Annotated in this window: 57 protein-coding genes (1 of these 57 only partly in view); 20 read left to right on the top strand and 37 right to left on the bottom strand. The window is 61.7% G+C overall.

All coding sequences use genetic code 11. From position 1 onward, the window contains the following. The 4 genes from F506_RS00270 to F506_RS00255 all read right to left on the bottom strand — a co-directional run. Window positions 1-536 carry the 5' portion of a sensor histidine kinase gene (locus F506_RS00270; RefSeq protein ID WP_053194721.1) on the bottom strand. It extends 805 nt beyond the left edge of the window, so the window shows 536 of its 1,341 coding nt (coding positions 1-536); the start codon lies at window positions 534-536; its stop codon lies beyond the left edge, outside the window. Then, window positions 533-1,231 carry a response regulator transcription factor gene (locus F506_RS00265; protein ID WP_053194720.1) on the bottom strand — a complete coding sequence of 233 codons (699 nt, stop codon included), beginning with the start codon at window positions 1,229-1,231 and terminating at the stop codon, window positions 533-535. Before F506_RS00265 ends, F506_RS00270 begins: the two co-directional genes overlap by 4 nt. A 9-nt stretch (window positions 1,232-1,240) precedes the next feature. Beyond that, the gene (locus F506_RS00260; RefSeq protein ID WP_053194719.1) at window positions 1,241-2,035 is read right to left on the bottom strand and encodes a MipA/OmpV family protein; all 795 of its coding nucleotides are present in this window, start codon (window positions 2,033-2,035) and stop codon (window positions 1,241-1,243) included. Window positions 2,036-2,185: 150 nt separating this feature from the next. Beyond that, a complete protein-coding gene (locus F506_RS00255) occupies window positions 2,186-2,941 on the bottom strand; it encodes an SDR family oxidoreductase (protein WP_053194718.1) in 756 nt (251 codons plus the stop codon). An 84-nt stretch (window positions 2,942-3,025) separates the two neighbouring features. Here F506_RS00255 and F506_RS00250 point away from each other — a divergent pair, with 84 nt between their 5' ends. Together F506_RS00250 and F506_RS00245 are read left to right on the top strand one after the other, a co-directional pair. Further along, window positions 3,026-4,042 carry a GlxA family transcriptional regulator gene (locus F506_RS00250; protein WP_053201095.1) on the top strand — a complete coding sequence of 339 codons (1,017 nt, stop codon included), beginning with the start codon at window positions 3,026-3,028 and terminating at the stop codon, window positions 4,040-4,042. Window positions 4,043-4,060: 18 nt separating this feature from the next. Beyond that, the gene (locus F506_RS00245; RefSeq protein ID WP_053194717.1) at window positions 4,061-4,300 is read left to right on the top strand and encodes a hypothetical protein; all 240 of its coding nucleotides are present in this window, start codon (window positions 4,061-4,063) and stop codon (window positions 4,298-4,300) included. A gap of 21 nt (window positions 4,301-4,321) precedes the next feature. Here F506_RS00245 and F506_RS00240 read toward each other — a convergent pair whose 3' ends face one another. After that, entirely contained in the window at window positions 4,322-4,768 is a 447-nt protein-coding gene (locus F506_RS00240; protein WP_053194716.1) for an Lrp/AsnC family transcriptional regulator, read from the bottom strand. 142 nt (window positions 4,769-4,910) lie between these two features. Between F506_RS00240 and F506_RS00235 the strand changes: the two genes are divergently transcribed. Then, window positions 4,911-5,801, top strand: a complete 891-nt coding sequence (locus F506_RS00235) for a DMT family transporter (protein WP_053194715.1) — start codon at window positions 4,911-4,913, stop codon at window positions 5,799-5,801. Here F506_RS00235 and F506_RS00230 read toward each other — a convergent pair. The 7 genes from F506_RS00230 to F506_RS00200 all read right to left on the bottom strand — a co-directional run bounded on the left by F506_RS00230 (window position 5,798) and on the right by F506_RS00200 (window position 14,230). Next, window positions 5,798-6,694, bottom strand: a complete 897-nt coding sequence (locus F506_RS00230) for an IclR family transcriptional regulator (protein ID WP_083457482.1) — start codon at window positions 6,692-6,694, stop codon at window positions 5,798-5,800. The two genes, F506_RS00235 and F506_RS00230, sit on opposite strands and share 4 nt — an antisense overlap. Before the next feature lie 47 nt (window positions 6,695-6,741). Next, the gene (locus F506_RS00225) at window positions 6,742-8,307 is read right to left on the bottom strand and encodes an AMP-binding protein (protein WP_053194714.1); all 1,566 of its coding nucleotides are present in this window, start codon (window positions 8,305-8,307) and stop codon (window positions 6,742-6,744) included. Between the two features lie 39 nt (window positions 8,308-8,346). Beyond that, window positions 8,347-10,110 carry an ABC transporter permease subunit gene (locus F506_RS00220; RefSeq protein ID WP_053194713.1) on the bottom strand — a complete coding sequence of 588 codons (1,764 nt, stop codon included), beginning with the start codon at window positions 10,108-10,110 and terminating at the stop codon, window positions 8,347-8,349. A gap of 30 nt (window positions 10,111-10,140) precedes the next feature. Next, window positions 10,141-11,205, bottom strand: a complete 1,065-nt coding sequence (locus tag F506_RS00215) for an ABC transporter ATP-binding protein (RefSeq protein WP_053194712.1) — start codon at window positions 11,203-11,205, stop codon at window positions 10,141-10,143. Window positions 11,206-11,219: 14 nt separating this feature from the next. Continuing rightward, window positions 11,220-12,278, bottom strand: a complete 1,059-nt coding sequence (locus F506_RS00210; RefSeq protein ID WP_053194711.1) for an ABC transporter substrate-binding protein — start codon at window positions 12,276-12,278, stop codon at window positions 11,220-11,222. A 108-nt stretch (window positions 12,279-12,386) separates the two neighbouring features. Beyond that, window positions 12,387-13,160 carry an enoyl-CoA hydratase/isomerase family protein gene (locus F506_RS00205; RefSeq protein ID WP_053194710.1) on the bottom strand — a complete coding sequence of 258 codons (774 nt, stop codon included), beginning with the start codon at window positions 13,158-13,160 and terminating at the stop codon, window positions 12,387-12,389. A 365-nt stretch (window positions 13,161-13,525) separates the two neighbouring features. Continuing rightward, a complete protein-coding gene (locus tag F506_RS00200) occupies window positions 13,526-14,230 on the bottom strand; it encodes an SDR family oxidoreductase (RefSeq protein WP_053194709.1) in 705 nt (234 codons plus the stop codon). Window positions 14,231-14,352: 122 nt separating this feature from the next. Here F506_RS00200 and F506_RS22945 point away from each other — a divergent pair, with 122 nt between their 5' ends. The 5 genes from F506_RS22945 (at window position 14,353) to F506_RS00180 (ending at window position 16,357) form a co-directional block, all read left to right on the top strand. Then, complete coding sequence (locus F506_RS22945; RefSeq protein ID WP_144423963.1) at window positions 14,353-14,586, top strand: hypothetical protein; 234 nt, start codon at window positions 14,353-14,355, stop codon at window positions 14,584-14,586. Next, complete coding sequence (locus F506_RS22940) at window positions 14,583-15,353, top strand: TonB-dependent receptor plug domain-containing protein (RefSeq protein WP_053194708.1); 771 nt, start codon at window positions 14,583-14,585, stop codon at window positions 15,351-15,353. Before F506_RS22945 ends, F506_RS22940 begins: the two co-directional genes overlap by 4 nt. After that, the gene (locus F506_RS00190) at window positions 15,350-15,721 is read left to right on the top strand and encodes a DUF3325 domain-containing protein (protein ID WP_235471303.1); all 372 of its coding nucleotides are present in this window, start codon (window positions 15,350-15,352) and stop codon (window positions 15,719-15,721) included. The genes F506_RS22940 and F506_RS00190 overlap by 4 nt, the downstream gene beginning before the upstream one ends. A gap of 107 nt (window positions 15,722-15,828) precedes the next feature. Further along, window positions 15,829-16,074, top strand: coding sequence for a type II toxin-antitoxin system ParD family antitoxin (locus tag F506_RS00185; protein ID WP_053194706.1), 246 nt, complete (start codon window positions 15,829-15,831; stop codon window positions 16,072-16,074). After that, the gene (locus F506_RS00180) at window positions 16,067-16,357 is read left to right on the top strand and encodes a type II toxin-antitoxin system RelE/ParE family toxin (RefSeq protein ID WP_053194705.1); all 291 of its coding nucleotides are present in this window, start codon (window positions 16,067-16,069) and stop codon (window positions 16,355-16,357) included. Before F506_RS00185 ends, F506_RS00180 begins: the two co-directional genes overlap by 8 nt. Before the next feature lie 29 nt (window positions 16,358-16,386). On the opposite strand, the gene F506_RS00175 is transcribed toward F506_RS00180, so the two are convergent. The 13 genes from F506_RS00175 to cuyB all read right to left on the bottom strand — a co-directional run bounded on the left by F506_RS00175 (window position 16,387) and on the right by cuyB (window position 29,527). After that, the gene (locus F506_RS00175) at window positions 16,387-16,917 is read right to left on the bottom strand and encodes a hypothetical protein (protein ID WP_053194704.1); all 531 of its coding nucleotides are present in this window, start codon (window positions 16,915-16,917) and stop codon (window positions 16,387-16,389) included. Between the two features lie 76 nt (window positions 16,918-16,993). Then, window positions 16,994-17,506, bottom strand: a complete 513-nt coding sequence (locus tag F506_RS00170) for a hypothetical protein (protein WP_053194703.1) — start codon at window positions 17,504-17,506, stop codon at window positions 16,994-16,996. An 81-nt stretch (window positions 17,507-17,587) separates the two neighbouring features. Then, window positions 17,588-18,367 carry a GntR family transcriptional regulator gene (locus F506_RS00165; RefSeq protein ID WP_053194702.1) on the bottom strand — a complete coding sequence of 260 codons (780 nt, stop codon included), beginning with the start codon at window positions 18,365-18,367 and terminating at the stop codon, window positions 17,588-17,590. Between the two features lie 32 nt (window positions 18,368-18,399). Beyond that, on the bottom strand, window positions 18,400-20,025 hold the full coding sequence (locus F506_RS00160; RefSeq protein ID WP_053194701.1) for a gamma-glutamyltransferase family protein: 1,626 nt from the start codon (window positions 20,023-20,025) through the stop codon (window positions 18,400-18,402). Between the two features lie 39 nt (window positions 20,026-20,064). Then, a complete protein-coding gene (locus tag F506_RS00155) occupies window positions 20,065-21,024 on the bottom strand; it encodes an ABC transporter ATP-binding protein (protein ID WP_053194700.1) in 960 nt (319 codons plus the stop codon). 10 nt (window positions 21,025-21,034) lie between these two features. After that, window positions 21,035-22,018 carry an ABC transporter ATP-binding protein gene (locus tag F506_RS00150; RefSeq protein ID WP_053194699.1) on the bottom strand — a complete coding sequence of 328 codons (984 nt, stop codon included), beginning with the start codon at window positions 22,016-22,018 and terminating at the stop codon, window positions 21,035-21,037. A 43-nt stretch (window positions 22,019-22,061) separates the two neighbouring features. Further along, on the bottom strand, window positions 22,062-22,949 hold the full coding sequence (locus tag F506_RS00145; protein ID WP_083457480.1) for an ABC transporter permease: 888 nt from the start codon (window positions 22,947-22,949) through the stop codon (window positions 22,062-22,064). Between the two features lie 8 nt (window positions 22,950-22,957). Beyond that, complete coding sequence (locus F506_RS00140) at window positions 22,958-23,896, bottom strand: ABC transporter permease (protein ID WP_053194698.1); 939 nt, start codon at window positions 23,894-23,896, stop codon at window positions 22,958-22,960. A gap of 115 nt (window positions 23,897-24,011) precedes the next feature. After that, window positions 24,012-25,541, bottom strand: a complete 1,530-nt coding sequence (locus F506_RS00135; RefSeq protein ID WP_235471301.1) for an ABC transporter substrate-binding protein — start codon at window positions 25,539-25,541, stop codon at window positions 24,012-24,014. 386 nt (window positions 25,542-25,927) lie between these two features. After that, window positions 25,928-27,112, bottom strand: coding sequence for a class C beta-lactamase (gene ampC, locus F506_RS00130; protein ID WP_053194697.1), 1,185 nt, complete (start codon window positions 27,110-27,112; stop codon window positions 25,928-25,930). Between the two features lie 66 nt (window positions 27,113-27,178). Continuing rightward, complete coding sequence (locus F506_RS00125) at window positions 27,179-27,604, bottom strand: cupin domain-containing protein (RefSeq protein WP_053194696.1); 426 nt, start codon at window positions 27,602-27,604, stop codon at window positions 27,179-27,181. A 175-nt stretch (window positions 27,605-27,779) separates the two neighbouring features. Next, window positions 27,780-28,079 (bottom strand): hypothetical protein, encoded by a 300-nt coding sequence (locus F506_RS00120; RefSeq protein ID WP_144423962.1) that lies wholly within the window; start codon window positions 28,077-28,079, stop codon window positions 27,780-27,782. Next, on the bottom strand, window positions 28,037-29,527 hold the full coding sequence (cuyB, locus tag F506_RS00115; RefSeq protein WP_053194694.1) for a cysteate racemase: 1,491 nt from the start codon (window positions 29,525-29,527) through the stop codon (window positions 28,037-28,039). Before cuyB ends, F506_RS00120 begins: the two co-directional genes overlap by 43 nt. A gap of 217 nt (window positions 29,528-29,744) precedes the next feature. On the opposite strand from cuyB, the gene F506_RS00110 reads away from it, so the two are divergent. The 4 genes from F506_RS00110 to F506_RS00095 all read left to right on the top strand — a co-directional run bounded on the left by F506_RS00110 (window position 29,745) and on the right by F506_RS00095 (window position 35,597). Then, a complete protein-coding gene (locus tag F506_RS00110) occupies window positions 29,745-30,644 on the top strand; it encodes a LysR substrate-binding domain-containing protein (RefSeq protein WP_053194693.1) in 900 nt (299 codons plus the stop codon). Window positions 30,645-30,836: 192 nt separating this feature from the next. Continuing rightward, window positions 30,837-32,378 carry a methyl-accepting chemotaxis protein gene (locus F506_RS00105; protein ID WP_053194692.1) on the top strand — a complete coding sequence of 514 codons (1,542 nt, stop codon included), beginning with the start codon at window positions 30,837-30,839 and terminating at the stop codon, window positions 32,376-32,378. A gap of 139 nt (window positions 32,379-32,517) precedes the next feature. After that, on the top strand, window positions 32,518-33,717 hold the full coding sequence (locus F506_RS00100) for a threonine ammonia-lyase (RefSeq protein ID WP_053194691.1): 1,200 nt from the start codon (window positions 32,518-32,520) through the stop codon (window positions 33,715-33,717). Window positions 33,718-33,743: 26 nt separating this feature from the next. Then, window positions 33,744-35,597, top strand: a complete 1,854-nt coding sequence (locus tag F506_RS00095; protein ID WP_053194690.1) for a peptide transporter — start codon at window positions 33,744-33,746, stop codon at window positions 35,595-35,597. A gap of 13 nt (window positions 35,598-35,610) precedes the next feature. Here F506_RS00095 and F506_RS00090 read toward each other — a convergent pair whose 3' ends face one another. Further along, a complete protein-coding gene (locus tag F506_RS00090) occupies window positions 35,611-36,696 on the bottom strand; it encodes a GGDEF domain-containing protein (RefSeq protein WP_144423961.1) in 1,086 nt (361 codons plus the stop codon). 309 nt (window positions 36,697-37,005) lie between these two features. On the opposite strand from F506_RS00090, the gene F506_RS00085 reads away from it, so the two are divergent. The 3 genes from F506_RS00085 (at window position 37,006) to F506_RS00075 (ending at window position 38,396) form a co-directional block, all read left to right on the top strand. Next, window positions 37,006-37,590 (top strand): RNA polymerase sigma factor, encoded by a 585-nt coding sequence (locus tag F506_RS00085; protein WP_053201085.1) that lies wholly within the window; start codon window positions 37,006-37,008, stop codon window positions 37,588-37,590. Between the two features lie 83 nt (window positions 37,591-37,673). Beyond that, window positions 37,674-38,039, top strand: a complete 366-nt coding sequence (locus F506_RS00080) for a hypothetical protein (protein WP_053194689.1) — start codon at window positions 37,674-37,676, stop codon at window positions 38,037-38,039. Window positions 38,040-38,078: 39 nt separating this feature from the next. Then, entirely contained in the window at window positions 38,079-38,396 is a 318-nt protein-coding gene (locus tag F506_RS00075; protein ID WP_053194688.1) for a 4Fe-4S binding protein, read from the top strand. A 1-nt stretch (window position 38,397) separates the two neighbouring features. Here the strand turns inward: F506_RS00075 and F506_RS00070 are convergent, their stop codons facing one another. The 6 genes from F506_RS00070 to F506_RS00045 form a co-directional block, all read right to left on the bottom strand. Continuing rightward, on the bottom strand, window positions 38,398-39,741 hold the full coding sequence (locus tag F506_RS00070; protein ID WP_016836215.1) for a type II toxin-antitoxin system HipA family toxin: 1,344 nt from the start codon (window positions 39,739-39,741) through the stop codon (window positions 38,398-38,400). Window positions 39,742-39,743: 2 nt separating this feature from the next. Continuing rightward, window positions 39,744-40,085 (bottom strand): helix-turn-helix domain-containing protein, encoded by a 342-nt coding sequence (locus tag F506_RS22455; protein ID WP_083458183.1) that lies wholly within the window; start codon window positions 40,083-40,085, stop codon window positions 39,744-39,746. 110 nt (window positions 40,086-40,195) lie between these two features. Then, window positions 40,196-40,390, bottom strand: coding sequence for a hypothetical protein (locus tag F506_RS00060; RefSeq protein ID WP_016836213.1), 195 nt, complete (start codon window positions 40,388-40,390; stop codon window positions 40,196-40,198). 36 nt (window positions 40,391-40,426) lie between these two features. Beyond that, complete coding sequence (locus F506_RS00055) at window positions 40,427-41,188, bottom strand: SDR family NAD(P)-dependent oxidoreductase (protein WP_053194687.1); 762 nt, start codon at window positions 41,186-41,188, stop codon at window positions 40,427-40,429. A 282-nt stretch (window positions 41,189-41,470) separates the two neighbouring features. Next, entirely contained in the window at window positions 41,471-42,391 is a 921-nt protein-coding gene (locus F506_RS00050) for an ornithine cyclodeaminase family protein (RefSeq protein WP_053194686.1), read from the bottom strand. A gap of 59 nt (window positions 42,392-42,450) precedes the next feature. Continuing rightward, window positions 42,451-43,389 carry a LysR family transcriptional regulator gene (locus F506_RS00045; RefSeq protein ID WP_053194685.1) on the bottom strand — a complete coding sequence of 313 codons (939 nt, stop codon included), beginning with the start codon at window positions 43,387-43,389 and terminating at the stop codon, window positions 42,451-42,453. Between the two features lie 268 nt (window positions 43,390-43,657). Here F506_RS00045 and F506_RS00040 point away from each other — a divergent pair, with 268 nt between their 5' ends. The 3 genes from F506_RS00040 to F506_RS00030 all read left to right on the top strand — a co-directional run bounded on the left by F506_RS00040 (window position 43,658) and on the right by F506_RS00030 (window position 45,376). Then, entirely contained in the window at window positions 43,658-44,173 is a 516-nt protein-coding gene (locus tag F506_RS00040; protein ID WP_053194684.1) for a DUF421 domain-containing protein, read from the top strand. Between the two features lie 77 nt (window positions 44,174-44,250). Continuing rightward, window positions 44,251-44,877: an ABC transporter ATP-binding protein gene (locus F506_RS00035; RefSeq protein ID WP_053194683.1), complete on the top strand. Its 627-nt coding sequence runs from the start codon at window positions 44,251-44,253 to the stop codon at window positions 44,875-44,877. A gap of 259 nt (window positions 44,878-45,136) precedes the next feature. Beyond that, on the top strand, window positions 45,137-45,376 hold the full coding sequence (locus F506_RS00030; protein WP_053194682.1) for a hypothetical protein: 240 nt from the start codon (window positions 45,137-45,139) through the stop codon (window positions 45,374-45,376). Between the two features lie 236 nt (window positions 45,377-45,612). On the opposite strand, the gene F506_RS00025 is transcribed toward F506_RS00030, so the two are convergent. Together F506_RS00025 and F506_RS22450 are read right to left on the bottom strand one after the other, a co-directional pair. Beyond that, the gene (locus F506_RS00025) at window positions 45,613-46,059 is read right to left on the bottom strand and encodes an SRPBCC family protein (RefSeq protein WP_053194681.1); all 447 of its coding nucleotides are present in this window, start codon (window positions 46,057-46,059) and stop codon (window positions 45,613-45,615) included. 199 nt (window positions 46,060-46,258) lie between these two features. Then, window positions 46,259-47,383 (bottom strand): MrcB family domain-containing protein, encoded by a 1,125-nt coding sequence (locus F506_RS22450; protein ID WP_083457478.1) that lies wholly within the window; start codon window positions 47,381-47,383, stop codon window positions 46,259-46,261. 205 nt (window positions 47,384-47,588) lie between these two features. On the opposite strand from F506_RS22450, the gene F506_RS00020 reads away from it, so the two are divergent. After that, the gene (locus F506_RS00020; protein ID WP_053194680.1) at window positions 47,589-50,099 is read left to right on the top strand and encodes an AAA family ATPase; all 2,511 of its coding nucleotides are present in this window, start codon (window positions 47,589-47,591) and stop codon (window positions 50,097-50,099) included. Between the two features lie 242 nt (window positions 50,100-50,341). Here the strand turns inward: F506_RS00020 and gyrB are convergent, their stop codons facing one another. Both gyrB and dnaN read right to left on the bottom strand, forming a co-directional pair. Next, window positions 50,342-52,840: a DNA topoisomerase (ATP-hydrolyzing) subunit B gene (gene gyrB / locus F506_RS00015; protein ID WP_053194679.1), complete on the bottom strand. Its 2,499-nt coding sequence runs from the start codon at window positions 52,838-52,840 to the stop codon at window positions 50,342-50,344. 195 nt (window positions 52,841-53,035) lie between these two features. Further along, window positions 53,036-54,142, bottom strand: a complete 1,107-nt coding sequence (gene dnaN / locus F506_RS00010; protein ID WP_053194678.1) for a DNA polymerase III subunit beta — start codon at window positions 54,140-54,142, stop codon at window positions 53,036-53,038. Between dnaN and F506_RS22935 the strand changes: the two genes are divergently transcribed. Next, window positions 54,065-54,439 (top strand): hypothetical protein, encoded by a 375-nt coding sequence (locus F506_RS22935; protein ID WP_162490550.1) that lies wholly within the window; start codon window positions 54,065-54,067, stop codon window positions 54,437-54,439. The genes dnaN and F506_RS22935 overlap by 78 nt on opposite strands. Here F506_RS22935 and dnaA read toward each other — a convergent pair. Then, complete coding sequence (gene dnaA, locus F506_RS00005; RefSeq protein ID WP_053194677.1) at window positions 54,436-55,866, bottom strand: chromosomal replication initiator protein DnaA; 1,431 nt, start codon at window positions 55,864-55,866, stop codon at window positions 54,436-54,438. The genes F506_RS22935 and dnaA overlap by 4 nt on opposite strands. Window positions 55,867-55,875 lie beyond the last annotated feature (9 nt).

Here is a 55,875-nt window from a genome sequence, read left to right as displayed (position 1 = left end):
CTGAACAGCAGCATGGCGACGACCGCGGCGACGATGGCGATCTTCTGCGCCTTCTCGCTGTCGCTGCCGAGCATGATGCGATGCATGCGTTCGCTGCGCATGAGCTGTACATAGAATGTACGGCCGTCGTGGGCGAACGGCATAGTCAGGACCTGCTTGCCTTCGCCGCTACTGACCACGCGGAAGCGCCTGCGCTCCGGAGCGAAGCCGTCGCCGGCGGGTGCATAGGCGACAGCAGCATGGTCCGACGACAGCAAGACGGCGCCGTTCTGATCGAGCACGCGGTAGGCTGCATCCTCCAGCAACACCGAGTAGATTGCCGTCATCTTCTGGTTGAGGCTAACGCGGTCGGGGATGCCGGCGGCGTTGAAACGCACGGCTTCGGCCACGCGCGCGGCATTGTGGTCCAGATCGAGATTGATCAGCATGTCGGGTCCCCAGCGCCACAACAAAGCCAGCGCCAGCACGACGATGCCGCTGATGCAGGTCAACGCGACCGCCGTCGCGCTCAACAGCCGTGACGAGAGACTTTTCATGATGGCGCCTGCCCTGGCTTGCCGTTGCCGAGCAAGGCGTAGCCGTGGCCGCGGATGTTGCCGATCTGCAGCGGCGAATCGATCGCCGCGAGCTTGCGGCGCAGGCGATGCAACGCGACGTCGAGCGCGTTCGGCGTGACCGGTTCCGACAAACCCCAGGCTGCCGCTTCCAGCGCCGTGCGCCGTACCGACTTGCCGGCGGCGCGCACCAGCACCAGCATCAGTTGCATCTCGGCTGCGGCCAGCGACACCGACTCCTCCCCTTGCCGCATGCAACCGGCATCGGGCTCGACCCGCAGGCCGGCGAATTCGGGCGAGAGGCTGTGCAGCTGCGCCGGACGGCGCATCAGCGCACGCACGCGCGCCACCATCTCTTCCATCGAAAATGGCTTGGGCAGGTAATCGTCGGCGCCGGCTTCGAGGCCTGCAACGCGATCATGCAAGGCGTCGCGCGCGGTCAGCATCAGGCACGGCGTCAGCACGCTGCGTGCGCGCAACTGCCGCACCAGATCGAGGCCGTCGCCGTCGGGCACGTTACGGTCCAGCACCAGCACCGGATACGCCATCTGCGTGCAGCCCGCGGCGGCGTGCGCGATGGTGGCGTAGATATCGGTCCCGATGCCGGCCGCGGCCAGCGCCTTCGCAATCAGCGCCGCCATGCGTTCGTGATCTTCCAGCAGCGCGATGCGATTCATTGACTACCCTCAGAATTTATAAACATACCCCAGCCTCAGCGACGGCGAGGTGGAACGATCGACCAGCGGACTGTCGGTAATGCCGCTGCCGTAGTGCGTCACGCCGAGATCGAGGAACACCGACTGCGCCGTGGTCAGGCTGTAGTCGGCACGCACGCCGGCGTCGACGTTGGCGCTCGACTTGCCGTTGTAGGCGGCGCGCGTGGAACTGGCCTCCGAGGACTTCACGCCATAGTAGTAATTGACATACTCGCTGTTCATCCAGGTCACGCCCAGATGCGGCGTCAGGCGCACGCGCCCGGTCGTGAAGCCGCGCTCCGCGCCCAGTTTAACCGTTTGGCCGTTGCTGTTGCCGGCGGCCTTGAGCCACTCCAGCGTGAACTTGGCGAAGGGTGCGCGCCAGGTCGCCGTGCCGCCCAGGCGGAAACCGTCCTTGCGCTCGTCCATACCGTTCAGGACAGGCGCGTCGCCGGACTTGTAGCCTTCATCGGCATATCTGGCGCGCAACGTGAAATCGAACTGGCCGACACTGCCGAGCTTGAAGTCGACAGCCGGGCCGGCGACGCGGAAGTAGGCGCCATTGTACAAAAGGATGGGCAGGGCCGAGGTCTTGGTGCCGTAGCCCCGATACGGGCTGCGCTGGAAGCCGGCGCCGAGGCCGATGCCCCAGCCCGGCTCCTGTTGGCGGGCGACCTCATTGCCGCCGCTGGCGTCTGGCGTTGCAGTTTGGGCAGAGGCGGCGCAAGCGGCGCCGAAGGTGACGCCAAGAACGATGGCGCGAAGGACTACTGGGGTGTGGCGCATGAAGACTCCCGGAGATCGTGGTGGATGAAATGCGCCACGATCATCGGGCAGGCTGACTTACCGGTTCCTTACCGGGTTCCGCTTACTTTCTCAAAAGAGAAATTCCCAGGGCGCCGGCGACAGCTCCGGCAACAGAGGCGGACGTCGGCTTCACGCCGCTTTCTTGGACTGCGCCAGCCATGCTTCGAAACCGACCTTGCCCAGGCGCGGCTGCTCGCCTGGCGTCAGGGAGCGGTCGTTCAGGCGCACGCCGAAATACAGGGCATCGGCGTCGCTGACGACCTCGCGATCGTCACCGATGGCCGTGAGGTAACGTTGCACCAGCGCGGCCAGGCCGACGCGTTCGGGGCCGGCGATTTCGGCCATGCCGTCAAGCGGTGCGCCGAGGGTGAAATGCGCCATGGCGGCCGCGACGTCGTCCGAGGAAATCGGTTGCACGTGCGCCGGCGACAGCCGCACGGCCTTGCCGTCGGCGCCCGATTGCGCGATGCCGCCGAGGAATTCGAAGAACTGCGTCGAACGCACAATGGTGTAAGGTACCTTGCCCGCCTTGATCAATTTTTCCTGCGCCATCTTGGCGCGGAAATAACCGCTGTCGAGCAGGCGCTCGGTACCGACCACCGACAGCGCGACGTGATGCTGCACGCCGGCGGCGACTTCCGCTGCCAGCAGGTTGCGGCCGGATTTCTCGAAGAACTCCAGTACCGCCTGATCTTCGAACGACGGCGAATTCGCCACGTCGACCACGATCTGCGCGCCGGCCAGCGCATCGCCGAGGCCTTCTCCCGTGACCGCATTGATGCCCGAGGCGGGCGACGCCGCCAGTACGTCGTGGCCGCCCAGGCGCAACAGGTTGACGAGTTTGCTACCGATGAGGCCGGTGCCGCCGATGACTACGATTTTCATGCCGTTTCCTTTTCCGTAACGCCGCGCAGACGTGGATTTGCCTGATTGACCCGGTCATCGTAACTGTGAAAGAATTTGGTCGAAATGACATATAACCCTGAAATCCTGCCAGGCAGCCGCGACCCCCGGACCGTGCTGTTCGTCGCCTATCCGGGAGTCGGCCTGCTCGACCTGACCGGACCGCAGACCGTGTTCTGGGCCGCCACCAAGGCGCGGGAAAAGCGCGGCCTGCCCGGCTACACGCGCCACATCGCCAGCCTCGGCGGCGGCCTGATGCAGACTGCCGAAGGCGCCGCCATCGATTCGGTCCGGCTGGACCAGTTTGCGCTGGATGAAATCGACACCATCGTCATGCCCGGTTCGCCCCATATCACCGACGTGCTGGAACGCTCGGCGTCGCTGATCGCCTGGCTGCAACAAGCCTCGGCGCGGGTGCGGCGCACCGCTGCCGTGTGCAGCGGCACCTTCTTGCTGGCGCAGGCGCGACTGCTGGAAGGCAAGCGCGCCGCCACGCACTGGGCCATGTGCGACATGCTGGGCGAGCGCTTTCCGGCGATCGAGATCGACCGCGACGCCATTTTCGTGCAGCAGGACAATGTGTGGACTTCGGCCGGCGTCAGCGCCGGCATCGATCTGGCGCTGGCGCTGGTGGAAGCCGACTGCGGCCGCGACGTCGCGATGGAAGCCGCGCGCGAACTGGTAGTGTTCCTCAAGCGGCCGGGCGGCCAGGCGCAGTTCAGCGAACTGTTGCAGTCGCAGAGCGGGGGCGGCTCGTCGTTCGACGAACTGCACGCGTGGATCGCCGACAACCTCGGCAATCCGGGCGACAACGCACTGACCGTCGAGGCGCTGGCCAGGCGCGCCTGCATGAGCCCGCGCAATTTCGCCCGTGTCTACAAACAGGAGACCGGCCGCACACCGGCCAAGGCGGTGGAGATATTTCGCCTCGAAGCATCCCGTCGCTTGCTGGAAGAGTCGGATCACAATCTCGACCGCATTGCCGTTCTGTGCGGCTTCGGCGACGAAGAACGCATGCGCGTCACCTTCCATCGCCATCTCGGCGTGGCCCCGCGCGACTATCGCAAGCGCTTTGCGCGCTGAACAAGGGAAATACCGGCCATGAACAAGAATGTGATTCTCAGCATCGAGGACGACAGCGGCATGCATTGCGTCGACTTCATCGAAAACGACGACGGCAGCTTTTGCTACAAGGCGTTTCGCAAGGATCCCGAAGATGAGGGCAGATGGACGCTGACGGCCGACTACTCGGCCACGCGCTTCGCGACGCAGCCGGAAGCCTTCGGCTCCGCCACGCAGCGAATGCCGTGGCTGGCGGCGTATCGCCCTGCGGCGTGGTGACCTGAGCTTGCCGGCGCGGTTTCAGTCGCCGCCGGCCAGGGGCGGCAGCCGGCGTCTGAGCGGGGTGCTCTTGACGATGGCCGTATTGGTCTGCGCGCTGGCGGCGAAGCGATCCAGCACCAGGTCCAGCTCCGGCAGCGTGCGCACCAGCAGCCGCGCGATATAGCAATCCTCTCCCGTGACCTTGTCGCATTCGGTGAATTCCGGCGTCGCCAGAATTTGCCGCTCGACCGTGTGCAGTTGTCCCGGCAAGGGCCGGATGCGCACGATGGCCTGGATCTGGTAACCGAGCGCGTACGTGTCGATGTCTATCGTGTAGGCGGTCAGGACGCCGCGCTCTTCCAGCCGCTTCAGCCGTTCGGTCACGCTCGGCGCCGATAGTCCGCTGGCCTGCGCCAGGGCCTTCAGCGAAGCGCGCGCATCGGCGGCGAGCAACTGGATCAGTTTCTTGTCGATGTGGTCGATCATCTTCGTTTTACTCCAGAATACCGGGCAAGACTGTCGATAATAAAGGTCAAACCGCCTTCCTGCCTAATTTAATGCATGGAGCCGAGAGGGCTGATCCGGCACAATATCGGCTTCAAGTCAGCTTCCCGCGAGGAGGGATTTCATGGAAAAAAACATCCGCAGCGGCGCGCTGGAGATGACCGGCGCGATGCTGATTTCGGGCAGCATCGGCTGGTTCGTCGTGGCGTCGGGATTGCCGGTGATCAATGTGGTGTTCTGGCGCTGCGTGTTCGGCACCCTTACGCTGCTGGCGATCTGCGGCTGGCGGGGGTTGTTGCGCCGCGAGCTGCTCAGCATGCGCGTACTCGGCTGGGCGGCGCTCGGCGGCGTCGCCATCGTGTTCAACTGGGTGCTGCTGTTTGCCGCGTATTCGCATGCGTCCATCGCCATCGCCACGACGGTCTACAACACTCAGCCGCTGATGCTGGTGGTGCTCGGCGCCGTGCTGCTGCGCGAGCGCATCGCCGCCGACAAGCTGGTGTGGCTGGCGACCGGTTTCATCGGCATGCTGGTGATTGTCAACGCGCGCGCGGACGCCGGCTACGCCAGCGGCAGTTATCTTGCGGGCGTGGCGCTGGCGCTCGGCGCCGCCTTCCTCTATGCGATCGCAGCGCTGATCGCCAAGCGCCTGACCGGCACGCCGCCGCATCTGATCGCGCTGATCCAGGTTGCCGTGGGCATCCTGCTGCTGGCGCCGCTGGCTGACTTCTCCGCGATGCCGCAGGGATCGGGCTGGAGTTATCTGATCGTGATGGGCATCGTCCACACCGGCGTGATGTACGTATGGCTGTACGGGGCAATCCAGAAACTGCCGACCGTGATCACCGGCACGCTGGCGTTCATCTATCCGGTGGCGGCGATTGCGGTGGATTGGGTGGCGTTCGGACACCGGCTGCAGCCGCTGCAATGGTGCGGTGTTGCGGCGGTGCTGCTGGCCACGGCGGGCATGAGTCTGGGCTGGCGTCTTCTCGGACGAAGACCTGCGCGCGTCTAGCGTCCCTGGATCGAAATCGCGCGGGCAGCCAGCATCACCAGGTCGGCGTGGCGGCGTTCGTCGCTCTCGCCGTTCCAGCGCGCCGTGGTCACCGCCATGTTGACCGCGCCGAGTGCGCGGCCGAGGCGCGAATCGCGGACCACCGCTGCGGTGGAAATGTCGCCCAGAAAATACTCCTCGCGGATGTGCGCATAGCCCTGTTCGCGGAATTGCATCAGGCGCTGCTTGATCTGGCCGCGGTCGGCAATGGTGAACGGCGTGTACATCTTGAGGTCGCTGCGATCGAGGATGGCGTCGACCTCGGCGTCGTCCAGCGTCGACATGATCGCCAGTCCGGATGCCGTGCAATAGGCCGGCAGGCGCGTGCCGGTGACGACGTTGGGATTGAGCACGTTGCGGCTGACGATACGCTGCACGAACACCACGTCGGCGCCGTCGAGGATGGTCAGGTTGGTGGTCTCTTCGGTTTCCTGGCTTAGTTGCTGCAGGTACGGTGTGGCGCGGCGCACCAGATCGCTCGAGGTCAGGTAGTGATAGGCGAAGTTCAGCACCTTGGGCGCCAGCTCGTACTTGCGGACCTCGTCGTCCTTGGTCAGGTAGCCCAAGGTCATCAGCGTGTAGGTGAAGCGTTGCGCCGTGCTGAGATCGAAACCGGTCAGCGCGGCGATCTGCGACAGCGACAGCTGGCGCTGCTGGCCGTCGAAGGCCATCAGCACGCGCATGGATTTTTCCACCGAGTTGACGTACAGCGGCGAGTTGATGCCGGTGTTGTCGGCCGCGGGCGCCGCGCTTCCGGACTCGTCGGTTTCGATTGCTGTTGCAATCGCGGCGGTGGCGCGCTTGGCCGGCTTGGCGCGCGGCCTGGTTTCAGCGCCGTCGGTTTTCTTCGTCATAAGATGGCTTGTCGGCTGATGTTCTGCGGCGTGGATAAAAGACGCTATTATCGTCGTTCTGCCCGCACCGGGCTACTGTCCCAGGCGGCGGCGAGGTCCGGCTTCAGCAGGTGCTTCTTGATGCGTTCGCTGAGCGTGGTCTCGAAACCATCGGCCTGCACGTAATAGCGCGGCAACTGGAAGCTGGCCAGCTTCGATTTCGCCCATTCCGCCAGCGCCGGGAATGACGCCTCCGCCCCTTCCTTGTACTGTACGTAGAGCATGATTTCCTGTTCGCCGATGTCGCCGGTAACGCCGACCGCGGCAGCAGCGGCCACCGCCGGATGCATCACGAAGACGCGTTCGATTTCCCAGGCCGAGACGTTCTCGCCGCGCACGCGCATGCTGTCGGTCTTACGGCCGACGAAATACAGGTCGCCCTCCTCGTCCATGCGCGCCATGTCGCCGGTATGCAGCTTGCCGCCCTGCAGCGCTTCGGCGCTGGCTTTGGGATTGTCGAGGTAACCCGGCAAGAAGCAGCCTTCGACGTCGCTCGAGACCACGACCTGGCCGATCTCGCCGACCCGCGTCGGCGTGCCGTCGGCGTTGCGCAATTCCACCTTCAGCCACGGCAGCGCGCGGCCGATGGAACCGACCTTGCCGCTGGTGTTGACGGTGGTGAAGCTCGATCCTTCGGTCATGCCATAGCATTCGCGCAGCGATAATTTCAGGCGTTCGAGAATGCCGTTCCAGGCGCGCGGCGACACACCCGCCCCCCATGCCACGCGCAAGGTGTGATGCGGCGGCTGCGCGGCAGGCGGCAATTGCGTGAGGATGTCGAGGATGCCGCCAAGGTAGTGCAGGTGCGTGGCCTGGGCCGCCTCGATCTGCTGCCAGAACTTGCTGGATGAGAAGCGCTCGACGATGTGCAGTTCGGTCTGCTGCAGGAAAGGCACCAGCAGCATCTGTGCGCCGCCGATATGGCACAGCGGCTCCCACACGAACATCCTGTCGCCGGGACGTACGTCCGACACCGTCAGCGTGCCTTCGCTGGCGATGCGCATCATGCGATGCGTGAACACCACGCCTTTCGGTGCGCCGGTGGTGCCGGAGGTGTAGATCAGGCACAGCGTCTCGAGCGGCGCGATATCCGCAGCGAAGGGACGCGCCGGCGCCTGCTCATCCGCCGGAATGTCTCCGGCGAATTCATCCAGCCATGCCAGCCGCTCCTGCAACTCCGGCAGCTCCGCCAGCGGTTCGGCAAAACTGCGCTGGGCGATGAACAGCGTAGGCGTGCAATGGCCGAGCAGATAGCTGATGCCCGGCGCCTTCAGGCGCGTATTCACCGGCACCCATACCACGCCGCTCAGCATCAGCGCGTAGATCAGCGCCATGTGGTCGAGGCCGTTTTCCAGCATCAGCGCGACGCGGTCGCCACGACGGATGCCGTGCGCGGCGAGACGTTTCTGCATGGCGGCGACGCGTACCGCCATCTCCGCGAAGGAAGTCTTGCGGCCGTTGAAGACGATCAGCGTGCGGTCGCTGCTCTCGAGCAGGCCTTTGAGCAGCAGCGAGACGACGTCGAGCCGGTCGTCGCCGCAACGGGACGGAAAATAGTGTGTGTAGCGATGCATGGTGGATTCAGGTGGTATGCAGATAAGGGGAAAGAATTGTCAGTGGGCGGCATGCGCGCGGCGACGCGCCATCTTGTAGAACGCCGGCAGCAGGATCAGCAGGGCGATCACGATCACCATGACCAGCGATACCGCAGCCAGCGTCGGATTGACCTGCAGGATCATGTCGTCCCACATCTGCTTGGGCAGCGTGTTCTTCATGCCGCCGCTGACGAAAATCGCGATCGTGAGCTCGTCGAAGGAAATGATGAACGCCATCTGCAGCGCCGCCGCCACACTGCCGATCATCATCGGCAACTGGATCGTGCGCAGCCGGGCGAACGCCGACGCGCCGAGAATCCGGGCGGCGTCGTCGAGACGCCAGTCGAAGCGCTTGAGCGCCGCCGCCATGGTGACCACGACATACGGGATGGCCAGCACGGTGTGGCCGATGGTGAGACCGAGGTCGGTGCCGACCAGGCCCATGCGCGAGAACAGATAAAACAGGCCGACCGCCACCACGATGCGCGGCACGATCAGCGGCGCCAGCAGGAAGGCGAACACCGGCTTGGTCCAGCGCGGCGGCAGGCGCGTCAACGCCAGCGCGGCGCCGATGCCCAACGCGGTCGATGCCAGCGCGGTGACAATCGCAACACCGAACGAGCGCAGGAACGAGGCTTGCCACACTGGCGAGAAGATGAAGGATTCAAACCAGCGCAGGCTGAAGCCCTGCGGCGGGAACGACAGGAACGGCGAATTGGTGAAGGCGATCGGGAACACCACGATGATGGGCAGCGACAGCAAGGCCACCGCGACCACGCTGTACAGCTTCAGTCCCTTCACCTTTCGCACCACCGGCCCGGCTGCGCCGTAGCCGCTGCCGCACAGGCGGCCGATGCCGATCAGCAGCGCGGTGGCGACGGCCGAACTGTTCTTCCTTGGTGCGGCGCGGGTGTCGCCGCTGAGCGAAGACAAACCCACCAGCTTATCGTAGAGGATGAACACCGCCACCGCGAAGATCAGTAAAACCGTCGACAACGCCGCCGCGTACGGCAGATTGAACAGATCGTTGATCGCCGAGATCACCATCTGCGCGACCATGGTTTCCTTGGGCGTGCCGAGCAGCGCCGGCAGGATGAAGAAGCCCAGGCTGGTGATGAACACCAGCAAGCCTGCCGCCGCGATGCCGGGAGCGGCCATCGGCAGGAACACCGAGAAGAACGCCACGGAACGGTTGGCGCCCAGCGTCTCCGCCGCCTGCAGCAACTGCGCGTTGACGCCGCGCATGATCGGCAACATGTTGATCACGGCCAGCGGCAGCATGGCATGCACCATGCCGATCATCACGCCGGTCATCGACGGCGCCAGCGCATTCGGATCGTCGACCAGGCCGAGGCTGGCGGCCAGCGTCAGCAGGATGCCGGTCTTCGACAGCACCAGGATCCAGGCGAAGGTCTTGACCAGGTAGCTGGTCCAGAACGGCACCATGATCCAGATCATCCAGCGTTCGCGGAAGCGGTCGCTCAACTGGCTCAGGAAGTAGGCCACCGGAAAGCCCAGCAGCACCGACAGCAGCGCCGTCAGGCCCGAGATCAGGAAGGTGTTGCCGAGCACCTTGGCAAACACCAGATCGCTGGTCATGCGGCGAAACTGATCGAGCGTGGCGTGACCGTCGGCATTGACGATGCCGGTCTGCAGGATCTCGACCACCGGCACGCAGAAGAAGCAGATCAGGAATACGAAACACGGCAGGGCCGGCAGCCACGCCGGCAACCGCTTGCGGGGCGCTCTTTTCGCCGCGCCTGGGGAGAGTGAACTGGACATGGAGATTCCTCGTATCGGTGAAGCGACGGCTTAGCAGGTCACGACGGCGGCGTGCTCCGCATGCCAGCGGATGCCGACGCCGTCGCCCACTGCAGGCGCTTCGCGGCGGCCGCAGCGCAGCAGGAAAGGCCGGCTTTCGCCGATATCGACCAGCACCCGGATATCCGAGCCGGCGAACACGACTTCGCTGACGATGCCGTTGACGTAGGCGTCGCCGGCGCCGACGCCGGTCAGGCAGGCTTCTTCCGGGCGCACCACCAGCGAGATGTCGGCGTTCGTTCCCGCGCCGTCCGGACGCCGCGCCGGCAGCGGCACGTCGAAACGGCCGTTGCCCAGACGCGCACCGGCCCCGCTGTCCTGCACCCGTCCCGACAACAGGTTGGAGTAGCCGATGAACTGCGCCGAGAATGCCGTGGCCGGACGGTCGTACAGATCCTGCGGCGTGCCGATCTGTTCGATCTTCGACTGGTTCATGAGGCAGATGCGGTCGGACAGGTTCAGTGCTTCTTCCTGATCGTGGGTGACGTAGATGAAGGTCGCGCCGAGATCCTTGTGCAGGCTGCGGATTTCGGATTGCATGTGCTCGCGCAGTTTCTTGTCGAGCGCCCCCAAGGGCTCATCCAGCAGGATCACCGACGGCTTGTAGACAAAGCAGCGCGCCAGCGCGATGCGCTGCTGCTGGCCGCCCGACAGCTCGCGCGGCAAGCGGTTGGCGTAGCTGCCCATCTGCACCATTTCCAGCGCGTCGCGCACTGCGGCGGCCATCGCCGCCTTGTCCATCCTGCGCATGCGCAACGGGTAGGCGATGTTTTCCCACACCGACAGATGCGGGAACAGCGCGTAGCTCTGGAACACCATGCCGATGCCGCGTTCGCCGGCTGCGGTGTGGGTGGCGTCCTTGCCGTTGATGAACAACGAACCGCCGCTCGGCTCGACCAGTCCTGCAAGAATCTGCAGCAGCGTGGTCTTGCCGGAGCCGGACGGTCCCAGCAGGGTGAGGAATTCGCCGTCCCTGACGTCGAGGTCGGTCGGCGACAGCGCCGTAACGCTGTCGTAGTGCTTGCTGATGGCACGTGTTTGCAATCTGGCAGTCATCGCTTGTATCGCTATCAGGAAAGTAACCAGGCGTTGAAACGGTCCGATACCGCGTTGCGGTTCTTGTGCCACCACGGGCCGCTGGGCGGACGCATCAGGGCGATGTTGGCGGGTGCGGTCGGCAGGATGGCGGCGCGTGCAGCGGGGATGTCCTTGTAGGCTTCCAGCGCGGTCGGGCCGTACGCCAGCGTGTCGGTGAAGCCGCTCTGGCGCTTGGCGTCGGCACAGAATTTGACGAACTCCTTCGCTACGGCGGCGCGCGGATTGCCCTTCGGCACGCCCCAGCCTTCGATCGAATACAAACCCTGGTTCCAGTTGATCGCCACCGGTGCGCCGCCTTCGATGGCGGTCTGCGCGCGTGCATTCCAGGTCGAGATCATGTCGACTTCGCCGGATTGAATCAGCTGCATCGCCTGGGCGCCGCTGGTCCACCAGACTGCGACGTGTTTCTTGATGCGATCGAGGCTCTTGAAGGCGCGATCCAGATCGAGCGGGTACAGTTTGTCGGGTGCAACGCCGTCGGCCATCAGCGCTTGCTCCAGGGTGTCGATGGCATTGCGGCGCAGCGAGCGGCGGCCCGGGAATTTCTCGACGTTCCAGAAGTCGGCCCAGGTCTTTGGAGGATTCTTGGCGAACTTGTCGGTGCGGTAGGCCAGGATGGTCGCGTACACGTCGACGCCGACGAAGCTTGATGTGATCGAACCAGGCAGCATGTTCTTGAAGTCGGTCGGCACGATACCGAGCGGCTCCAGCATGCCGGCTTCTTCGAGAATCGGAATGTCCTGCGCCAACGTCAGCGTGGTGACGTCCCACACGAAGTTTTTGGTCTGCACCATGGCGGTCAGTTGCGCGACCGGCTGTGCTTCGCGGGCGACGTTGACGATCTTCACGCCGGTGGCTTTTTCAAACGGATCGTAGAAGGCCTTTCGATAGGCGGCCGTGTAAGGACCGCCCGGGTCGGCGACCACCAGTTGCCTGGTTTGCGCCAGGATCGACGGCGCAATGCCGGCAGCCGCAATACCGCCGGCCATTTTCAGGACGGTGCGGCGATGGTTGTTGAATTGCTGAGTCATACGTACTCCCATAAGTGCTTGTTAGAGGAATTGCCGACCTGCGACTGCCTTGGCGCTTTGGACTTGCGTGTGTTGCAACGTGATGCGGGATCGGGATAGGAATCCGGTTCAGCCGCCGATCGTGCGCCCGCGCTTCTTGAAGAACTCTTCCATCATGCGGGCCGGTTCGCCGGTGGCATAGGCTTCGCCCTGGATGCGGCGGCCGGCGGCGATGGCGTCGACAAAACTCGGCTCGGTGATTTCGTAGAAGCGCTGCTTGTCGAGACGCATCGCGACCGGCGGCTTGGCGGCCAGTTCACGCGCGATGGCGAGCGACTTGCTCATGACTTCGGCGGCCGGCACCAGGTGGTGGATCAGGCCGAGGCGATGCGCCTCCTCGGCTTCCATCATGCGGCCGGTCAGGGTCAGTTCGATGGTGCGCGACAGGCCCAGCATCTGGGTCATGATCCATGGTCCGGTGACGCTGGGAATGCCGGAATTGATTTCCGGCTGGCCCATGCGCGAACCGGCGTGGCCGACGCGGATGTCGCCCAGCAGCGTCACCTGGAACGCCGAGCCGGCGGCGGTGCCGTTGAGCGCCATGACCAGCGGCTTCTTGAGCGAGCGCAGCGTGCGGTAATAGTTTTCCCACTCGGTCATCCATTCGTCGGCGCGCTGCTCGTCGAAACCGTGCGCCTCTTCCAGGTCCTGCCCCGCACAAAATGCACGATCGCCGGCGCCGGTCATGATGATGGCGCCGATCGCCGCATCCTGATCGCTGCGTTTGAGGGCGGCGATGATCTCGGCGCGCATTTCGGTATTCCAGGCGTTGAGCTTTTCAGGGCGGTTGAGGGTGATGACGGCGACGTTGCCGTCATGTGAGACCTTGATGAATTTTTCCATAACTATTCCTATGCAATAAGTAATGTTTTATACCGCTATTTCATGGTACAGAAATTTATATGCCTGTCTATATGCGATGCAAAATGGCTTATTTCGCTTGCGGAAGGTGCATTTCTTCCGCTTTTACGGTGCAGTGCACTACGATTGCGCCGCGCGCGATCAGCGACGGTGCACGCGGATGCGGCAGCAAAACGCAGAAAAAGTGAACGAGAGGGGGACGATCAGACGTGGCGACGCCGCCCTTTCGGGGCAATGTCGCTACAGGGGGAGGTACTCAGGAGGGAACGGCTTGAGAGCGGACAGGAAAAGTGCCAGCGAGCCCGGCGCGCCGGGCGGCGGCCTCTCGCTGCAAATCCTGAACAGGCCTAGAGTGAACGCGTAATGCCGCCGTCGATGCGGATATTCTGGCCGGTGATGTAGGCCGCGGCGTCGGACGCCAGGTGCGAGGCCAGCGCCGCGACTTCGCTCACTTTGCCGTAACGCGCCATCGGGATCATTTCCTTGATGCCGGGCTTTTCCGGCAGGCTGTCGATGAAGCCCGGCAGGATATTGTTCATGCGGATGTTTTCCGGTGCGTATTTGTCGGCGAACAGCTTGGTGTAGGCCGACAGGCCCGCGCGAAACACGCTCGAGGTCGGGAACGACTGCGACGGTTCGACCGCCGAGAAGCTCGAGATATTGATGATGGCGCCACCGCCCTGCTGTTGCATCAGCGGCGTCACCAGGCGCGCACTGCGCACCACGTTCATCAGGTAGATCTCCATGCCGAGCAGCCATTCTTCATCGCTGAGTTCGAGCACCTTGCCCTTGGGACCGTGGCCGGCGCTGTTGACCAGCACGTCGATGCGACCCCAGCGCGCGAGGCAGGCATCGACTGCTTTCTGCAGGTCCGCGACGGAGCGGTTGGAGCCGGTGACGCCGACGCCGCCCAGGCTGTTGCCGAGCGACTCGCCTTTTCCGGAAGAGGAAAGAATGCCGACGCCGAAGCCGTCGGCCGCCAGTTTTTGCGCCACGCCGGCGCCCATGCCGCTACCGCCGCCGATGACGAGGGCTACTTTGCTTGTGCTCATTTGCTGCTCCGTATGGATGAGATGCGATCAGAACGCGAAAGCGTACACGATCACCCGGATATTTGCCGGGCGCCATCATTTCCCGGAGCAACCTCCCATTTCAGCTAACCGCAATTGACATCGTGGCGCAGGGCGTCTTTGTTGACAATTTGCAACGATTCGAGCGGGGGCAGGCCGGTATTGGCTTTGAATATTTTGTCGGGATGCATGTTTGGTTTGATTCCGAAAATCTAAATGGTTATGATTCTCATCCATTACAAATGCTGACATTTTCCTTGCACCGTATCCGGCAGCGTTGGCCGGGGAATCGCCAACACCGCACGACGCGCTTTTTCATCTTTCAGAAATCACCATGACATTGCTTCCGCTTCCTCGCGCCATTGCAGCGCAAACCCGCTGTGCCGCCGCCATCGCCGCTGCGCTGATGACACTGTCCGGCGCCGCTTATGCCCAACAGGCAGCCACACCGGCTGAAACGCCGAATACGCTCGAGACCATTCAGGTCAGCGGCGACTGGCTTGGCACCGGCCTGCAAAACAGCGTGAAGACCTATCCGGGCGCGCGCACCGTGGTGAAGAAGGAGGAGATTCAAAGCACAGGCGCCGTTACCATCGGCGACGTCATGCGCCGCATTCCCGGTGTGCAGGTCACCGACAACTCCGGCACCGCCGGCGGCGCCATGTCGCTCAACATCGGCGCCATCGCCGGCCTGCCGATCGCCTTCGCCGCCTACTTCTGGGCCAACCGCCTGCTGCCGGTAGCGATGCCGCAGCGGCCCGACGCCGAGATCAGCTGGTTCTTCATCGCCTGGGCGATCGCCGCCGTGCTGGCGCAGATCCGTCCCGACCGCCGCATGTGGCAATGGCAATTGTGGACCGGCGCCCTGCTCTTCATGGGCATACCGGTGCTCAACGTTTTCACCACCTCGTCGCATCTGGGCGTGACGCTGTTCATGGCGCAAGGTCCGTGGTCCGTGGCCGGCTTCGACCTGACGGTGCTGGGACTGGGCATGGGCCTGGCGTTCGCTGCCCGGCATCTCGGACGCAAGAAGAAAGCCGACAGGAAAGCCGGCAAGCAAAGTCCGCAGGAAACATCCGAAACCAGGCTGCAGGAGGCCGCATGATGAACCTGGCGGAGCTGATCCCGCTGCCCTTTCTGGCGACGCTGGCGCTGACCTACAGCGCCTGGGTCGCGCTGAGCCTGGCGATGGACCGCCACTACGCCGACATCCATGGCCGCAGCGCTGAACCGAGCGCCATGCTGCGCCGGCGCAGCCGCCTGCTTGCGAGGCTGGCGCTTGTGGTCGCCTTTGCCGTGTGCGTGCGCGACAGCGGCTGGGGCATCGGCCCGGTGGCCTGGCTCGGCACCATGACCATCGCCGCCCTGCTCATCGTGCTGCAGCTTTGTTACGCACCGCGCTCGTTGTTGCGGACGGGGAAGCCGGCGTTGTGGGTGGCAGGCCTGTTGACCATCGCGGCGTTGGTGACCTAGATCTTCGGCAGTTGGAGCGACGCCTGGCATTTCAGATAAATGTGCGCAATAATGCACCAATAGTGTGATTTTTGTCGCACTACTGATATCTACCGGGAGATTGCCTCATGGGAACCGTGCGCAAAACCATTACGTTGACGGACAAACAGGATAGCTGGATCAAGTCGCAGATTGAGGCCGGTCACTACACGAATGACAGCGAATACATCCGTGATCTGATCCGACGCGAACAAGAACGCAGCATTGAAGTTGAGACTATCCGGGCTGCCTTGATCGAGGGTGAATCCAGCGGAGAACCCCGCCCCTTCGACGCCGCCGCATTCAAGCAGAGAATGTCAGCCAGGCATGGCTGAATACCGTCTTAGTCCCGCCGCCGAGCGTGACCTCGAGGCGGTATGGACTTATACCCGCCTTAAGTGGAGCGCAGAGCAGGCAGATCGTTACACCGACATCCTGATGGCGGCCTTTGAGGAGCTGGCACAGGCGCCACAAGCGGCGCCTGCATGTGACCATATTCGTCCGGGTTATCGTCGCCGCAGCGTGGGGCGACACATGATCTATTTCCGTGTGACCGCCTATGGCGTGGCAATCGTCCGGATACTGCACGATCTGATGGATGTCTCCCGACATCTCTGATTGCAGCACACGGCTTGAGATGACGTCTGTTACTTGCGCGAAAACATGTTCTCTTTTGCTTCCGCCCAGTTGGCCGGCCTTATTCCCAGGCACGCATACATATACCAAATCGTGATGACCGCATCCTTGTTGAGCGGCAGGAAATTTCTCGCAAGGCGTTCGATATCGGCACGTTCCGATACTTGTTGGAACGCCGGCTGCGACGGCGCATCGTGCACCTCGCGAAACGCCTTATAGTCTTTCATGCCCATCTTGTACTGACGACACGAAATGGCCCAGGTCGACAATTCGAGCTTGCCATGAAACTCGTTGGCCGGGTCATCCATGACGCTCTTCACGCGGATCAGCGTCCACTCTCCCTCGTAACCGATATAGTCCGTGTCCAGATACTCGTCATAGGATCCGGGATCAGTGGGGCCGATTTTGGCTTCTGTATTTCGCGACACATGCGTCCACGTTTCGGCATGCGCTGTAGTCATGATGAATGACAACACGAACAGAAAAAACAGCGACAGCGGACAAACCCGGCTGAAAAGACGAAGGAAAACGCGCACCGACACGGCCTGCTCCCGGAAAAATCAAAGACCGTAGGTTATTCCGGGATCAACCTGCGTGTCCATGCTTACTCTGGAAATATCAAGCCGGCGTCGCAGCGCCGGCATCCTCGTCGCGCTGCCGTCCCAGCCACACTACCTGCAGCGTCGCTCCCGCCAGGAACACCAGCACCAATCCGCCGGTCAGCATCTTCAGCAAGGGATCGTCGGCATTCGCGAAGAACGGCGCACCGACAGGCAGGCGGGTGCCGGTTTCGGTCAGTGCCGGGATGAAGTGAAACAGCATGGTCGCCGAATACGCGATCATCTCCACCGCCGCACTGCGCCGTCCGAACCTGCCTTTGCCGATGGTCATTCGCGCGATTGCCAGCGTGAGCAAGGTGATGATCGCCAGCACATGCGGCTTGCCGAAGCCGCCGTGCTGATAAATGCCGAGCGACGTCAGGCAAGTCAGCACGGTGGCGTGCACGTACAGCTTGCCGGCGTTAGTGGCGTAGCGGATGCGGTGTTCCCGCACCAGAACGATGACGCCGGTGACGACAGCCACCAGCGAAATGAGGGTGTGGATGATGCCGGGCGAAGTCAATCCGAGCATGTCTTTCTCCTTTTTCAATGTGGCTGACAACAACGTTGGCTACAAATCAGGACGTGCAAAGACGATGTTCGCAGGGCTTGCTCAGAATGAACGCATGACCCTCACGGTGACGTAGGGCAGGCGCTCGGTAGCGGCGGAGGCGCGCGCGCTGTGCAGGCGATGCAGGGTGATCTGGTTGACTTCCGCGTGACTGCCGTCGATGTGCTCCTTGATCAGCTTGACGGCTTGCTCGCCGGCGCGGGCGTCGATTTGCGCAAGGATAGCAGCATGTTCCTCGTAGGTCGATCCGACACAATCGCCGTAGACGAAATCAAGCCGGCGCACGATGCGGATGCGATCGGTCAGGCGGTCGAAGGCGCTTGCCATTTCCTGGTTGCCGGTGGCGCGCACCAGCGTCTGGTGGAAGGCTTCGTCAAGCGCGGCGGCGGCGCGGCCGTCGGTCAGGCGTTGCCCGGCCGGCACGCACCAGTCCGCCTTGAGCGCCTCCACCTGCGCCATGTCGACGGCGTGTTTGCCGTCGACGGCGCACAGGCGCGTGACCGCATGGACTTCAATCAGCTGGCGCAATTCGTACAAATCGGCGAAGCGCTTGAAGTCCATGGGCACCACTTCCCAGCCGCCGCGCACGTAGCCCTGCATCAGGCCGTCGCTTTGCAAGCGTTGCAACGCCTCGCGCACCGGCGTGCGCGAGACCTTGAAGTAGGCCGCGACTTCGGTTTCGGTGACCTGGTCGCCGGGCAGCAAGCGCATTTCGAAAATGTCTTCGCGCAGGCGCGCGTAGACGTACTCCGGCAAGGACGACGACTTGACCGGCTCTGTGGCGACGCTGTCCATCAGCGACGGATCGGGTGAAGCATGCATGGGCGCACAGCCTTTTCCAGAGTGAGGTGAAACTACCAGGCCGCCACGCAACCGTCGCTGCGCGGTTCGGTGCCGCCGCACAGCACGCCGTTGGCGTCGCGCCAGATGATCTGGCCGCGCCCGAAGCCGAGCTGGTTGCCGGACCAGCTGACTTCATGTCCGAGTCCGGCCGGGCCGAGGCTGCGGAACAGATGCTCGGCGGTGGTGTGCTCGATGCTGACCTTGTTGCCGCTTTCCCATTCCCAGCGCGGCGCGTCCAGCGAAGCCTGCGGATTGAGACCGAAGTCGACCGTGTTCATCACCATCTGCACATGGCCTTGCGGCTGCATGAAGCCGCCCATCACGCCGAACGGACCGACCGCTTCGCCGTCCTTGGTCAGGAAGCCCGGGATGATGGTGTGATACGGCCGCTTGCCCGGCGCCAGGCAGTTCGGATGGGCGGCATCGAGCGTGAAGTTGTTGCCGCGGTTGTGCAGCGAGATGCCGGTGCCCGGCACCACCAGGCCCGAACCGAAGCCCATGTAATTGCTCTGGATGAAGGACACCATGTTGCCTTCGTTGTCGGCTGTGCACAGGTACACGGTGCCGCCGCGCGGCGGCTCTCCCGGCGCCGGCAGCGCGGCGCGCGCGCCGATCAGCTTGCGGCGCTCATCGGCATAGGCCTCCGACAGTAAGTCCTGCACCGAGACGCGCATGTGGCCGCTGTCGGCGATGTGCGCCAGGCCGTCGGCGTAGGCCAGCTTGATCGCTTCGATCTGGCGGTGATAGGTGAGCAGGGTGTCGCGCTCGCTGAAATCAAATCCCTTCAGCATGTTCAGCGCCAGCAAGGCGACCAGGCCGTGGCCGTTCGGCGGGATTTCCCAGACGTCGTAGCCGCGATAGTTGGCGCGGATCGGATCGACCCATTCCGGGCGGTAAGCGGCGAGGTCGGACGCATCCAGATAGCCGCCGGCGGCGCGCACGAAGGCGGCGGTTTTTTCCGCCAGCGCACCTTGGTAGAAACTGCGCGCGTTGTCGTCGGCGATCGATTGCAGCGTGGCGGCGTGGCCGGGCGAACGCCAGACTTCACCGGCCTGTGGCGCACGACCGGAGCCGTCGAGTGCGCCGAAGGTATCGAACCACGACTTGAAATGATCGTCCTTGAATTCGCGCGTGAAATTCCTGTAGGCCTGTTGCCACGCTACCGCCACCATCGGCGACACCGGGAAACCATCCTGCGCCAGGCTGACGGCGCCAGCCATCGAACGCGACAGCGGCAGGCGGCCGAAGCGCTCGGCCATCGTGGCCCAGGCTGACGGCGTGCCGGGCACGGTGACGGGCAGGGCGCCGTACTTCGGCACGGTCTTGTGGCCGGCCGCGCTGAGTGCGTCGAGCGAGATCGCCATCGGCGCCGGGCCGCTGGCGTTGAGGCCGTGCAGCTGGCCCTTGTGCCAGATCAGTGCAAAGGCATCGCCGCCGATGCCGTTGGCGGTCGGTTCGACCACGGTCAGTGCCGCCGCTGCCGCGATCGCCGCATCGATGGCGTTGCCGCCGGCTTGCAGCACCTGCAGGCCGGCTTGCGCGGCCAGTGGCTGGCCGGTCGCGACCATGCCGCGATTGGCGAAGACCGCGCTGCGGCGGGAAGCGTAGGGATAGTGATTGGCGTTGAAGGTTGGCATGAGATGCTTTCGGGTTGCTGATCTGACGAAGGAGAAAGTTTAACGGTATAGATGGCAAGCGACGTATTCGCCGGGTGCGGTTTCCACGTGCGGCGGCGCTTCGGTCTTGCAGACCTCCATGCAGGACGCGCAGCGCGGATGGAAATGGCAGCCGGCCGGCGGCGACGCCGGATTCGGGATGCCGCCTTGCAGCACGATGCGCTGCCGCACCTGGTCCGGATGCTCGCGCGGAATCGCCGACAGCAGCGCCTGCGTGTAGGGATGCTTCGGCGCGCTGTAGACGCTCTCGCAGCTGCCGTACTCGACCATGCGACCGAGGTACATCACGCCGATGCTGTCGCTGACATGGCGGATCACGGCGAGATCGTGCGACACGAACAGATAGGTCAGGGCGAATTCTTTCTGCAACTCTTGCAGCAGGTTCAGAATCTGCGCCTGGATCGAGACGTCGAGCGCCGACACGGCCTCGTCGGCGACCACCAGTTTCGGCCGCGTGATGATGGCGCGCGCGATGCCGACGCGCTGGCGCTGGCCGCCGGAAAACTCGTGCGGATGGCGGCTCGCATAGGCCTGGTTCAAACCCACCACGTCGAGGATTTCGGCGACCTTGCGCTTGCGCGTGGCGCGGTCGAACAGACCGTGCACGATCAACGGCTCTTCCAATACCTCGCCGATGGTCATGCGCGGATTGAGCGAGGCGAACGGATCCTGGAACACCATCTGCATGTTGCGACGCATGGCGCGCAGGGAGGAGGAGGACAGCGTGGAGATTTCCTCGCCCATGAAGTTGACGCTGCCGGCGGTCGGCTCGATCAGGCGCAGCACGCTGCGCCCGGTGGTCGATTTGCCGCAGCCGGATTCGCCGACCAGGCCGAGGGTCTTGCCTTCGTCGATGGAAAACGACACGTCGTCCACCGCCTTGACCGGCGATGCGCCGCGCTTGCCGGCGGCGAAGTGTTTTTTCAGTCCGGAGACCCGGAGCAGGGGAGCGGAACTCATGTCGGCCTCTTCAATTCGGATACCAGCAACGGGCCAGATGGCCGCTGCCTGAGCTGATGCCCACGCTGTCCAGCGTCGGCGCGTCGCGATGGCAGCGCTCTTGCACCTTCGGACAACGCGCGGCGAAACGGCAACCGGATTCCACCGAGCCCGGCAGCGGCACCGAGCCGGGAATCGCTTGCAGCGGCGCGCCGGGTGTGGCGTCCAGCGCCGGCCGTGCGCGCATCAGCGCTTGCGTATAGGGATGGGCGGGCGCATCGAACAAGTCGCGCACGCTGCTTTGCTCCACGACCTGGCCGGCATACATGACGACGACGCGGTCGCACATTTCGGCGACCACGCCGAGGTCATGCGTGATCATCAGGATCGCGGTGCCGTGCTCGTGCTTGAGTGCGCGCATCAGGTCGAGGATCTGCGCCTGAATGGTGACGTCGAGTGCGGTGGTGGGTTCGTCGCAAATCAGGAGGCCGGGATTGCACAGCAGCGCCATGGCGATCATCACGCGCTGGCGCATGCCGCCCGACAGGCTGTGCGGATAGTCGTCGACCAGTTGCTCGGCGCGCGGCAGGCCGACCCGCTGCAGCATGGCGATGACCTGCGCGTCGATGTCCTTGCGGCTCAGCTTGCCGTGCACCTTCAGCATCTCGCGCAGCTGGTGGCCGATGCGGTGCAGCGGATTGAGCGACGTCATCGGCTCCTGGAAGATCATGGCGATCTCCTTGCCGCGCATGCTGCGCAGGGTGGCGTCGTCGGCTTCGAGCATGTTGCAGACTTCGACGCCGTTGTTGTACTGCACCGAGCCGCTCAGCTGCGCCTTGCTGGCCATCGGGAACAGCCGCAGGATGGACAGCGCGGTGACGCTCTTGCCGCAACCGGATTCGCCGAGCAGGCCGACGGTCTCGTTGGCGCCGACCGAGAACGAGACGCCATCGACCGGCGCCACGCGCTTGCCGTTGCGGACGAATTCGACTTTGAGATTGTTGACTTCCAACATGGCCTTTTTTCCTTAACACCCGTTCAGGATCATGAACAGGTTCTTAACGATATAACTTCGGATCGAACACCTCGCGGATGCCGTCGCCGAGCAAGTTGAAGCCGAGCACCACCGCGAAGATCGCCACGCCCGGCCACAGGGCCAGCGTCGGATTGGTGTTCAGGTAGCCCTGCGCGATGTGCAGCATCGAACCCCAGCTCGGATCTTCCGCGCGGGCGCCGAGGCCGAGGTAAGACAAACCCGCTTCGGCGATGATGGCCGAGCCCATCGCGAAGGTCGCCTGGATCACCAGCGGCGCCATCGCATTGGGCAGCACGTAACGCCACATGATGCGGATATGGCCGGCGCCGACCGAGCGTGCCGCCATGACGTAATCGAGGTTGCGGATGCTCATCGCCTGGCCGCGCGCGAGCCGGATGAAGGCGGGCGCAAAGCCGATGCCGACCGCCGCCATGGCGTTGTAGAAGCCGCCGCCCAGCGCTGCCGCCAGCGCCAGCGCAAGGATCAGCGGCGGGAACGCTTGCAGCGCGTCGACGATGCGCATCACCACCCACTCGTCCCAGAAGCCGCGGAAGTAGCCGCTGGCGATGCCGACCGGCACGCCGACGCAGAACGCCAGGCCGACCGCGATCATGGCCGCCTGCAGCGAGATGCGCGCGCCGTACAGCATGCGCGAGAAGATGTCGCGGCCGAGATCGTCGGTGCCCATCCAGTGCGTCGTGTCGGGTCCAGCCAGCAGGTTGCCGTAGTCCTGGTCGAAGATCGGGTCATGCGTGGCCAGCAGCGGCGCAAAGATCGCGATCAGCACCAGCAGCAAAATGATGGCGGCGCCGAGCACGGCGAGACGATTGCCGGCGAAGCGGCGCAGCCCGGTGAAACGTTGTTGGCGGGGCAGGGCCTCCGCAGGGGTCGTGACGATAGCCTGGTCCATGTCGGTCCTCATTTCTCGATGCGCGGATCGATAACGGTGTACAGCACATCCACCGCCAGGTTGACGATCACCACCATCAGCGCAGCGGCCAGCACGCCGCCTTGCACCATCACGTAATCGCGCTGGAAGATGGCGTCGACGATCATCTTGCCCATGCCGGGAATGGCGAAAATGCTTTCCGTGATCACCAGTCCGCCCAGCAGCACCGACACCATCAGGCCGCTGGCCGTGACCACCGGGATCAGCGCGTTGCGCAGCGCGTGGCCGATCACCACTTGCCAGTCGCGCAAGCCTTTGGAGAAAGCGGTGCGGATGTAATCTTCATTGAGTACTTCGAGCAGGCTGCTGCGCACCATGCGCATCAGGATCGCCGACTCGCGCAGCCCGGTCGCCAGCACCGGCATGCACATCGCCGCCAGGTTGCCGCGCCAGTCCTCGGTGAACGGCACGTAGCCCGATGCCGGCAGCCAGCCCAGCTTGACCGCGAACAGGATGATGAACATCATGCCCAACCAGAAATGCGGCACCGACATGCCGAACAGCGCCACCAGCGTGGTGAAGTAGTTGGCGATGCCGCGCGGCCGCACCGCCGACAAAATGCCGGCCGGCACCGCGATCAGGATGCCGACCGCAAAGCTGCCGATCGCCAGTTCTATGGTCACCGGCAGGCGCTGCATCAGCACGTCGATGACCGGCGTGCGGTCGATAAAGGAGCGTCCGAGGTCGCCGTGCAGCACATTCCACAGCCAGCGCCCGTATTGCACATACAGCGGATCGTCGAGGCCGAGCTGGGCGCGCAGCGCCGCTGCGGCTTCGGGTGTCGCTTCCAGGCCGAGGATGGCGGTCACCGGATCGCCGGGCAGGATCGCCAGCAGCGAAAAGATCACCATGCTGACCAGCAGCAGGGTGGGGATGACCAGCAGGATGCGTTTGATCAGTGGTGACATGGGAGACTTGGGAGGCTTGAAATATGCATGCTATGCGCCGTTCGGACTTGAACCTGCTCACGCTCTTGCTGCAAGGCCGTGAGCAGGCTCGGCGTATCGCGGAAAGTGCTTCCGGTTACTTCGACAGCGTCGCCGTGCGGATCACGCCGTCCGGCACCAGCCTGAAGCCCTTGATGCCCTTGGAGATCCCGAACAGCACGTTGTCGTGGTTCAGGAACACGTACGGCACGTCCTTCACCAGGATCTGCATGGCCTGGTCGTAGAAGGCCTTGCGCTTGGCCTCGTTGCTTTCCAGGCGCGCCTGTTGCAGCAGGTCGTCGACTTCCTTGGTGCCGTATTTGGAGTAGTTCAGCGAGCCGTTGGTGACGGTGAAGTCGTAGACGTTCTGGTCGGGATCGGGACGGCCGCTCCAGCCGACGAACAGCGCTTCATGGGTGCCGGCCTTGCCCGCCTCGATCTGCGTCGCCAGTTCGGCTTTTTCCAGCGTCACGCTGATGCCGGCCGGGCGCAGCATGCCCTGGATCATCTGGCCGACCTGCGATTCATACGGCGTGGTCGGCAGCGTCAGGCGGAAGCTGAAGCCGGCTTCCTTGCCCGCCGCCTTCAGCAGCGCCTTGGCGCGCACGAGGTCAACCTTGGGCGGCGCGTCGGCTTCGCCGTGGGCGAACTGGGCCTTGCTGAACGGCGAATGGGCTGCCGCGACGGCGCCGTTGTAGACCACCTTGGCGATGGCGTTGCGGTCGATCAGGATGTCGACGGCTTCACGCACTTCCTTCTTGTCGAACGGCGGCTTGGCGGTGTTCAGGTAAAAGCCGCGAAAGCCCAGCGACGGCTTGTTGATGACGGTGTACTTGGCGCCGGCGTCGATGTTGGTGATTTCCTTGTACGGAAAACGGTTGGTGATATCGACCTGGCCGCTGCGCAGATTGTTGAAGGCGACGTTGACGTCGTTCATGATCTTGTAGGTGACGCCGTCGACCTTGGGCAGGCCGGCTTGCCAGTAATGCGGATTCTTTTCCAGTGTGATGGTGGCGCCCTTGAGGCGGCCCTTGTAGATGAAGGGGCCGGTGCCGACCGGATTATTGACGTAGTCGTCGCCGTATTTTTTCACCGCGTCCGGCGAGGACATCATGCCGGCGCGATCGGTCAGGATCGACATGAACGGCGCGAACGGCGCGGTCAGCTCGAGCTTGACGGTGCTGTCATCGACCACGGTGATTTGCTTGATGTACTTGAGTTCATTGCGGCGCAGGGAGTTTTTTTCCTGTCCGCGCAGCAGGTTGAATTCCACCGCCTTGGCGTTGAACGGCGTGCCGTCCTGGAATTTCACACCCTTTTGCAGATACAGCGTGTAGGTCTTCTGGTCGTCGGAAATAGTCCAGCGCTGCGCCAGCATCGGTACGATCTTGCCGCTCTCGTCGAGGTCGACCAGCTTGTCGAAGATGCTCTGGTAGACGATGCGCTCGGCGATCATCGACGATTGCGTCGGATCGAGCTTGCCGGGATCGTCGTCCAGCGAAATATTAATGACGGCGGCCGCAGCCGACAGCGACACGCCGCTCAGCAGAGCGGCGGCAAGACCGACGACAGGACTGACGAAAGGACGGGCAGAAAGACGTGAAAGCGGAGGAAAAAGCTGGCTCATCGTTGTTCCTTTAAATGTAGGCACCAATGTATACATCAAAGTAGACATGCATTTATCGTGCCATATCCCGTTTGAAAAAGGGACCAAAAACCGCTGGCAGCCGGTGGTTTCTGCTTTAAAAACAACGATTTATCCGTGTAGCCGGGGCAGCCGGAGGCCATTGCGGCGCACAAGAAATCCCGCTTTCCGGCAGGTTTACCGACCCGCCTGAAGGGGCGGGAAACGCCCGCAAGGTACAGGCTTGGTGCGGGCGCGTAACGATCCGCACGCGGCAAGAGGTCCGAAATGGTGCGGCGCGATTCCGGCCGGCAAACAAAAAGGGCCGTGCTTTTCTGCACGGCCCCGATGAAGACGCAGTCGTCGCTTGATCGCCGCTTGATCCTAGCCTAACGCCGCGCGGCGTCGCGCGCGCCGAGTCCGGTCAATATCCGGTACGCGGCCGTCACGCGCTCGTCGTTGGGATAATTCCGGTTCGCCAGGATGACGATGCCGATTTTCCTGGCAGGGGCATACAGAGCGTAGGCGCCGAAGCCGCCCGTCGATCCGGTCTTGTTGAGCAGCACGTCCGCCTGCGGCGGCAAGGGCGGCGCCAACTTCACGGCGGTCACGCCCTGGTACACCATCTGGTTGGCGTTGCCGGCCAGCAGGCGCGACAGCGGGGCGGTATCGGGATACTGCTCCCAGATCAGGTCCTGGGTGATTTCACCCGCCTTGAAATAGCCGGTGTGCGTATCGGTGACCGCTTGCTGCAGCTTGGGATCGAGTTTGACCAACCCCATGTTGGCGTCGATGAAACGGATCAGGTCGTGCGTATTGGTCTTCACGCCATAGGCTTCGTCGGCCAGCATGCCGGGATTCACCCGTACCGGCGCGCCGGCCTTGTTATAACCCTGGGCGTAGTTCTTCATCTGGCCGGCCGGCACCCTGACATAGCTGTGCGTCATGCCGAGCTGGGGAAACAGCGTCTTTTCCATCGCGTCCGCGAACGGCACTCCCATGCTTTTGGCCGTAACCACGCCGAGCAGGCCGATGCCCGGGTTGGAGTAATTCCGGAAAGTGCCGGCGGCGTGGGTGGGCTTCCAGTTCTTGTAGTAATCCATCAGCTGCTGCTCGTTGCTCACTTCATCGGGCAGCTGCAGCGGGAAGTCGCCGGCGGTGTGCGTGCCGAGATTCATCAGGCTGATGTTGTCGAAGCTGCCGCCCTTCAGGTAAGGCAGGTGTCGGCTGACGCTGTCGCTCAGCGACAGCTGGCCGTTGACCTGTGCGTACGAGGCCAGCGTGGCGGTCAGCGTCTTGCTGAGGGAGCCGATCTCGAACAGGGTGGTATTGCTCACCGGCTGGCCGTCGGACTTCGACGCCACGCCGTAGTTATAGAAATAATTCTTGCCGTCGACGGAGACGGCGACCGCCATGCCGGGGATGACGTATTTTTCCATCAGCGGACGGACGGCGGCGTCCACCATGCCCTGGATTTCAGGCCGGTCGGCGCTGGGGCTTGCATAGCTGCTGCAGCCCGCCAGAAGGGAAAGCGCTGCCGCGATGCGGAGTGTGTTGATGGCTTGTCGATACATGCTTGGGTACCTCGATTCAGATCAGGATGAGTGGAGAATTTCATCGCCGGGGGGGCGGCCGGACGATCAGTTTTTGGGGACGGGAATGTTGAATGTCTTGCCGGGCACACCGGCCCAGGACGCGATGACCTTGGCGCCTGCCGGTCCCGCGCGGGTGATGTGAACGACGTTGGCCGGAATCTGGAAGCTGCCGCTTGGACGGATGTGCTGCGTCGGCTTGCCGTCGACTTCAAGGAAGATTTCTCCTTCCAGCACATAGCAGACTTCGGGACCGATGGCCTTGTGGCGCGGCTTCTCGGCATGGGGCGGAAACTCCGCGATCCCCAGTCCCATCTGCTGGTCCGTGCCCGGAATGGCGACGCGTTCGATGACGCGCGTTTCCCTGGTTGCCGGCGGCTTGCCGTCTGCAGCGACCGCCGCGGACAGGGGCAGGGGCAGGAGGGCGCCGAGGAGGAAGGGAATGCGGGCGGAAATGCGGAGACGGGTGTTCATGATGATCCTTGCCGGTGATGGAAATGCCCGTCGCACTATCCCATCCTGACACACCAGGCGCAAACGATAATAATTGATGCCTTTCCCCAGAAAATCTGAGTCCTAATTTCTTCTGTTTTTATTTGGTCTGATTTCTATTTTCCGCACGTACAAAGACTATTTTGTCATGCCATCCTCAGGGCTTGCCGTTGCGGCGCGCCAATGCCTGCGCCGTGGCCTGCCGCCAGCGCCAGCGCGAATGAATGCGATTGAACAGCTGGGCATATTCCTGCGCCTGCGCCTCGTCCAGCTTGCCGGCGCGCGTCAGCGCACGGTAGCGGACCATGACCGGATCGGCGTAACCGCTGCGTGCGCCGTGCGTCATCTCGCTGCGCAGAAAGCGCCGGAACAGCGCCATGTCTGCCGGCTCCGGCGCGCACTCTTTCATGCCGCTCAGGCCGCCTTGCGTGAAGTGGGTCCGGCCAGGGCGACGCATTTGAGCGCAAGGATCTCGGTCGGGTCGAGCACCGGCACGCAGCGGCCGCCCACGTCGAACTTGTCGTCCTGGGCGATCAGCAGCGGCAGTTCGGTGCAGCCGAGCACGATGACGTCGGCGCCGTTGGCGACCAGGTGGGCGATGGCGCGCAGCAGTTTGGCGCGCACCTCGTCGTTGATGAACCCCGCCTTGACGCCTTGCGCGCCGTAGATCACATCCATGACCAGATCCTGATGTGCGGCGTCGGGCGTGATCATCCGGAATTTGCCCTGCCCGGCGTACTGGTCGACGGCATGCTGATACACGCGGCTGGCGATGGTGCCCGACGTCGCCAGCAGGCCGATGCAGGTCTTGTCGCCGTGGCGCTTCCCGATGTAGCTGACGGTCTCCGACAGCATGTTGACGATCGGGATCGACAGATAGGACTGGATGCGTTCGACGAAAGCGTGCGCGGTGTTGCACGGGATCGCGATCATGTCGGCGTTGTCGTTCTCCAGGCGCTTGCAGGCTGCGTAGATCGCCACGGTCGGATCGGCGCCGTCGCCGATCAGGTTGTCGGTGCGGTCGGGAATCTTGGGATTGTGCTCGACCACCAGCTTGATGTGATCCTGGTCGCGCGCGGCGGGAGTGTTCCGGATGACCTTTTCAATGAAGTCGACCGTGGCCGCCGGTCCGACGCCGCCGACCACGCCGATCTTGAACGAGCGTCCCACCTGTCCGGGCTGGAAATTCAATGCCGATTCCGCATAGATCTGGTTGGTGTCGATGATGGGAATGCCACGCGCGCCGAGCGCCTCGGCCACGGTGGCGATCTCGGTCATGCCGGGCACGATGACCTGCGCGCCCTGGTCGAGCAAATCCTTGCAGGCGCGGTACAGCAGGTCGATCGACTCGCCGTCGAGGTAGCCGTTCTTGATGCCGGTGGTGCCGTAGACGGCGCGCATCAGGCAGGCGTGCTGCATCACGGCGGAGGGATAGAGCAGCTCGCAGTCGCCGGCGAAATATTTCTCGAACAGCGCCTTCTTGCGCACATAGCTCGAGGTCAGCACGCCGATCTTTTGCAGCTTGGGCAGCCGTTGCGCCAGGTGGCGGCGGATGGCGGCGAGCATGTCGATGATGGGCACGCCGACCTCGGCCTGCACTTCGTCGATGAAAGTGTGGCTGATGAAGCAGGGCAGCAGCACGGCGCTGGTGCCGCGCTGCTCGAACTCGCGCAGCATGTCGAACACGTACAGCTTGCGGGTGTTGGTCTGGGCGTTCTCGGCGCCGGCCATGTCGGCGTCGTCGAAAGCCTGCTGGCCGAACAGCACCTTGACGCGATCCTTGTCCTTGTTGGCGGCCTTGGCGGCGGTGCGCGTCATTTTTGCGTAGAGGTCCGCGCTGCCGATGGCACCGAGGCCGCCGATCACGCCGACTGACATTGCTCGCTGGATTTGTTCGACTTTCATGAATACGCTCGCACGGATGTTGTTCTATATGCCGAGCATAATCGTTGCAGCGCGCGAGGCTATGCAAAGTAGTACGGAGGTTATGTCGCCAAGGCATAGTTTGCCGCAACGGGCGCCGGGCGGGACTTTCCACGCCCGGCTGCAGCTGTTATACATAGGCCGGAACGCGACAGGACACCGTGCGCGCCCGCCAACTCAGCGACAAGGAAAACAGCCGATGGACATCAAGTGGATAGAAGACTTTCTCAGTCTCGCGGCGACGCGCAACTTCTCTCGTTCGGCGGATCACCGCAACGTCACGCAGCCGGCCTTCAGCCGCCGCATCCGCGCGCTGGAAGCCTGGACCGGCGCCGAGCTGGTTGATCGCAGCACCTATCCGCTGACGCTGACGGTGGCCGGCAAGCTGTTCAACGACGCCGCCTCGGAGGCGCTCAGACTGCTCAACGATGCGCGCAGCCAGCTGCGCAGCGAGCAGACCGCGCACAACATGCTGCGCGTGACGGCCGGGCATTCGCTGGCGCTCAGTTTCTTCCCGGAATGGCTGGACGGGCTCAACGGCGGGCAGGGCGCCGACCTCAGCGCCCGCATCACCGCCACCAACATCCATGACTCGGTACTGGCGCTGAGCGAGGGCGAATGCGACCTGCTGCTGTGCTTCCACCATGTGCAGCTGCCGATCCTGCTCAACCCCGACCAGTACGCCTGTCTCACGGTCGGCAGCGAGCGCGTGATCCCGGTGTCGGCGCCCGACCGCGACGGCGCCGCGCGCTTCCGCTTGCCGGGCGGCAAAAGCAAACCGACCCGCTTGCTGGCGTATCCGGCCACCTCCTTCCTCGGCCGCGTGATGGAGCTGATCCTGGCCCATGCACCGCAGACGCCGGCGCTGCTCACGACCTACGAATCCGAGATGGCGGAGTTGCTCAAGCGCATGGCGCTCAACGGCCACGGCATGGCATGGCTGCCGCAGCGCTCGGTGGCGCAGGAACTGGCCGACGGCAAGCTGGTCGCCGCCGGCGGCGAGGCCTGGTCGCTGGAACTGGAGATCCGCGTGTACCGGTCGCTGCAGAACAAGCGGCCGGCGCTGACCCGCCTGTGGGACAAGCTGACAAATACCTGAGGCGAGTAAAAATTAAGCGCCCCGTCGCCTTTTCCCCTCAAGTACGCCGGCGCGCCATCCGTTAATCACAGGATGCGCATCGTATCGACCGGATATCCATCCTGCTCCTGCGCGAAGAGCCACAAGCTCCAAGAGCACAGGCCACAAGGGGCAAGGTAGGCGGCGAACAGCGCCCAACCTCGAGGGAAGACAATGAAAAACCTGAAAATCGGCACGCGCCTGGGCATCGGTTTCGCCGCCATATTGGTGCTGATGAGCATCATTACCGCCATCGGCATCTGGCGCCTGCAGTCGGTGGGCAACCTGACCGACTACATGGTCCACAACGCGCTGGCCAGGGAGCGCCTGGTCAATGCGTTCTACAAGTCGATCGAACTGAACGTCGGCCGCATCGTCGCCGCCGCCAAGAACGCCGACCCGGTGCAGCAGAAGTTCTACAAGGACGAAATCGTCGCCACCATTTCCCGCAACAACGAGTACGTCAAGCAGATGGAAGCCACCATCGTCGACGAACAGGGCAAGGCGCTGCTGGCCGAAATCAATGAACGCCGCAAGGTGGTGATCGCCAACAACACCGCCGTGTTCAAGGAAAAGGACGCCGGCAACGAAGACGGCGCGCGCAAGGTGGTCGAAGAGCAACTGCTGCCCAACAGCAAGCTTTACCTGGCTTCGATCGAGAAGCTGTCCAATCTGCAGAGCGAAGCCATCACCGGCTTGACGCAGCAGGTGGACGGCCTGTTCAGGACCGCGCGCCTGCTCATGATCGTGCTGGGCGGCATCGCGCTGCTGGCCGGCGTCGGCCTGGCGCTTTTCATCACGCGTTCGATCACGCGGCCGCTGGTGACTGCAGTGGGCGTCGCCGGGCGCGTGGCCCAGGGCGACCTCGGCACCCGCATCACGGTGGAGTCGCGCGACGAGACCGGCCAGCTCATGGCCGCGCTCAAGGACATGAACGACAACCTCGTCAACATCGTCGGCCAGGTCCGCACCGGCACCGACACGATAGCCACCGCATCGGCCGAGATCGCCAACGGCAACCTCGACCTGTCGGCGCGCACCGAGCAGCAGGCCGGCTCGCTGGAAGAAACCGCCGCCGCCATGGAACAGCTCACCTCGACCGTGAAGCAGAACGCCGAAAACGCCCGCCAAGCCAACCAGCTCGCTGTATCCGCCTCCGAAGTCGCGACCCAGGGCGGCGCCGTGGTCGGCCAGGTGATCGACACCATGAGCGCGATCAATGAGTCGTCCAAGAAGATCGTCGACATCATCAGCGTGATCGACGGGATTGCCTTCCAGACCAACATCCTGGCGCTGAACGCGGCGGTGGAAGCCGCCCGCGCCGGTGAACAGGGCCGCGGCTTCGCCGTCGTAGCCAGCGAAGTGCGCAGCCTGGCGCAGCGTTCGGCCTCCGCCGCCAAGGAAATCAAGGAGCTCATCACGGCCTCGGTGGACAAGGTCGACAGCGGCAGCAAGCTGGTCGAAAACGCCGGCGCCACCATGTCCGAAGTGGTCGCCAGCGTGCGCCGCGTGACCGACATCGTCGGCGAAATCAGCGCCGCCAGCACCGAGCAGAGCACCGGCATCGAAGAGGTCAACCGCGCCATCGTGCTGATGGACGAGAACACCCAGCAGAACGCCGCCCTGGTCGAACAGGCGGCCGCCGCCGCCAAGGCCATGCAGGATCAGTCGGCCAGCCTGGCGAAAATCGTCGGCGTGTTCAAGCTCCAGGCCTGACGAGGTTTGGGGGCAAACCCGGCCTCGGCCTGAGTCCCTCCGGGGGCTGCGGGAATTACGTATGAATATCGTTCCCGCAGCCGCCGTCTCTCTCGCTACAATGTCTGCTCCCTGTTTTTGTGCAGACTGAGCGAAGCGTATGACCACCATTGAAGATATCCAGCGCGCCGCCGCGCGCCTGCAAGGCCAGATCCTCAACACGCCGTGCGTGGAATCGCGCACGCTGTCCGAGATCGTCGGCGCCCAGGTTTTCCTCAAATTCGAAAACCTCCAGTTCACCTCGTCCTTCAAGGAACGCGGCGCCTGCAACAAGCTGACCGACCTCGCCGCCACCGGCGTGCGCGGCGTGATCGCGATGTCGGCCGGCAACCATGCCCAAGGCGTCGCCTATCATGCGCAGCGTCTCGGCCTGCATGCGCTGATCGTGATGCCGCGCTTCACGCCGGGCGTCAAGATCGAACGCACGCGCGGCTTCGGCGCCGAGGTGGTGCTGCACGGCGACACGCTGGAAGAAGCGCGCGCCCACGCCTTCGCGCTGGCGCAGGAACGCGGCCTGACCTTTGTCCATCCTTACGACGATGAAGCCATCATCGCCGGCCAGGGCACGGTGGCGCTGGAGATGCTCGACGCCGTCCCCGACCTAGATGCGCTGGTGGTGGCCATCGGCGGCGGCGGCCTGCTGGCCGGCATGGCGGTGGCGGCGCGCTCACGCAGACCCGGCATCGACATCGTCGGCGTGCAGGCCAAGCGCTTCCCGTCCATGATCAACGCGATACAAGGCACCGCCCATGCGCTCGGCACCAGCACCATCGCCGAAGGCATCGCGGTGGCCACGCCCGGCGTGCTGACGCGTGAAATCATCGCGCGCGACGTCAACGACCTGCTGCTGGTCGACGAGGGCGACATCGAACAAGCCGTGCTGATGCTGCTTGAAATCGAAAAGACCCTGGTCGAAGGCGCCGGCGCAGCCGGGCTGGCGGCGCTGATCCGCCATCCGGAACGGTTCCGCGGTAAGCGCGTGGGCATGGTGCTGTCGGGCGGCAACATCGACCCACTGCTGCTGGCCGCGATCATCGAACGCGGCATGGTGCGCGCCGGTCGCCTGGCGCGCGTGCGCGTGTCGGCGCGCGACGTGCCGGGCGTGCTGGCGCGCATCACCGCCACCGTCGCCGAAGCCGGCGCCAACGTCGACGAAGTGCATCACCAGCGCGCCTTCACGATGCTGGCGGCGCAGAACGTCGACATCGAACTGGTCCTGCAGACGCGCGGCCGCGAACATCTGGCGCTGGTGCTCAACGCCTTGCGCCAGGCCGGCTTCGAAGCCGAAGAACAGCACTAAACAACAAGAAGGCAGGGGGAGGGACGATGGCGTTTTCGCTGGAGAATTTTGAATACCTGGCCTACTCGCGCCAGCACGAGGATGCCGCGCGCGAGCTGATGGCCTTGCTGTCGGCGCTGGATGCCAACTACGGCCTGCCGGGCGCAGACTTCACCGCCAGACCCTTGTCCAGCGTGCAAGCCGACGAGCTCAACGACCACGTCGTCACGCGTATCGCAGCGGCGATTTCCTGCCTGTTCGCGGACAGCGAATTCCAGTTCTCCCAGCTCGGCTTCGGCCAGATGCTGGTGATGCATCGCTGGCTGTCCAGCCTGTTCGCCGCCAGCTCGTTCCGCAACGCCGACCACGTGGTGCGCGCCTGGAACATCCGCGGCAAGGGCAACCTGCGCGAAGTGGAAATCAGCGACCGCGACCTGATCAAGTTCTGCCTGCTGTATTCACCCGAATCCGAAATCCCGATGGACCTCGACGCCTTCTGGGCGCACGACAAGACGCTGGTCGCCAGCCTGTGCCTGGCGCTGTTGTCGCCGCGCCTGCTGGCCACGCCGGTGGCCTACGAAAAGCGCGAGCAGATCCTGCCGTGGCTGTCGGCGCGACTGGAGCAGATCGAGGACCTGGCGCAGCTGCCGGCCGGCATCCTGCACGACGTCTACATGCACTGCAGCTACGCGCGCCGCGCCGACAAGCACGATATCAAGAAGCCGATCAATGCGCTGATCCGGCGCAGCATCGCGCGCGCCGGTATTGCGCCGCTTAATACTCCACTAAATACGCCGCCGCTGCTGACCGCTGGTGCGGACAAGCCGGTGCTGCTGGTCGTGGTGGAATGGTTCAGCTCGGCGCACTCGATCTACCGCACGCATTCGCGCACCCTGGAAGCGGCGCGCGAACTCTTCCATGTGGTCGGCATGGGCTACGCCGGCACGGTTGACGAGGCCGGACGCGCGGTGTTCGATGAATTCATCGAGATCACGCCGGGCGAAATCCTGGACCAGCTCAAGCAGATCCGCAGCGTCGCGCAGGCGAAAGCGGCGCAGGTGTTCTACATGCCCAGCGTCGGCATGTTCGCGCTGACGATGTTCCTGTCCAACCTGCGGCTCGCGCCGCTCCAGGCGATGGCGCTCGGCCATCCGGCGACCTCACACTCGCCCGAGATGGACTACGTCGTCGTCGAAGACGACTACGTCGGCGACCCGGCCTGCTTCAGCGAACAACTGCTGCGCCTGCCCAGCGACGGCATGCCGTATCGCGCCTCCGCGCATGCGAGCCTGCTCGATCTGCCGACGGAAATCCGCGAGACGCCCGACGTGGTGCAAATCGTGGTGGCGTCGACCACGATGAAACTCAACCCCGATTTCCTGCGTGCCTGCCAGCGCATCCTGCGCGAGGCGAGCAGCAAGGTGCACTTCCATTTCCTGATCGGGCAGGCGCAGGGCATGCTGATCTATCCGCAGGTCAAGCGCGTGATCGGTCAATTCCTGGGCGACGCCGCCACCGTGTATCCGCACCAGCACTACGGCGCCTACATGCAGGTGATCGCGCGCTGCGACATGTTCATCAACCCCTTCCCGTTCGGCAACACCAACGGCATCATCGATACCGTCAGCGCCGGCCTGGTCGGCGTGTGCAAGACCGGTCCCGAAGTACACGAGCACATCGACGAAGGCTTGTTCGGACGTTTGAAATTCCCGCAATGGCTGGTGACGCCGACGGTCGACGAGTACATCAGCGCCACCGTGCGGCTGGCCGACGACCACGCGCTGCGCAACCGGCTACGGCGCGAACTGACCGGCGTCGATGCGGTGCAGACCATCTTCAGCGGTCGTCCGGAAATCATGGGGCAGATGATGCTGGCGGCGCTGCAGGGCAAGCAGCGGTAAGTGCGGAAGCGCGTCAATCGTCTTTCCGGCGATTGTGCTTGCGCATGTACATGGCCTGGTCGGCGCGCTGCAGCAGCGTGGCGAAATCGCAGACTTCCCCCGGCGACAGCGTCGCCACCCCGGCGCTGACGCTGACCGGACAATACGGCCATTGCGCCGCTTGCAGCATGGCCTGGATGCGCTCCACCACCAGCTCGGCGCCGACCTCGGGCGTGTTGGGCAAAATCACCGCAAACTCGTCGCCGCCGACGCGCGCAACGAAATCGCTGGCGCGCAGCGGCATGCGCAGCAACTCGCACAACAAGCTCAACACATCGTCGCCGGCCGGATGGCCGTAGGTGTCGTTGTATTGCTTGAACATGTCGACGTCGATCATCAGCAGCGACAGCGCCTCGCCGCTGCGCAAGTGACGCGACCATTCTTCGCGCAGGCGACGGTCGAAGCCGCGCCGGTTGCCGACGCCCGTCAGGGGATCGGTCAGCGTCTGCCGCTGCAGCATCTGCAGGTCGCGATGCAACTCCAGTTGCGCGATGAATTGCTGCGCCAGCAGATGCAGGCCGTTGCGCTGGTGCGACTCGAGCAGGCGCGGCTTGCGGTCGAGCACGCACAAGGTGCCGAGCAAGTCGCCGCGCTGGTTCTGCATCGGCGTCGCGGCGTAGAAGCGCAAGCCGGTCGGTCCCCTGGCCATGCCGTGATGGGCGAAGCGCTGGTCGAGGGTGAGGTCGCTGATTTCAGTGATGCGCTCGGGCGTGAGGGCGGCCGATTCGCACAGGCTGAAATCGGCGGCGCTGCAGACGATGCCCGACTGGCCGAACAGTCGCCACCACTGGCGACGCTGGTCCATGCCGCTGTCGAGCGCGACGCCGGCCATCAATGACAGTGCGCCGATTTCGGTGCAATCGAACTGGCCCTGCAGCTGCGACACCATCACGATGGGCGCGTCGCACAGCATGCCGGCCAGCGAGGTGACGTTCCACAACAGCTGGCCGAGGCGCTCGTCGGGTTCGCTGACCGGATGGCCGGGCAGCCGCGCGGCCGCACCAGCCGGGCCGAAGCCGGGCTGCTGCTGGCCCTCGGGGGCGGCATGCATGGTGTTCATGTTGAAGGGTTCATCGCATCATTGCCTGTTTTTCTGTTGTTGTGCGCCGATGCAGAGAATGTAAAGCGATATCGGCAAACTGTATATCCCTCAAACAAACGACATCGCGTTTTGACGACGCCACGTATAATCGCGCCACACATTGGTGTCATTACGACAATGTCAATCTGGCAATTTCACGTAATTTCCGGCCGACCGCTCCCGCCCTTAGGCAATTGCCGCTAGCATCGGCCGGTGAGCGTCCACCCGCCGCTCCGCCTTTATTTTCCGCATCCCACAATATTCGCCGCCGTGATCCGTCTTCACGGCATGGAAACGACGCTGCCTTCAAAGCCGATGGCCGAAGCCGACAATAACAACGCACACATCACCGACATGGTGCTGCGCGAACGTTCACGCCTGCGCAACTTCATCCGCACGCGGGTGCCGGACCCCTCCGACGCGGAAGACATTCTCCAGGACGTGTTCTACGAACTGGTGGAGGCCTGTCGCCTGCCCGAACCGATCGAGCAGGTCGGCGCCTGGATGTTCCGGGTGGCGCGCAACCGCATCGTCGATCGCTTCCGCAAGAAGCGCGAGCAGGCACTGCCTGTCTCCGGCGACGGCGAAGAAGACGAGGACGACGGCTGGCTCGAGCAACTGCTGCCCGATACCGACGCCGGTCCCGAAGCCGCGTATGCGCGCTCGCTGCTGCTGGCCGAGCTGCACGACGCGCTGGAGGAACTGCCGGCGGAACAACGCGACGTTTTCATCGCCCATGAACTGGAGCGGCGCAGCTTCAAGGAGCTGTCCGCGGAAACCGGCGTCGGCGTGAACACGCTGCTGGCGCGCAAACGCTACGCCGTCCTGCACCTGCGCTCGCGCTTGCAGACGCTGTACGACGAACTGGAATGAAGGTGCGGGGCAACCCGGACCGGCTTCGCAAATTTTTTTCTTAGTTTTTATTCGCTCACTCGCATCAAGCAAAGGAGGACATCATGAGCTGTCAACGCAAATTCTGGAAAATTCTGGTACTCGTCATCGCCGGCGTCGCCGCACTCGGCTGGGTCGTCATGTCGCTGTGGAACTGGCTGTTGCCGTCGCTGTTCCCCGGGGTGCACCAGATTGCGTACCTGCAGGCGCTGGGCTTGCTGGTGCTGAGCAAGATCCTGTTCGGCGGCTTCCGCGGACGCGGCTGCCACCACCATCACCGCCAACGCTGGGAACAGATGAGCGAAGAAGAACGCGAGAAATTCAAACGAGGCATGCGCGGCTGGCGCGGCCGCTGGGGCCGCCATGAGGACGCGGACACCGATGCCGATGCGCGTCCAACCTCGCCCAAAGACCCGGCTGCCGGCGTCTGACGCCGTCACCATCCATCATCATTACTGAGCCGGGCAACGATGAATCAAACCCTGAAGCCGTCGCAGCCGTCTTCCTCCGGCGGCTGCAAACAAGCTCCCGGCGTCATCGTGCCGGCGATCGATTTGAACCGTTGCGAGGGCAAGGGCGACTGCCTGGTGGTGTGCCCGGAAGACGTCTTTGAAATCCGCCGCATCGACGCCGCCGACTACCAGTCGCTGGGCGTCCTCAACAAATTCAAACTGCGCGTGCACGGCATGCATGTCGCCTACACGCCCAATGCCGATGCCTGCCGCGCCTGCGGCCTGTGCGTCACGGCTTGTCCCGAGCGCGCCATCACGCTGGTGCGCGCCGCGTAGTTCAGACGCCTGCAGGCATGGCGGCGAGTCGCTTGCACTGACGGGCGACGCCGCTGAAGATTACGTCCGCCAGCTTGGCAGGAAAATCTTCTGGCAATTGCCTGCCGACTGCATCAAGCACGCCGTCAGTCGCCGCGATGACTTCTTCAATGATCTCTTCGGCCGCCGCAGCGCCGAGTCCCACCTGGGCTGCTTGCGCGCCCCAATGGCGGCGCTGGATTCTGTCGATCAGATAGTAGTTGCTGGTGCTGCGCACAGCCATCGCCAGCTTCAGACGCTGTGCCGCCATCTGGTTCGGCCCCGGACCGGTGATCGGATGCGCCGACAAAACATCGTACAAAGGCGTGGCGCAATAACTCCCCCCGGGCAGATGGGCGATGCTGAAATTCTTGGCATGGCCGTCGGTCGCCGCCAGCAACCAGAACACGATCTGCGTCTTGAAAAAATTGCGCTTGTCCTGCTGCGCCTTATCCGACCTGTCAAGCACATGGATGACGTCGGCAATGCCGGGGCCGCCATCCGCCTGATATTTGCGCAGGGACGGCGTTCCCGTTGCCTGGCACATGTCTTCCTGCGGCAGGCGAATGATCCAGCTGCCATCACTCGCCGGCTTGCGATCAAAACGCTCGACGATCAGCACCTTCTGATCTTCGAAACGGCCGATGTCGCAATGAGCGATCGGCAATTCATATGCGGCCATCAGTTTTGAACACAGCCATTCGTTCTCGACCGAGCTCTGCATGTCGGCGCGCCGGTTGCCGACCAGTCCCAGCGGCAGTTTGAAGATGTGTGTGGTCGGCGTACTCCCTTGCGGCAAATGCCATGCGCCCTCGTGATAAAGCAGCGCAGTCTTTTCCTGCGCGCCAGCGATGGACAGGCGCAGATCGTCGTGCTCGCCGGTCTGTCCGAGAATCGCGGCGCTCGTGGTGTTGCGCAGGAGATTCGCGACTTCCGCCTCGTCCAGAGGTCTGCCGGAAATGGAAAACAAATCCGTCGGCGCTACGTCCGGGGGCAAGAGCTGAATGGCGCCGACACAATCGCGGCCGAGTTCTGCCAGCAAAGAAAATGGATCGGTATTTTCTGCGTGATAACGCTGCGCCAGACGACGGCGAATCGCATCGTTGTCCGGCAAGAGATTGTCGAAGAAGGAAGAAACAAGCGCGCCGCGGTAGACCAAGTTATTTGGCGTGAACGGCAGCGAGAGCGACAGGGGCCGTCCTTCCTCCTGCTCCTGCCACTCTGGGAAATAGCTCAGGCGTTCCTCGTCCCGGGTCTTGTCCCAGGCAGCCACGCGAATGCCATTCATCCAGACGAAGAGTCGTTGCGTCAGCGTACGGCGACCCATGGTTACCAGACCTCTTTTTTAATGGCTGGCGAAGTGACGCGGCGCAGGGATTGCGGCTCTTTTGTTGTTGTCTTGAGTGTAGGTTTGCGCGTTGGCACTGCGGGCGAAGTGGTTACCGTGACGGCAGTTCCTGCCTGGCTTAACGCCATCTCCACGTTCAGTACGCTGAATACAGCGTGAAGACGCTCCATGCTGACCGAGGCCGGATTGGCTTCGAGCTTGGCATAATTCTGCTGGGACATGCCCAAGCGCTCCGCCAGCGCCGCTTGGGTCAGTCCTGCTTCCTTGCGAAAGCCTTGCAGGATCGGCCGAAGCTGACTGAGGGTTTTGATGGGATAGAGCATGCAGATCTCCATGGAGGTGAAGATTCATGCTACACCCTTTGAGTTGTAAATTGCAAATACAATATATAAGTTGTATATCAATAAAACAACTTAAAGATTGTTAATCCATTTTACTTGCCAACCGACATCTGCGGCTCATCCTTGTGCTTCTTGTCGGCCGCAGTCTTGTCGTGATGCGGCGGCTTGCTGTGGTCGAGCTTGCTCTCGGTGGAATCCTCGTATTCACGGTCGGGATTGACCGGCGCGTCGGCGGTGCCGGAGGATTGCGGAGCTTGCGGTCGATGTAGAACGGGGCGATCGGACATGACGGTTCCTCTCTTGATCATTGATGCTGGTGGACGCTACTGGCCGGGCTGGCCGTTGGATGCAGTGAGTCCGCCGTCAACCGGCATATTTACCCCGGTCACGAAGCCCGCATCCTCGCTGGCGAGGAAAGCGATCACGGCGGCGATTTCCTCCGGCTGGGCGCCGCGTCCTAGCGGAATGCGTTCGGCGAATTTCGCCATCAGCGCCTTGTTGTCAGCCATGTCCGCCGTCATGCCGGTATAGGTGAACGTCGGGCAGACCGCGTTGACGCGGATGCCCTTCCTGGCGAAGTCCAGCGCCAGCACGCGCGTGAGATTGACCAGCGCGCCCTTCGACGTGTTGTAGGCGCTCATGCCCCAGTCGCCGCCCAGGCCGGAGACCGAGGCGACGTTGACGATGCACCCGCGGGTCTTTTCCAGGTAGGGAATCGCTTCGCGCGCGCCATAGAACACGCTGTCGACATTGTTGGTCTGCACGCGATGCCAGTCATCCACGCTGACCTCCAGCACGTTGCCCGGCACGTGGATGCCGGCATCGTTGACGAGCACGTCAAGCTTGCCGAATTTTTCAATCGCGAAATCCACGAGGTCGCGCACCTGTTCCTGCACGCAGACGTCGGTCAGGCGCGCGGCGGTACGGTCCTGCGGCAGCTGCTCCAGCACCTCCTGCAGTTTTTCATGCTGGCGGTCGGCCAGCACGACCTTCGCACCTTCGCGGGAAAAGCGCTGTGCAGTCGCCTTGCCCATGCCGGATGCGGCGCCGGTGACGATTACTACCTTGTCTTCGAAACGATTCATGGCGGTCTCCAATGTGCGGTTACCGTGTGCCTCCTTTTGTGCAGGCGCAGGGGCGCCTTACCGCCAGCAGCGCCGCGGTGGGAAGAAGGGGATGAATGATCACTGTAGTCAAGCACACCGGCGCCCGGCATCGGACAGCGTCCCAAGCTGCTGTAGGAGGGGATGCAGTGTCATCCGATGTGTGACTGGTAACCCGACGTCTGATTCGACCCGCCGCACAAAGCAAAACGGCGACCCGCAGGCCGCCGTTTGCATTGACGCTGTTGCTTCCGCCGTGGGCGATTACCAGCCGTTCTGCGCAGCCGCCTTGCGATACGCCAGGCCTGCCAGCGCCACGTCTTCCAGACCGATGCCGATGGCCTTGTAGATCACGATGTCGCCTTCCTTGCGCTGATAGCCGATGCTGCCGTCGACGGCCTGGCCCAGCTCCCACACGTTGGCCCAGTCGAACGTGCCCGGCGCGCATTGCACCAGGTCGCCGGCTTCGACCTGCGCCTGCGGCTTCCACTCGACCACCAGGGCGGCGGCGCGCTTGATGGCGACGTCGTCCAGTTCGCGCACGTTGGCCTTGCTGGCACCGACGGCGGCGACGAAGGCGCCCGGCTTCAGCAAGTCCCCCGAAAACAGCGGCGTGGTCGCGCGCGTCACGGTCACCAGCACATCGGCCTGGCGCGCGGCTTCATCGATCTCCACCACGCGCGCCGGCACGCCGTAGGCGGCGGTGACTTCATCGGCCAGCTCCTGCTGTCCGGACACGCCGGCGATCAGGATTTCCTTGAACTTGCGCACCTGCAGCAACGCCGGGATGTGCGAACGCGCCTGCACGCCGGTGCCGATGACAGCCAGGGTTTCGACATCCTTGCGCGCCAGCGCATCGCAGGCCACGGCGGTCGCGGCGGCGGTGCGCAGGCCGGTCATGGTGTCGCCTTCGATGGTCGCCAGCGGCGCGCCGGTTTCCGTCGAGAACAGGGTGATGACGAATTTGAACGCGCCCTTGATGGTGGTGTAGACCTTGGCGCCGGCGATGCCCGCATCGGGAATCATCGCGCCCATCATCGACAGCATCACGCCGTTGGATGCGCTGGTGCGCACGCGCGCCTGCTGCGCGCCGCTGCCGGCTGCGGCGAAGGCTTCGCGCATGGCCTGGACGGCGTCGGCGGTGGTGACGAGTTCGCTGACTTGCTGGTTGGTGATGAGCTTCACGGTGGTCCTCTTCTAAACGTTGGTTGATGCAGAAACGAAATTCGGTTTTTTCTGTTTTGCTAGCGCACTGCGTGCGCAGCACGCAGGCAGGCCCAGATGCGGTCGAGATCGGGGCGGGCGTCGTCGATGCGGCGGTACACGCGGATGTCCATCTCGTCGCTCCACAGGCCGGTCGAGAGCGCCTCGTTGTCGTTGGGCGCAATCGCCAGCGTCAGCTTGCCCTCGGCCACTTCGCGCGTCACCGCGCTGGCCGGCAGCCAGGCCACGCCATGGCCTTCCAGCACCATGCTCTTGAGACCTTCGGCCAGGTCCGACTCGAAGCGGCGGAACACGTGCACCGGCCGCGGGCTGGCGCTGAGCTGCTTCTCGACGATGCGGCTCAGCGACGAATAGGAAGAGTAACTCAGGAACGGCACCGGTTCCGCCGCGGTACCCGGCAGCGCGTACTTCGGCACGCCCTTGGCCACCGCCTTGACGTAGGGGCGCAGCGGCTCCTTGCCGAGCGACAGCATGGCGTAGCGTTCGGCATCGAGATCAATGCCCTGCTGCGGATGGTGATAGCAGATCAGCAGGTCGCAATGGCGTTCGACCAGCGCCATCACGGCGTCGTGTACATTGGTCGCCTGCACCGTGGTCGCCATAGCGCCGGTGCACTTCTCGATTTCGGACAGCAGCTTGGGGTACAGCGTCAGCAGCAGCGTATGCGGCATGGCGAACTTGACGGTCGCCTGCGCGCCGGCCAGCTGGCCGCGCAGGATCAGGCGCGCCTGGGTCGACTGGTTGAGCATCTCGCGCGCGATCGGCACGAAGGATTCGCCCGCCGACGTCAGCGCGCAAGGGTAGGTGGAACGGTCGAACAGCTCGGCGCCGAGCCAGGTCTCCAGCGAGCGGATGCGGCGGCCGAAGGCCGGCTGCGTGACGTTGCGCAGCTTGGCCGAGCGGCTGAAGTTCAGCGTCTCGACCACCGAGAGGAAGTCTTCCACCCATTTGATTTCCATTTGTTCGCGCTCTTTGTCCTGAATTGCCGCCTGATAGGGCGAGGGTCCGGAGGTAGTCTATGGCCCTTGCAGGCCGCATACTTTCCGGCATGACACTATACAAATACGGCATAGGAAAGTCCCATGCCGTTTCGGCATTGCCATGGCGACAAGATTTTCAAGGCGGCCTCGCCTGCCGAGACTGGCGCTCCCCGCGTCGGCTCATGCACAATGGCGGCTCGCGCATCGTCGCACTGTCGCATCACCGCCTTACTACCCAGGAAATCGCATGCAAGACCTCCACCAACTCATCGATGCCTCCAACGACCTCAGCGCCGCCGCCATGGCGATCCGGGCGCTGATCGTGTTCTGCTTCACGCTGATATTCCTGCGCATCGCCGGCCGCCGCTCGTTCGGCCAGCGCAGCGCCTTCGACCTGTGCATCACGGTCTTGCTGGGTGCGATCCTGAGCCGCGCCATCGTCGGCGCCTCGCCGCTGCCGCCCACGCTCGCCGCCGGCGCCGTGCTGGTGCTGCTGCACCGCCTGATCGGCGTGCTGGTCACGCGCTGGGCCTGGCTCGACGATCTCATCAGCGGCACTGAACGCGTGCTCGTCAAGGACGGCCGCAAAGATCCGCACCAGATGCGCGCCGGCCTCATCAGCGATCGCGACATCGACGTCGCCCTGCGCAAAAAAACCGACGGCGTCACGCTCGATCACGTAGCGCGCGCGGTGCTGGAGCGCAATGGCGAGATCACCATCACCCTGCGCGAAGCAAACACGCCGCCAGACCGGCTGCACTGATCCAGCCGGCGCAGGTGATTTACAATCGCCGTTCGCGTCAGTCCACAACACCATTGATCAATCCGCCACCGAACCCGATGACCAGCCCGACCATCCTGCAAGCCGCCGACCTGAGTTTCAGCTACCCCGACCATGAGGTGTTCAAGGATCTCTCGCTGGCGCTGCCCGCCGGCGTCACCATCATCCGCGGCGGCGACGGTCGCGGCAAGACCAGCCTGATCCGCGTGCTGGTCGGCGAACTCAAGGCAAGCGGCGGCCAGCTCGCCATCAACGGCATCCGCCTGGACCAGCAAGCCGCGCAATACAAACAGCAGGTCTATTACGTCGATCCGCGCACGGAGGCCTTTGACCAGTTGAGCGTGCCGGAGTATTTTGCATCGGTGAAAGCCCGCTTCCCCGCCTTCAACGACGCCGCGCTGCCGGAGTTGCTGGGAGGCCTGTCGCTGACGCCGCATGCGGAGAAGAAACTGTTCATGCTGTCGACCGGCAGCAAGCGCAAGGTCTATCTGGCAGGCGCATTCGCTGCCGGTGCGGCGGTGAACCTGCTGGATGATCCGTTCGCCAGCCTGGACAAGAGCTCGATCAACTTTGTGAGCGAGGTGCTGGCGGACTTTGCAGAGCAAAGTAAGCAGGTGTGGGTGGCGAGTTTTTATGAGACGCCGGCGGAGATCGCGGCCAATGAGGTTATCGACCTCGGCGACTGATTCTGGTGTTGAGTGCGCTTGAGTGGAAGCAGTACCGCTCGACATTTGCTCTGCGCCAACAACCTAGAAACAGGTACGCCAAGCTTCATTGGAGGTCGATAAGCCGGCAAGGACATTATGTCCTAGGGCTTTATGTCCAATGGCGATCGCTGTTTGCCTGACCTAGAATGAACCGACGTCGAAGGAGATGTCGCGCCGCGTCTTGAGGGAGTGTTCCTCACGACAAATAGTGTCAAGTAATCGCCTGGAAATACCCAAAATGCTGGACTGGACCCCTGTAGTTTTCGTCGCCTTCAAGGCACTCGTACTCGGCATCGGCATGTTCTACGCCATCAAGTGGCACTACGATCAAGGGAAGAAAGAGAAGGCGATGGAGAAGCGCGCATTGCTGCGCGCGAGCGGCAAGGTCGCCGTAGCCTTCACGCTGACGCTGCTAGGCCTGGGGATCGTCACCTTCGTCCTTGCCAGCAGGCTCGGTCTGGACTTGACCTTCCCATGACGGCAAAAGAACGGCCGGCCGATATCCGGTGATGCGGCGGCAATTCCCCGATGCGGCTATTGAGCGGCGTCGGCGCAATGAAAGACCCCGTCCTTTTTTCCCCGACAAGTAACATTGGCCGCGACACCTGATTGGTGTGCCGCGACCAGCATCAAAGCACGCAAGAATCCATCGGCTTGCATCCGTGTCAGCCCACTTCTTTATTCTGATCGGGACTTGCGAAGAAGCGTCCCGCGCTATCCTGGAATATTCGGCTCGACAAGATTGGCCAGCTGCAGGAGCGACTCCTGCCAGCCGAGATAGCACATCTCCACCGGAATCATTTCCGGAATCCCCGCCTGCGTAATACGCACTTCCGTGCCGGTCAACACCGGCTTCAGCTTCACCGTCACCATCAATTCGCCAGGCAGATTCGGATCGTCGAACTTGTCGGTATAGCGGATCAGTTCGCCCGGCACCAGCTCCTTGTATTCGCCGCCGAAAGAGTGGCCGTTGCCAGTGGTGAAATTCGAAAACGACATGCGGAAGGTGCCACCGACTTTGGCTTCCAGATGCTCCACGGTGCAGGTGAAGCCGTAGGGCGGAAGCCATTTGGCGAGAGCGGCTGCGTCGGTGAAGGCGCGGTAGATTTTTTCGGGGGTGGTGCGGAGGATGCGGTGTAACTCCACGGTTCCTGTTGGCATGGTATGTCTCCTTTGGGGTCGGCTTCTCTTAGGGGAAGTCTTTAAGTGTGTGAATGAGCAGAGATTGTATAAATCGTCGGCAACTTGGTGCGTCCGCTTGAGCCGCGGAGCTCATATTGTATGACAGCTAGATTCGGCGCAACAACGCATCAGATTGAGCGCCAATTCCCACAAGATGCGCATAGGCTACGTACGTGAATCAATCCTCCTCTGCTAATTTTCCATACATTTTCTTCAATTCATTTAGCTCAACGACAAGGCCTCTTGCCACTAAATCATCTTTCCGTAACTGCCATAAACGCCTCAAAGGCTCATTTTTCTCATCAGCGCGCGCATGATGAAGTAAGCGATGGCAATTCGCGCACAACGCAACAATGTTCTCTTCTACATCTAGACTGTGTGGGAACTGATCTTGCTTGCTGAACGGAATTAGATGATGTGCTTCCACATAAGTCATTCCTGTCTTCTTCCAGAGAAAAGAAGCGTGCACACCACGCCCTCCTGACAACGCACATACACCATTCGACATCGAAATTGCCCGCGCACTTACATTCGCCGAGCGTGAAAATACTTCGCGTCCTGATGACTTTACTTTAGGCGGAGGGGGTTGTGGCCCTTTAGTGGCCGGGGATTTGGGAACCGTCTTTACAGTTATCTCAACCGCTTTAACGAATTCGTCATTGGATATTTCTGTGTTGGCATCGACTAAGGAATGAGGAAATTTTGTCCATAACGTCTTATACGCCTGCAGCAGAATCTGGATGTCCTTTTCCAGCTCAACTTGCGAAGGGACTTTATCGACGAAGTATTCTTTCGCCCAAATTGAGCCGAACTCATATCCCGTTGAAAGCGTACCTTTGGTTCTCAAGTCAATGGGGCCTGTAGTAAAACCATCTGACACCGGGCCGAGCTCAAGTACTGCTTGTTGCGCACAATCTTGTAGCTTTCGATATGCGAGATCGACAGAACCGTAGCGAGTTTCAAAGGCGGTAAAGGCTTGATTCAGCGTCAAATACACAGAAGACATGTCCTCTGAAAATAGCAGGACGATGTAGTAACCCTCTAGCGCTGATTTCGTGATGGAGCGCTTGAAGATTGCTACCCAAGGGACGTGGGCAAAGGTGCGATTTGGCTCGCCGATTGAGCCCTTAGTAAGCCATTCGCTAGAGGCATATCCAGCGCTCTCTGTACACTCTAGAAAGAATCTTGGGATACTTTTCCGTATGGCCTCAACAAGGGCTGGTATCTCAACATTTCGTGGAACGCGCCCATATTTTTCTTTTGCCGGCAGATATTCTGCGAAAACCGTTTTTAGTTCTATCATTTGTCGTTTTTATCTGGTCTAGGATGCCAGGTCTTATTTGACTAAAAATCAAATAATTACGACAAATAATACGTAAATTCACCATATCGTGCACAACCGTGTAATCATCCCAACGACTTACATATGATCGTTCAATGGACAGATTTTTATCCCCCCGTGTTTGTCCTTTGCTCGCAGAATTAATAATCAAATCTCGTCAGGTGCCATGAAAGATAACAAGACTAAAGCGGACGATAAACTAGAACAGCTGAAGCAGCTGATTCATGAGACCTCGCTAAGAGACATAAATGAAGCTGAAACGCGACACAAAGTCATTGACTTCATCATTCATGACTTTCTTTCGTGGCCAAAAAATCGAGTGGCAGTTGAAGAATTCATTGCACCTGGCTTCGCGGACTATGTACTGAAAAAAACGAACGGCGAGGATTTACTTTTTATCGAAGCAAAAAGAGCTGGCATTTTCTTTGAATTACCGATTGCGCATACTGTCGACGAGACATCCTGCTACATATCAATCGCCAAGCTGTTAAGCGATGTAAATATTAAAGCAGCGATGCAGCAGGTAAGAACCTACTGCTTTGATAGTGGTTGTGAATACGCATGCATCACCAATGGATTCGAGTGGATTTTTTTCAAAACTTTTGAGAAAGGGAAACGCTGGGAATCACTGCAAGCATTCGTGGTACGAAATCTAACGTTCTTCGAGAAAGAATTCACAAAGGCGATTAATAATCTCTCCTTCATCGCTATTACTGAACGCGTCTCTCTACCATCGCTCCTTAGCAGTGCTCCACCAAAAGATAGAAACGTCTACTATCCCAAAGAGAAAATATCTTCCTACTCACACACAATTACTGCAAACCGACTGGCCACGAAGCTTCGGCCAATTGTTAATCAATACTTTGGTGTGATTAAAGATGATGACACTGAGTTCATGGAACGCTGCTACGTTTCTCAGAGGGAATATGTTGGCGCATCCGACGGCATGAGGACTCTGATCCATGATTCTCTGTCCCCTTTCTTCGAGTCGTATGGGGTTCAGCAACTCGAAGATACTGGGAAAGGTGGTCGCCTAGGCGGACGATTGACCAAAAACCTGAAGCAGAATCGCAAGGGCGAGGTACTCGTCTTATTTGGAGGAAAAGGTGCTGGTAAATCGACATTCATAAAACGGCTTTTGCATCATAACGCCCCGCGCTGGCTGAGAGAGCATTCCGTTATCGCAATCATTGATCTGCTTAAAGTACCAGAAGACATAGCTTTAATCAGATCTGCTATCTGGAAAAATCTCGTTAAGCAGCTAGATAAGGAAGACTTGCTGGAGGCAGATCGAGCAACGTTAACTGAGGGCTTATTCTCTGATCGCTTCAAGACGGCAACCAAACAGGATCTTGCTGGACTTAATACTGCGTCCGAAGCATATAACGTCAAACTGAATTCTTTGATCGCGGCTTGGAAGCAGGACTTGTCATATTGCACCGAACGGCTAGTCGAGCATCTGGCAACCCAAGAGCGTGGCGCTATCGTCGTTATCGACAACACTGATCAATACTCAACCGAAGTTCAAGATTTTTGTTTCTCTTCGGCGCAGGAGATATCTGAACAGTTGAAATGCGTGACACTTATATCAATGCGCGAGGAGAGATTTTTTGACTCCAAAATTCACGGGGTACTCGATGCATTCCAGAATTCCGGCTTCCATATCAGCTCCCCACGTCCGACGGAGGTATTTAAAAAACGACTTGACTATACCGTCGCCATGCTAGGAAAGCGGGAATACGAGGAAAACAAAGGAACCGGTCAAGTGGCTACAGAGTTCATCCGAGACAGCGCAACTTACCTAAGTATCTTGAGTAGAGAATTCTCGAGCGATAGTTCACCACTCAATAATTTCCTAACTGCCTGCGCTCATGGAGATATTCGTCTTTCCCTAGATTTATTCAGAAGCTTCTTATTATCGGGCTATACAAACGTTGATGAGATGATCGCAAATCGTGCTTGGAAATTTCAAATTCATCAGGTTATAAAACCAGTGATGATTCCTAATCGTTATTTCTACGAAGAATCATTGAGTGACATTCCGAACATCTATCAACTGAGGGCAACTCGTCATGGATCCCATTTCACTGCTTTACGAATTTTAAGGAAGCTAGCAAATGGAGTTGATCCCACGGCACCATCTTATTTCGCAACCGCTGAATTGCGGGCCTATTTTGCTGAGACGTTTAGCATGCAAGATGACTTCGAACAGAATCTAGACGTTTTACTTCGTCACGGTTTTGTAGAAGCAGACAATCGACTGGACTCCTATTCTGAGTCAGTTGATCGCATCAAGATAACCAACTACGGCTTGTATATGTTTGGAGATCTTGCGTACTACTTCACGTATCTAGACTTAATATGTACCGACTGCGGAATTTTTAGCGAAGAGACCAGTAACTATCTTACAGAAGCTGCGCGGAAAGAATATCAGTTCTTTAACCGAGGGGAGCGCGTAGAACGCGTAAAGGTTCGGCTAGAGCGCGTGGAGAAATTCATTGAATACATAAAGCAAGAAGAGCTTAGAGAAAGAGAGATGTACTCATTAGGCATGCCGGAAGATGAGATGTTTTCTTCAAAGGCAGAAACAAGCTTCCACGATGAGAAAGACCGCGTGCTAAGAAGCGCAAAAAGACAAAGCAAGCAACTTGCTCGTCGTCCGAATGGTGCGGCGTGAGTTAGAAGGTGATGAGCTATTAAAAAATGGCCGATTCGTTCTTTACAGAGTGACGATTTCTTCAGTTAGTATGACTCCCTAATGTATCTTTTGACCGAACTGAATCAGTTATCTGCCTCGTATAGAGGCGACGTATTTGAGGCGTAAGATCGAATGACAAAAAAAGAGAGCCGCGTCGGCTCTCTTTTTTCATTTACGATGACTATTCGTTTTCACGGGAGTGAGAATTTTTTCAACAAGAATCAAACATCAATATTCCCAGCCTGCAGCGCATTCAACTCAATAAACGCCCTGCGCGGTTCCACGTCATCCCCCATCAGCGTCATGAAAATCTGATCCGCGGCGATCGCGTCTTCGATTTGCACTTTGAGCAGGCGGCGGACGGTTGGGTCCATCGTGGTTTCCCACAGCTGTTCCGGATTCATTTCACCCAGACCTTTGTAGCGCTGCTTGCTGACGCCGCGTTCGGCTTCGTCGCGTAGCCATGCCATGGCCTGGTGGAAGTCGCTGATGGCGCTTTCCTTGATCTTGTCGCCGGTGCCGCGGCGGATCAGTGCGCCGCGTCCGATGAGGCCGCGGAAGGTTGCGGCTGCATTGGCCAGCACCTGGTAGTCGGGGCCGTTGACGAAGTCGGTGTCGATGGCGGTGACCTTGATGTTGCCGTGGTACATGCGCTGGATGCGCAGGATGTGCTTGTCGGTCAGTTCGTCGGAGCGGACGATGACGTCGATGCCCGGTTCGTTGATGGCGGCCTTGAGTGCGGCGGCGGATTGCTCGGCTTCTGCGGCGGTGTTCAGTTGCAGCGTGACGCCGGTCATGATGGCCGACAGCGCGGTGGCGTCGATCATGCGCGTCAGGCGCATGATGATGGCGTTGGCGGTGTTGTACTGACGGACCAGTTCGGTCAGCGGGGCGCCGCTGATCGGTGCTGCACCTTCGCTTGGGACGAGCTCGGCGTCGTTGAGCGCGATCTGCATCATGTAGTGCGCTTCTTCGACGTCATCCTTGAGGTAGCGCTCGTCCTTGCCGGCCTTGACCTTGTAGAGCGGCGGCTGGGCGATGTAGATGTGGCCGCGCTCGACCAGTTGCGGCATCTGGCGATAGAACAGCGTGAGCAGCAGCGTGCGGATGTGGGCGCCGTCGACGTCCGCATCGGTCATGATGATGATGCGGTGGTAGCGCAGCTTGTCGGCGTTGAATTCGTCCGGGCCGATGCTGGTGCCGAGGGTGGCGATGAGCGTCGTGATCTGCTCGGAGGAGAGCATCTTTTCGAAGCGGGCTTTTTCGACGTTGAGGACCTTGCCGCGCAGCGGCAGGATGGCCTGGAATTTACGGTCGCGGCCTTGCTTGGCCGAGCCGCCCGCGGAGTCGCCCTCGACGATGTAGAGTTCGCACAGCGCCGGATCCTTTTCCTGGCAGTCGGCCAGTTTGGCGGAGAGGCCGAGGCCGTCCATGACGCCTTTGCGGCGCGTCAGTTCGCGCGCCTTGCGAGCTGCTTCGCGCGCACGGGCTGCTTCGACGATCTTGCCGCAAATGATCTTGGCGTCGTTGGGGCGCTCTTGCAGGAAGTCGGTGAGGGTCTTGGCGACGATTTCTTCGACCGGGCCGCGCACTTCGGAGGAGACCAGCTTGTCCTTGGTCTGCGAGCTGAACTTCGGCTCGGGGACCTTGACGGAGAGGACGCAGGTGAGGCCTTCGCGCATGTCGTCGCCGGAGACTTCGACCTTGGCCTTCTTGGCGAAGTCGTTTTCTTCGATGTACTTGTTGATGACGCGGGTCATCGCGGCGCGCAGGCCGGTCAGGTGGGTGCCGCCGTCGCGTTGCGGGATGTTGTTGGTGAAGCAGAGCACCTGTTCGTTGTAGGCGTCGTTCCATTGCATGGAGACGTCGACGCTGATGTTGGTGTTCTGGTCCGACATGCGCTCGCCGGTGGCCTGGAAGATGGTCGGGTTGAGGATGCTCTTGTTCTTGTTGATGTATTCGACGAAGCCGCGGGTGCCGCCTTCGAAGGCGAAGTCTTCTTCCTTGCCGGTGCGCTGGTCGGTCAGCTTGATGTGCACGCCGTTGTTGAGGAAGGACAGTTCGCGGATGCGCTTGGCCAGGATTTCGTAGTGGAACTCGACGTGGGTGAAGATTTCTTCGTCGGCCCAGAAATGGACTTCGGTGCCGCGCTTGTCGGTGTCGCCGAGCACTTTGATCGGGGAGACCTGGACGCCGTCGATGACTTCGATCTGGCGGTCTTGCGGGATGCCGCGCACGAATTCCATGCCGTACATCTTGCCGTCGCGGCGGATGGTCAGGCGCAGCAGTTTGGACAGGCCGTTGACGCAGGACACGCCCACGCCGTGCAGGCCGCCGGAGACCTTGTAGGAGTTCTGGTCGAACTTACCGCCGGCGTGCAGCTCGGTCATGACGATTTCAGCGGCGGAGCGCTTGGGCTCGTGCTTGTCGTCCATCTTGAGGCCGGTCGGGATGCCGCGACCGTTGTCGGTGACGGAGATCGAGTTGTCGGAGTGGATGGTGACGTGGATTTCGGTGCAGTGGCCGGCGAGCGCTTCGTCGATGGAGTTGTCCAGCACTTCGAACACGAGGTGGTGCAGGCCGGTGCCGTCAGAGGTGTCGCCGATGTACATGCCGGGGCGTTTGCGGACGGCTTCCAAACCTTCCAGAATCTGGATGGAGGAGGCTCCATATTGATTTTGTTGCGGTTGAACGGTGTTGTCTGCTGGGACTTGGGACATGGCTACCTTCTGAAAAAACTAACGGAACTGCCTGACTGACTGCTAAGGAAATACGCTGGTGATACCGTGAAAATCGCGGTGAAAATCATGCTGAAACTGGTGGAACCCGATGCAAAATCGATGCAAAACCGAATTCCTGAAAGTGGCGAAGGGCCGTGTATGCACGGCCCCTCGTCTACTTTCGGCTAACTGAAATCAAATGCGCATCGGCATGACGACGTATTTGAAATCGGCATTGTCGGGAATGGTGATCAATGCGGAGGAGTTGGCGTCGCCCAGGGCGATGTTGACGAAGTCGCCCTTGAGGTTGTTCAAGACGTCGAGCAGGTAGGTGACGTTGAAACCGATGTCGACGCTGTCGCCGCCGTAGTCGATTTCGAGTTCTTCAACCGCTTCTTCCTGGTCGGCGTTGGTGGAGCTGATCTTCAGGCTGCCGGGAGCAATCACCCAGCGCACGCCCTTGAACTTGTCGCTGGTCATGATCGCTGCGCGTTGCAGCGAGCGCAGCAGCTGTTCGCGGCCGATGGTGAAGTTGTTCTTGTAGCCCTTCGGCACCACGCGGGTGTAGTCGGGGAACTTGCCTTCGACCAGCTTGGAAATGAGTTCGATGTCGGCGAACGTCAGCTTGACCTGGTTGTTGGCGATCTCGAGCTGGACCGGATCGTCGTTTTCTTCCAGCAGGCGCTGCAGTTCGATGATGGTCTTGCGCGGGATGATGACTTCCTGGCGCGGGAACTCCTGCTCGGTGGCGACCTGGCAGAACGCCAGACGGTGGCCGTCGGTGGCGACCGCGATCACGTTCTTGCCTTCGACGACCAGCAGCAGGCCGTTGAGGTAATAGCGGATGTCTTGCTGCGCCATCGAGAAGTGGACCATGTTGAACAGGTGCTTCAGGGTCTTTTGCGGCAGCGTGACTTGCGCGTTGTAGTGCTCGGCCTGGGCGACGGTCGGGAATTCTTCCGCGGCCAGGGTCTGCAGCGCGAAGCGCGACTTGCCGGACTGAACCGTGAGGCGCTTGTTGGACAGGGTGACGGTCACTTCGCCCGAGTCGGGCAGGGCGCGCAGGATGTCGAGCAGTTTGCGCGCGGCGACGGTGGTGGCGGTGACATCGCTGCCGGAGCCGACTTCGGCGTGCGTGGTGATCTGCACTTCAATGTCGGTGGACAGGAAAGACACCTTTTCGCCGTCCTTGCGAATGAGGATATTGGCCAGAATCGGCAATGTGTGCCGACGCTCGACAATACCGCTCACTATTTGCAGTGGCCGGAGAAGCGTATCTCGTTGGGTTTTGACCAATTGCATAGTCTTTTTATCCTTGTTGATAATGGTTTAAAGGATGCTGAAAGCCGCTTTCAAATTCTGTCTGCAATCCGGCATGGTCAACCGTTTGCGCCCAGTTTTGCCGGAGTTTCCGCAAATGCCCTGCAATTTGAAAACGGCTTCGTTGCGTTTGCGCCGATGCCATCCTCACTTACGGTTCGCCGTATTTCGGGCAGTGTCGAAGTGACAACAAAAACACTGCCAGGGCAAACCGGACCAACTCTCCCATTGTATCAAATCAACCCTTGTTCAAGCAGCAAATTGGGTCTTTCGGCTTAACCTTTCAGGGTCTGCTCGAGCACGTGCAGCTCGTGGTTGCATTCCGGGTTTTTGGCGCGGTCGGCGGAGATCTTGCGCACCGCGTGCAGCACGGTGGTGTGGTCGCGGCCGCCGAACAGGTCGCCGATTTCCGGCAGGCTCTTTTGCGTCAGTTCCTTGGCCAGGTACATGGCGATCTGGCGCGGCCGGGCGATATTGGCCGGGCGCTTCTTGGAATACATGTCGGCGACTTTGATGTTGAAGAAGTCGGCGACGGTTTTCTGGATGTTTTCGACGGAGATCTGGCGGTTTTGGACGGACAAGAGGTCTTTTAATGCATCTTTGACGACATCGATGGTGATGTCCTTGCCGTGGAAGCGCGAGTAGGCCAGGATCTTGCGCAGCGCGCCTTCGAGCTCACGCACGTTGGAGCGCAGGTGCTTGGCGACGAAGAAGGCGACGTCATCGGACAGCACCACGCCTTCCAGGGTGGCCTTTTTCATCAGGATGGCGACGCGCATTTCCAGCTCGGGCGGCTCGATGGCGACCGTCAGGCCGGAATCGAAGCGCGAGATCAGGCGGTCGTCCATGCCGCTGATTTCCTTGGGATAGGTATCGCTGGTGATGATGATCTGCTTTTTGGCGGCGATCAGGGCTTCAAAGGCGTAGAAGAATTCTTCCTGGGTGCGGCTCTTGCCGCCGAAGAACTGGATATCGTCGATCAGCAGCAGATCGAGCGAGTGGTAATAGCGCTTGAAATCATCGAAGCCCTTGCGCTGGTAGGCCGTCACCACGTCGCGCACGTATTGCTCGGCGTGGATGTAGCGGATCTTGGCGCCGGGATTGTCGGCCAGCACCTGGTTGCCGATCGCGTGGATGACGTGGGTCTTGCCGAGGCCGACGCCGCCGTACAGGAACAGCGGGTTGTAGGACACGCCGGGATTGTTGGCGACCTGCGTCGCGGCAGCGCGCGCGAGCTGGTTGGCTTTGCCGGTGACAAGGTTGTCGAAGGTCAGCACCGAGTTGATACGCGACAGTTCCTGGCGCGGCGCCACGTGCGGCGGCGGGGCCGGCTGCACGAGGGATTCCTGGATGCCGGTGGGGTAGCCGTCGAGCATGCTGCCGACGCGGTTGAGCGGGCCAGCGCCCTGGCCCTGACTCGGACCTTGGGGTGCGGCAGCCGCGGCGGCGCGACGTGCTTCGCCGACGCGCGGGTCGAGCACGAACTGGACTTCGATCTGGGTTTCCCAGTATTCCGAGGCGATGGTGGTGATGCGGCTGGCGAACTGGGTCTTGACCCAGTCAAGCTTGAAACGGTTCGGCGCGGCGATGCGCAGGCGACCATCTTCGTAATCAAGCGGTGCGAGGGGCTTGATCCATGCGCTGTATTGCTGCGGCGTCAACTCTTGCTCCAGCTTCGCGGAGCAAGCTTGCCAAAAATTTTCCATGAATCTTCT

Source organism: Herbaspirillum hiltneri N3 (genome assembly GCF_001267925.1).
In the GTDB taxonomy this organism is placed as follows: Bacteria; Pseudomonadota; Gammaproteobacteria; order Burkholderiales; family Burkholderiaceae_D; genus Herbaspirillum; species Herbaspirillum hiltneri.
This window is presented reverse-complemented; position numbering and strand designations above follow the sequence as displayed.

Bases quoted from the DNA above. Each gene is read 5' to 3' on its own strand.
- F506_RS00215 (WP_053194712.1), bottom strand. From the start codon at position 11,205: ATGACTGCCAGATTGCAAACACGTGCCATCAGCAAGCACTACGACAGC.
- F506_RS00105 (WP_053194692.1), top strand. From the start codon at position 30,837: ATGAAAAACCTGAAAATCGGCACGCGCCTGGGCATCGGTTTCGCCGCC.
- F506_RS00125 (WP_053194696.1), bottom strand. From the start codon at position 27,604: ATGAACACCCGTCTCCGCATTTCCGCCCGCATTCCCTTCCTCCTCGGC.
- F506_RS00100 (WP_053194691.1), top strand. From the start codon at position 32,518: ATGACCACCATTGAAGATATCCAGCGCGCCGCCGCGCGCCTGCAAGGC.
- F506_RS00095 (WP_053194690.1), top strand. From the start codon at position 33,744: ATGGCGTTTTCGCTGGAGAATTTTGAATACCTGGCCTACTCGCGCCAG.
- F506_RS00110 (WP_053194693.1), top strand. From the start codon at position 29,745: ATGGACATCAAGTGGATAGAAGACTTTCTCAGTCTCGCGGCGACGCGC.
- F506_RS00070 (WP_016836215.1), bottom strand. From the start codon at position 39,741: ATGGGTCGCCGTACGCTGACGCAACGACTCTTCGTCTGGATGAATGGC.
- F506_RS22940 (WP_053194708.1), top strand. From the start codon at position 14,583: ATGACATTGCTTCCGCTTCCTCGCGCCATTGCAGCGCAAACCCGCTGT.
- F506_RS00265 (WP_053194720.1), bottom strand. From the start codon at position 1,231: ATGAATCGCATCGCGCTGCTGGAAGATCACGAACGCATGGCGGCGCTG.
- F506_RS00060 (WP_016836213.1), bottom strand. From the start codon at position 40,390: ATGTCCGATCGCCCCGTTCTACATCGACCGCAAGCTCCGCAATCCTCC.
- F506_RS00035 (WP_053194683.1), top strand. From the start codon at position 44,251: ATGACCAGCCCGACCATCCTGCAAGCCGCCGACCTGAGTTTCAGCTAC.
- F506_RS22450 (WP_083457478.1), bottom strand. From the start codon at position 47,383: ATGATAGAACTAAAAACGGTTTTCGCAGAATATCTGCCGGCAAAAGAA.
- F506_RS00075 (WP_053194688.1), top strand. From the start codon at position 38,079: ATGAATCAAACCCTGAAGCCGTCGCAGCCGTCTTCCTCCGGCGGCTGC.
- F506_RS00225 (WP_053194714.1), bottom strand. From the start codon at position 8,307: ATGCATCGCTACACACACTATTTTCCGTCCCGTTGCGGCGACGACCGG.
- F506_RS00245 (WP_053194717.1), top strand. From the start codon at position 4,061: ATGAACAAGAATGTGATTCTCAGCATCGAGGACGACAGCGGCATGCAT.
- F506_RS00025 (WP_053194681.1), bottom strand. From the start codon at position 46,059: ATGCCAACAGGAACCGTGGAGTTACACCGCATCCTCCGCACCACCCCC.
- F506_RS00145 (WP_083457480.1), bottom strand. From the start codon at position 22,949: ATGGACCAGGCTATCGTCACGACCCCTGCGGAGGCCCTGCCCCGCCAA.
- F506_RS00235 (WP_053194715.1), top strand. From the start codon at position 4,911: ATGGAAAAAAACATCCGCAGCGGCGCGCTGGAGATGACCGGCGCGATG.
- ampC (WP_053194697.1), bottom strand. From the start codon at position 27,112: ATGTATCGACAAGCCATCAACACACTCCGCATCGCGGCAGCGCTTTCC.
- F506_RS00200 (WP_053194709.1), bottom strand. From the start codon at position 14,230: ATGAGCACAAGCAAAGTAGCCCTCGTCATCGGCGGCGGTAGCGGCATG.
- F506_RS00140 (WP_053194698.1), bottom strand. From the start codon at position 23,896: ATGTCACCACTGATCAAACGCATCCTGCTGGTCATCCCCACCCTGCTG.
- F506_RS00090 (WP_144423961.1), bottom strand. From the start codon at position 36,696: ATGAACACCATGCATGCCGCCCCCGAGGGCCAGCAGCAGCCCGGCTTC.
- F506_RS00250 (WP_053201095.1), top strand. From the start codon at position 3,026: ATGACATATAACCCTGAAATCCTGCCAGGCAGCCGCGACCCCCGGACC.
- F506_RS00120 (WP_144423962.1), bottom strand. From the start codon at position 28,079: ATGCGTCGCCCTGGCCGGACCCACTTCACGCAAGGCGGCCTGAGCGGC.
- F506_RS00155 (WP_053194700.1), bottom strand. From the start codon at position 21,024: ATGAGTTCCGCTCCCCTGCTCCGGGTCTCCGGACTGAAAAAACACTTC.
- F506_RS00185 (WP_053194706.1), top strand. From the start codon at position 15,829: ATGGGAACCGTGCGCAAAACCATTACGTTGACGGACAAACAGGATAGC.
- F506_RS00210 (WP_053194711.1), bottom strand. From the start codon at position 12,278: ATGACTCAGCAATTCAACAACCATCGCCGCACCGTCCTGAAAATGGCC.
- F506_RS00040 (WP_053194684.1), top strand. From the start codon at position 43,658: ATGCAAGACCTCCACCAACTCATCGATGCCTCCAACGACCTCAGCGCC.
- F506_RS00085 (WP_053201085.1), top strand. From the start codon at position 37,006: ATGGAAACGACGCTGCCTTCAAAGCCGATGGCCGAAGCCGACAATAAC.
- F506_RS00180 (WP_053194705.1), top strand. From the start codon at position 16,067: ATGGCTGAATACCGTCTTAGTCCCGCCGCCGAGCGTGACCTCGAGGCG.
- F506_RS00055 (WP_053194687.1), bottom strand. From the start codon at position 41,188: ATGAATCGTTTCGAAGACAAGGTAGTAATCGTCACCGGCGCCGCATCC.
- F506_RS00080 (WP_053194689.1), top strand. From the start codon at position 37,674: ATGAGCTGTCAACGCAAATTCTGGAAAATTCTGGTACTCGTCATCGCC.
- F506_RS00230 (WP_083457482.1), bottom strand. From the start codon at position 6,694: ATGACGAAGAAAACCGACGGCGCTGAAACCAGGCCGCGCGCCAAGCCG.
- F506_RS22455 (WP_083458183.1), bottom strand. From the start codon at position 40,085: ATGCTCTATCCCATCAAAACCCTCAGTCAGCTTCGGCCGATCCTGCAA.
- F506_RS00260 (WP_053194719.1), bottom strand. From the start codon at position 2,035: ATGCGCCACACCCCAGTAGTCCTTCGCGCCATCGTTCTTGGCGTCACC.
- F506_RS00135 (WP_235471301.1), bottom strand. From the start codon at position 25,541: ATGAGCCAGCTTTTTCCTCCGCTTTCACGTCTTTCTGCCCGTCCTTTC.
- F506_RS00170 (WP_053194703.1), bottom strand. From the start codon at position 17,506: ATGCTCGGATTGACTTCGCCCGGCATCATCCACACCCTCATTTCGCTG.
- F506_RS00045 (WP_053194685.1), bottom strand. From the start codon at position 43,389: ATGGAAATCAAATGGGTGGAAGACTTCCTCTCGGTGGTCGAGACGCTG.
- gyrB (WP_053194679.1), bottom strand. From the start codon at position 52,840: ATGTCCCAAGTCCCAGCAGACAACACCGTTCAACCGCAACAAAATCAA.
- F506_RS00020 (WP_053194680.1), top strand. From the start codon at position 47,589: ATGAAAGATAACAAGACTAAAGCGGACGATAAACTAGAACAGCTGAAG.
- F506_RS00160 (WP_053194701.1), bottom strand. From the start codon at position 20,025: ATGCCAACCTTCAACGCCAATCACTATCCCTACGCTTCCCGCCGCAGC.
- F506_RS00165 (WP_053194702.1), bottom strand. From the start codon at position 18,367: ATGCATGCTTCACCCGATCCGTCGCTGATGGACAGCGTCGCCACAGAG.
- F506_RS00240 (WP_053194716.1), bottom strand. From the start codon at position 4,768: ATGATCGACCACATCGACAAGAAACTGATCCAGTTGCTCGCCGCCGAT.
- dnaN (WP_053194678.1), bottom strand. From the start codon at position 54,142: ATGCAATTGGTCAAAACCCAACGAGATACGCTTCTCCGGCCACTGCAA.
- F506_RS00255 (WP_053194718.1), bottom strand. From the start codon at position 2,941: ATGAAAATCGTAGTCATCGGCGGCACCGGCCTCATCGGTAGCAAACTC.
- F506_RS00150 (WP_053194699.1), bottom strand. From the start codon at position 22,018: ATGTTGGAAGTCAACAATCTCAAAGTCGAATTCGTCCGCAACGGCAAG.
- F506_RS00030 (WP_053194682.1), top strand. From the start codon at position 45,137: ATGCTGGACTGGACCCCTGTAGTTTTCGTCGCCTTCAAGGCACTCGTA.
- F506_RS00190 (WP_235471303.1), top strand. From the start codon at position 15,350: ATGATGAACCTGGCGGAGCTGATCCCGCTGCCCTTTCTGGCGACGCTG.
- cuyB (WP_053194694.1), bottom strand. From the start codon at position 29,527: ATGAAAGTCGAACAAATCCAGCGAGCAATGTCAGTCGGCGTGATCGGC.
- F506_RS00220 (WP_053194713.1), bottom strand. From the start codon at position 10,110: ATGTCCAGTTCACTCTCCCCAGGCGCGGCGAAAAGAGCGCCCCGCAAG.
- F506_RS00205 (WP_053194710.1), bottom strand. From the start codon at position 13,160: ATGGAAAAATTCATCAAGGTCTCACATGACGGCAACGTCGCCGTCATC.
- dnaA (WP_053194677.1), bottom strand. From the start codon at position 55,866: ATGGAAAATTTTTGGCAAGCTTGCTCCGCGAAGCTGGAGCAAGAGTTG.